Source organism: Phaeobacter sp. CECT 5382, from assembly GCF_001457775.1.
In the GTDB taxonomy this organism is placed as follows: Bacteria; Pseudomonadota; Alphaproteobacteria; order Rhodobacterales; family Rhodobacteraceae; genus Pseudophaeobacter.
Map to the genome: position 1 here is coordinate 1 of NZ_CYSG01000009.1, position 57,318 is coordinate 57,318.

Annotated in this window: 52 protein-coding genes, 2 tRNA genes and 1 pseudogene (1 of these 55 only partly in view); 22 read left to right on the top strand and 33 right to left on the bottom strand. The window is 56.4% G+C overall.

Annotation, left to right across the window (positions count from 1 at the left end; genetic code table 11):
- Positions 1-436: 436 nt before the first annotated feature.
- A tRNA-Leu gene (locus tag PH5382_RS11045) sits at positions 437-522 on the bottom strand.
- A gap of 737 nt (positions 523-1,259) precedes the next feature.
- Here PH5382_RS11045 and PH5382_RS11050 point away from each other — a divergent pair.
- Both PH5382_RS11050 and PH5382_RS11055 read left to right on the top strand, forming a co-directional pair.
- A complete protein-coding gene (locus tag PH5382_RS11050) occupies positions 1,260-1,838 on the top strand; it encodes a YqaA family protein (RefSeq protein WP_058334449.1) in 579 nt (192 codons plus the stop codon).
- A gap of 2 nt (positions 1,839-1,840) precedes the next feature.
- On the top strand, positions 1,841-2,317 hold the full coding sequence (locus tag PH5382_RS11055; RefSeq protein ID WP_058334450.1) for a disulfide bond formation protein B: 477 nt from the start codon (positions 1,841-1,843) through the stop codon (positions 2,315-2,317).
- A gap of 6 nt (positions 2,318-2,323) precedes the next feature.
- Here the strand turns inward: PH5382_RS11055 and PH5382_RS11060 are convergent, their stop codons facing one another.
- Complete coding sequence (locus PH5382_RS11060) at positions 2,324-2,749, bottom strand: Lrp/AsnC family transcriptional regulator (RefSeq protein ID WP_058334585.1); 426 nt, start codon at positions 2,747-2,749, stop codon at positions 2,324-2,326.
- 117 nt (positions 2,750-2,866) lie between these two features.
- On the opposite strand from PH5382_RS11060, the gene rocF reads away from it, so the two are divergent.
- Genes rocF through PH5382_RS11075 form a run of 3 tightly spaced genes read left to right on the top strand, consistent with a single transcriptional unit; the run spans position 2,867 to position 5,759 of the window.
- Positions 2,867-3,793: an arginase gene (rocF, locus tag PH5382_RS11065; RefSeq protein ID WP_058334451.1), complete on the top strand. Its 927-nt coding sequence runs from the start codon at positions 2,867-2,869 to the stop codon at positions 3,791-3,793.
- Entirely contained in the window at positions 3,790-4,716 is a 927-nt protein-coding gene (gene ctlX, locus PH5382_RS11070; RefSeq protein ID WP_058334452.1) for a citrulline utilization hydrolase CtlX, read from the top strand. Before rocF ends, ctlX begins: the two co-directional genes overlap by 4 nt.
- A complete protein-coding gene (locus PH5382_RS11075; RefSeq protein WP_058334453.1) occupies positions 4,713-5,759 on the top strand; it encodes an ornithine cyclodeaminase in 1,047 nt (348 codons plus the stop codon). The genes ctlX and PH5382_RS11075 overlap by 4 nt, the downstream gene beginning before the upstream one ends.
- A 66-nt stretch (positions 5,760-5,825) precedes the next feature.
- Here the strand turns inward: PH5382_RS11075 and PH5382_RS11080 are convergent, their stop codons facing one another.
- Positions 5,826-6,410, bottom strand: a complete 585-nt coding sequence (locus tag PH5382_RS11080; protein ID WP_058334454.1) for an HNH endonuclease — start codon at positions 6,408-6,410, stop codon at positions 5,826-5,828.
- A gap of 248 nt (positions 6,411-6,658) precedes the next feature.
- Between PH5382_RS11080 and PH5382_RS11085 the strand changes: the two genes are divergently transcribed.
- On the top strand, positions 6,659-7,417 hold the full coding sequence (locus PH5382_RS11085) for a pseudouridine synthase (RefSeq protein ID WP_058334586.1): 759 nt from the start codon (positions 6,659-6,661) through the stop codon (positions 7,415-7,417).
- Positions 7,418-7,507: 90 nt separating this feature from the next.
- On the opposite strand, the gene PH5382_RS11090 is transcribed toward PH5382_RS11085, so the two are convergent.
- On the bottom strand, positions 7,508-8,173 hold the full coding sequence (locus tag PH5382_RS11090; protein WP_058334455.1) for an alpha/beta hydrolase: 666 nt from the start codon (positions 8,171-8,173) through the stop codon (positions 7,508-7,510).
- Positions 8,170-8,829 (bottom strand): DNA-3-methyladenine glycosylase family protein, encoded by a 660-nt coding sequence (locus PH5382_RS11095; protein WP_231751855.1) that lies wholly within the window; start codon positions 8,827-8,829, stop codon positions 8,170-8,172. Before PH5382_RS11095 ends, PH5382_RS11090 begins: the two co-directional genes overlap by 4 nt.
- Positions 8,830-8,924: 95 nt before the next feature.
- Here PH5382_RS11095 and PH5382_RS11100 point away from each other — a divergent pair, with 95 nt between their 5' ends.
- Positions 8,925-10,142, top strand: a complete 1,218-nt coding sequence (locus tag PH5382_RS11100; protein WP_058334456.1) for an MFS transporter — start codon at positions 8,925-8,927, stop codon at positions 10,140-10,142.
- An 87-nt stretch (positions 10,143-10,229) separates the two neighbouring features.
- Here the strand turns inward: PH5382_RS11100 and PH5382_RS11105 are convergent, their stop codons facing one another.
- The 5 genes from PH5382_RS11105 to PH5382_RS19745 all read right to left on the bottom strand — a co-directional run bounded on the left by PH5382_RS11105 (position 10,230) and on the right by PH5382_RS19745 (position 15,779).
- The gene (locus tag PH5382_RS11105; RefSeq protein WP_058334457.1) at positions 10,230-11,006 is read right to left on the bottom strand and encodes a squalene/phytoene synthase family protein; all 777 of its coding nucleotides are present in this window, start codon (positions 11,004-11,006) and stop codon (positions 10,230-10,232) included.
- On the bottom strand, positions 10,996-11,979 hold the full coding sequence (locus tag PH5382_RS11110; protein WP_197410039.1) for an alpha/beta hydrolase: 984 nt from the start codon (positions 11,977-11,979) through the stop codon (positions 10,996-10,998). Before PH5382_RS11110 ends, PH5382_RS11105 begins: the two co-directional genes overlap by 11 nt.
- Positions 11,976-13,598 (bottom strand): citramalate synthase, encoded by a 1,623-nt coding sequence (cimA, locus tag PH5382_RS11115; protein WP_058334458.1) that lies wholly within the window; start codon positions 13,596-13,598, stop codon positions 11,976-11,978. The genes PH5382_RS11110 and cimA overlap by 4 nt, the downstream gene beginning before the upstream one ends.
- Positions 13,595-14,968 (bottom strand): cysteine--tRNA ligase, encoded by a 1,374-nt coding sequence (gene cysS / locus PH5382_RS11120; RefSeq protein ID WP_058334459.1) that lies wholly within the window; start codon positions 14,966-14,968, stop codon positions 13,595-13,597. The genes cimA and cysS overlap by 4 nt, the downstream gene beginning before the upstream one ends.
- 283 nt (positions 14,969-15,251) lie before the next feature.
- Positions 15,252-15,779, bottom strand: a complete 528-nt coding sequence (locus tag PH5382_RS19745; protein WP_156414889.1) for a hypothetical protein — start codon at positions 15,777-15,779, stop codon at positions 15,252-15,254.
- Positions 15,780-16,227: 448 nt separating this feature from the next.
- Between PH5382_RS19745 and PH5382_RS11135 the strand changes: the two genes are divergently transcribed.
- A complete protein-coding gene (locus tag PH5382_RS11135; protein ID WP_058334462.1) occupies positions 16,228-17,781 on the top strand; it encodes a trimethylamine methyltransferase family protein in 1,554 nt (517 codons plus the stop codon).
- 84 nt (positions 17,782-17,865) lie between these two features.
- On the opposite strand, the gene PH5382_RS11140 is transcribed toward PH5382_RS11135, so the two are convergent.
- From PH5382_RS11140 to PH5382_RS11185, 10 genes are all read right to left on the bottom strand, one after another.
- The gene (locus PH5382_RS11140; protein ID WP_058334463.1) at positions 17,866-19,086 is read right to left on the bottom strand and encodes a cysteine desulfurase; all 1,221 of its coding nucleotides are present in this window, start codon (positions 19,084-19,086) and stop codon (positions 17,866-17,868) included.
- A complete protein-coding gene (locus tag PH5382_RS11145) occupies positions 19,079-19,663 on the bottom strand; it encodes a Yip1 family protein (protein ID WP_058334464.1) in 585 nt (194 codons plus the stop codon). Before PH5382_RS11145 ends, PH5382_RS11140 begins: the two co-directional genes overlap by 8 nt.
- Positions 19,660-20,157 (bottom strand): hypothetical protein, encoded by a 498-nt coding sequence (locus tag PH5382_RS11150; RefSeq protein WP_058334465.1) that lies wholly within the window; start codon positions 20,155-20,157, stop codon positions 19,660-19,662. The genes PH5382_RS11145 and PH5382_RS11150 overlap by 4 nt, the downstream gene beginning before the upstream one ends.
- On the bottom strand, positions 20,157-21,437 hold the full coding sequence (locus tag PH5382_RS11155) for a SufB/SufD family protein (protein ID WP_058334466.1): 1,281 nt from the start codon (positions 21,435-21,437) through the stop codon (positions 20,157-20,159). Before PH5382_RS11155 ends, PH5382_RS11150 begins: the two co-directional genes overlap by 1 nt.
- A gap of 1 nt (position 21,438) precedes the next feature.
- A complete protein-coding gene (gene sufC / locus PH5382_RS11160; protein WP_058334467.1) occupies positions 21,439-22,194 on the bottom strand; it encodes a Fe-S cluster assembly ATPase SufC in 756 nt (251 codons plus the stop codon).
- Between the two features lie 71 nt (positions 22,195-22,265).
- Positions 22,266-22,580, bottom strand: coding sequence for a heavy metal-binding domain-containing protein (locus PH5382_RS11165; protein WP_058334468.1), 315 nt, complete (start codon positions 22,578-22,580; stop codon positions 22,266-22,268).
- Positions 22,577-22,759, bottom strand: a complete 183-nt coding sequence (locus PH5382_RS11170) for a hypothetical protein (RefSeq protein WP_058334469.1) — start codon at positions 22,757-22,759, stop codon at positions 22,577-22,579. The genes PH5382_RS11165 and PH5382_RS11170 overlap by 4 nt, the downstream gene beginning before the upstream one ends.
- Positions 22,759-24,279, bottom strand: a complete 1,521-nt coding sequence (gene sufB, locus PH5382_RS11175) for a Fe-S cluster assembly protein SufB (protein ID WP_058334470.1) — start codon at positions 24,277-24,279, stop codon at positions 22,759-22,761. Before sufB ends, PH5382_RS11170 begins: the two co-directional genes overlap by 1 nt.
- 15 nt (positions 24,280-24,294) lie before the next feature.
- Positions 24,295-25,338: a cysteine desulfurase family protein gene (locus PH5382_RS11180; RefSeq protein WP_058334471.1), complete on the bottom strand. Its 1,044-nt coding sequence runs from the start codon at positions 25,336-25,338 to the stop codon at positions 24,295-24,297.
- A 93-nt stretch (positions 25,339-25,431) separates the two neighbouring features.
- The gene (locus PH5382_RS11185; protein WP_058334472.1) at positions 25,432-25,905 is read right to left on the bottom strand and encodes a Fe-S cluster assembly transcriptional regulator IscR; all 474 of its coding nucleotides are present in this window, start codon (positions 25,903-25,905) and stop codon (positions 25,432-25,434) included.
- A 190-nt stretch (positions 25,906-26,095) separates the two neighbouring features.
- Between PH5382_RS11185 and PH5382_RS11190 the strand changes: the two genes are divergently transcribed.
- The 3 genes from PH5382_RS11190 to PH5382_RS11200 are packed head-to-tail and all read left to right on the top strand — an operon-like array spanning position 26,096 to position 28,157.
- On the top strand, positions 26,096-26,749 hold the full coding sequence (locus PH5382_RS11190; RefSeq protein WP_058334473.1) for an alpha/beta hydrolase: 654 nt from the start codon (positions 26,096-26,098) through the stop codon (positions 26,747-26,749).
- On the top strand, positions 26,749-26,991 hold the full coding sequence (locus PH5382_RS11195; protein ID WP_058334474.1) for a hypothetical protein: 243 nt from the start codon (positions 26,749-26,751) through the stop codon (positions 26,989-26,991). Before PH5382_RS11190 ends, PH5382_RS11195 begins: the two co-directional genes overlap by 1 nt.
- Positions 26,988-28,157, top strand: coding sequence for an HD domain-containing protein (locus PH5382_RS11200; protein WP_058334475.1), 1,170 nt, complete (start codon positions 26,988-26,990; stop codon positions 28,155-28,157). Before PH5382_RS11195 ends, PH5382_RS11200 begins: the two co-directional genes overlap by 4 nt.
- A 166-nt stretch (positions 28,158-28,323) precedes the next feature.
- Here PH5382_RS11200 and PH5382_RS11205 read toward each other — a convergent pair whose 3' ends face one another.
- The 3 genes from PH5382_RS11205 to PH5382_RS11215 form a co-directional block, all read right to left on the bottom strand.
- Positions 28,324-29,907: a methyl-accepting chemotaxis protein gene (locus PH5382_RS11205; protein ID WP_058334476.1), complete on the bottom strand. Its 1,584-nt coding sequence runs from the start codon at positions 29,905-29,907 to the stop codon at positions 28,324-28,326.
- A 19-nt stretch (positions 29,908-29,926) separates the two neighbouring features.
- On the bottom strand, positions 29,927-30,226 hold the full coding sequence (locus tag PH5382_RS11210; protein ID WP_058334477.1) for a hypothetical protein: 300 nt from the start codon (positions 30,224-30,226) through the stop codon (positions 29,927-29,929).
- Between the two features lie 299 nt (positions 30,227-30,525).
- Positions 30,526-31,305 (bottom strand): class II glutamine amidotransferase, encoded by a 780-nt coding sequence (locus tag PH5382_RS11215; protein WP_058334478.1) that lies wholly within the window; start codon positions 31,303-31,305, stop codon positions 30,526-30,528.
- Positions 31,306-31,695: 390 nt separating this feature from the next.
- On the opposite strand from PH5382_RS11215, the gene PH5382_RS11220 reads away from it, so the two are divergent.
- Entirely contained in the window at positions 31,696-32,031 is a 336-nt protein-coding gene (locus PH5382_RS11220; RefSeq protein WP_058334589.1) for an SMR family transporter, read from the top strand.
- A gap of 149 nt (positions 32,032-32,180) precedes the next feature.
- Positions 32,181-33,998, top strand: coding sequence for a translational GTPase TypA (gene typA, locus PH5382_RS11225; RefSeq protein ID WP_058334479.1), 1,818 nt, complete (start codon positions 32,181-32,183; stop codon positions 33,996-33,998).
- 158 nt (positions 33,999-34,156) lie between these two features.
- Here the strand turns inward: typA and PH5382_RS11230 are convergent, their stop codons facing one another.
- The 3 genes from PH5382_RS11230 to recA form a co-directional block, all read right to left on the bottom strand.
- Positions 34,157-34,444, bottom strand: a complete 288-nt coding sequence (locus PH5382_RS11230) for a DUF1330 domain-containing protein (protein ID WP_058334590.1) — start codon at positions 34,442-34,444, stop codon at positions 34,157-34,159.
- 171 nt (positions 34,445-34,615) lie between these two features.
- Positions 34,616-37,270: an alanine--tRNA ligase gene (gene alaS / locus PH5382_RS11235; RefSeq protein ID WP_058334591.1), complete on the bottom strand. Its 2,655-nt coding sequence runs from the start codon at positions 37,268-37,270 to the stop codon at positions 34,616-34,618.
- A gap of 158 nt (positions 37,271-37,428) precedes the next feature.
- Positions 37,429-38,493: a recombinase RecA gene (gene recA, locus PH5382_RS11240; protein ID WP_058334480.1), complete on the bottom strand. Its 1,065-nt coding sequence runs from the start codon at positions 38,491-38,493 to the stop codon at positions 37,429-37,431.
- A gap of 192 nt (positions 38,494-38,685) precedes the next feature.
- Between recA and PH5382_RS11245 the strand changes: the two genes are divergently transcribed.
- Complete coding sequence (locus PH5382_RS11245; protein WP_058334481.1) at positions 38,686-39,279, top strand: hypothetical protein; 594 nt, start codon at positions 38,686-38,688, stop codon at positions 39,277-39,279.
- Between the two features lie 77 nt (positions 39,280-39,356).
- Here the strand turns inward: PH5382_RS11245 and PH5382_RS11250 are convergent, their stop codons facing one another.
- The 3 genes from PH5382_RS11250 to guaB all read right to left on the bottom strand — a co-directional run bounded on the left by PH5382_RS11250 (position 39,357) and on the right by guaB (position 44,463).
- Positions 39,357-41,672: an ATP-binding response regulator gene (locus tag PH5382_RS11250; protein WP_058334482.1), complete on the bottom strand. Its 2,316-nt coding sequence runs from the start codon at positions 41,670-41,672 to the stop codon at positions 39,357-39,359.
- Between the two features lie 91 nt (positions 41,673-41,763).
- Positions 41,764-42,942, bottom strand: a complete 1,179-nt coding sequence (locus PH5382_RS11255; RefSeq protein WP_058334483.1) for an RsmB/NOP family class I SAM-dependent RNA methyltransferase — start codon at positions 42,940-42,942, stop codon at positions 41,764-41,766.
- Between the two features lie 72 nt (positions 42,943-43,014).
- Positions 43,015-44,463: an IMP dehydrogenase gene (gene guaB / locus PH5382_RS11260; protein ID WP_058334484.1), complete on the bottom strand. Its 1,449-nt coding sequence runs from the start codon at positions 44,461-44,463 to the stop codon at positions 43,015-43,017.
- A gap of 235 nt (positions 44,464-44,698) precedes the next feature.
- On the opposite strand from guaB, the pseudogene PH5382_RS19480 reads away from it, so the two are divergent.
- From PH5382_RS19480 to PH5382_RS11295, 5 genes and pseudogenes are all read left to right on the top strand, one after another.
- Positions 44,699-45,396 (top strand): annotated as a pseudogene (locus tag PH5382_RS19480) (CoA transferase).
- Positions 45,397-45,523: 127 nt separating this feature from the next.
- Positions 45,524-47,569 carry an ASKHA domain-containing protein gene (locus PH5382_RS11280; protein ID WP_058334488.1) on the top strand — a complete coding sequence of 682 codons (2,046 nt, stop codon included), beginning with the start codon at positions 45,524-45,526 and terminating at the stop codon, positions 47,567-47,569.
- A 68-nt stretch (positions 47,570-47,637) separates the two neighbouring features.
- On the top strand, positions 47,638-48,852 hold the full coding sequence (locus PH5382_RS11285) for a DUF2235 domain-containing protein (RefSeq protein WP_197410040.1): 1,215 nt from the start codon (positions 47,638-47,640) through the stop codon (positions 48,850-48,852).
- A 44-nt stretch (positions 48,853-48,896) separates the two neighbouring features.
- Positions 48,897-48,970, top strand: a tRNA-Gly gene (locus tag PH5382_RS11290).
- 123 nt (positions 48,971-49,093) lie between these two features.
- A complete protein-coding gene (locus PH5382_RS11295; protein WP_058334490.1) occupies positions 49,094-49,573 on the top strand; it encodes an acyl-CoA thioesterase in 480 nt (159 codons plus the stop codon).
- Between the two features lie 78 nt (positions 49,574-49,651).
- Here the strand turns inward: PH5382_RS11295 and pgl are convergent, their stop codons facing one another.
- Positions 49,652-50,323, bottom strand: a complete 672-nt coding sequence (gene pgl, locus PH5382_RS11300) for a 6-phosphogluconolactonase (protein WP_058334491.1) — start codon at positions 50,321-50,323, stop codon at positions 49,652-49,654.
- Positions 50,320-51,795, bottom strand: coding sequence for a glucose-6-phosphate dehydrogenase (gene zwf / locus PH5382_RS11305; RefSeq protein ID WP_058334492.1), 1,476 nt, complete (start codon positions 51,793-51,795; stop codon positions 50,320-50,322). The genes pgl and zwf overlap by 4 nt, the downstream gene beginning before the upstream one ends.
- 202 nt (positions 51,796-51,997) lie before the next feature.
- On the opposite strand from zwf, the gene PH5382_RS11310 reads away from it, so the two are divergent.
- Positions 51,998-52,969: a radical SAM protein gene (locus PH5382_RS11310; RefSeq protein ID WP_231751856.1), complete on the top strand. Its 972-nt coding sequence runs from the start codon at positions 51,998-52,000 to the stop codon at positions 52,967-52,969.
- Positions 52,970-53,046: 77 nt separating this feature from the next.
- Here PH5382_RS11310 and PH5382_RS11315 read toward each other — a convergent pair whose 3' ends face one another.
- Positions 53,047-53,316, bottom strand: coding sequence for an usg protein (locus PH5382_RS11315; RefSeq protein WP_058334493.1), 270 nt, complete (start codon positions 53,314-53,316; stop codon positions 53,047-53,049).
- Between the two features lie 187 nt (positions 53,317-53,503).
- Between PH5382_RS11315 and gyrA the strand changes: the two genes are divergently transcribed.
- Both gyrA and PH5382_RS11325 read left to right on the top strand, forming a co-directional pair.
- The gene (gyrA, locus tag PH5382_RS11320) at positions 53,504-56,251 is read left to right on the top strand and encodes a DNA gyrase subunit A (protein ID WP_197410041.1); all 2,748 of its coding nucleotides are present in this window, start codon (positions 53,504-53,506) and stop codon (positions 56,249-56,251) included.
- Positions 56,252-56,384: 133 nt separating this feature from the next.
- Positions 56,385-56,735 carry a DUF6614 family protein gene (locus PH5382_RS11325; RefSeq protein ID WP_058334495.1) on the top strand — a complete coding sequence of 117 codons (351 nt, stop codon included), beginning with the start codon at positions 56,385-56,387 and terminating at the stop codon, positions 56,733-56,735.
- Between the two features lie 72 nt (positions 56,736-56,807).
- Here the strand turns inward: PH5382_RS11325 and PH5382_RS11330 are convergent, their stop codons facing one another.
- Positions 56,808-57,318: the 3' end of a carboxypeptidase M32 gene (locus PH5382_RS11330; RefSeq protein ID WP_058334496.1), read on the bottom strand. Its footprint extends 959 nt past the window's final position; only the last 511 of its 1,470 coding nucleotides appear in the window; the start codon falls outside the window, past its right edge; it ends in the stop codon at positions 56,808-56,810.

Genomic DNA, 57,318 nt, shown 5'->3' on the forward strand with positions numbered 1-57,318 from the left:
GCTCTTGGCATACCCGTTACCGAGCCCGTAGGATAATTCCGTCCGGGGAAAGGGGAAGTCCCCTCAGAAACCGATTTGTGCAACAAAGCCGGTCCAAGTTGAAAATTCGAGCATGGTCTGTCTGTAGTCCAATGAGTTTATGGCCTCCGGCGTCGGTCGGCGGTAGCTTAGCGCACCGTTGTGATAGGTTATCGACGAGGCAGGCGGTGATATGTGTGTTGGGGCTTAATGTGGTCAGCGAAGAGTATCCTGCCCAGCAAACCACCTTTTGGCTTACTCACGCGCTTCCCGATCAGTTTTTCACCGATCTCCGCAGTAATTTCCTTAGCGGTGCGCCCCAGACGTTGGGCGTCGCGGTGCTTGGAGTTGAACGACTCGGCAAGCCGTGCGGTCTCCTTAGGAGGCACCACATTCATGTTAAATTTTCCCTTGAATGTGGTGCCTCTCCCCGGACTCGAACCGGGACGCCCTTGCGAGCAAGAGATTTTGAATCTCTCGTGTCTACCATTCCACCAGAGAGGCACTGAGCGCTGGTTTAGGTGGCGTTTCGTTGGGGGTCAACCCATTACCGTGGTGTTTTTTCTTCGACGGTTTTCCACGTCTTCGGCAGTGAAGGACCGACGGTATGTCTGACTGGTCTGAGCTGCCTCTAGTTTCCGAGAATCCAGCTTGGGTCATGCCCTTTTGTCCTGCTTCATAGTCAACTGATGTCAGCATGCCATTGTCTGCGGGCTTGCGGATCCGGGAAGCGAAAGCGCATCTCAATCTTTGAGGGAGAGATCGACGCTATGATTGCCTATCAGGCACATGGCTTCAAATGGCCTGCAGTGTTCCTGATCAACGGCACTGGCGATGACCTGAGCGGTGACGTAGAGATGTGTCCCGTGTCACTTTAAGCCGTGACCTGCGCCGAGGGGTCTTTCCCGCAGATGAAATCAACTTCTTACACCAAGATACGTAGATTATCTTTCTGTTTCATAGAGTAAGATATGTGCATGAGAGGGGATTTTGCACCTTCGGGCAGGTGTTGCGGTCCAGCTACTTGGGGTTACTTGCCCTTGATCTACCAATCCGCCACTTGGGCAACGCCCTTTTTCCGATCTAAGCCGCTACGGAAGGTCTAGAAGAAACATCGGTCATGACCGGAGAAATTGACAAACGTCCTCAGCAACATTCCTCTTGTTGCACCACGACCTTGTTGACCTGTTCCGTCTTGCATGCGAGGCCCTGAAGATCTCTTGTCAATCAGGTGAACCCGAATGCTTCGAAGGCTCTATGACAGAACCATGTCCCTGGCGGATCATCCCCATGCTCTGTGGTGGCTGGCAGCGGTTTCCTTTGTAGAAAGTTCTGTTTTTCCGATCCCGCCAGATGTGCTGATGATCCCGATGATCCTGGCACGCCCCTCGCGTGCCTGGCTGATTGCTCTCGTGGCTCTCGTGGCATCGGTTGCAGGGGGGATGCTCGGATATGCCATCGGCGCCTTTTTCTACGAAAGCCTAGGGCAGCCAATCCTAGAGGCTATGGGTAAAGGGGACGCCATCGCTGAGTTCAATAGTAAATTCAACGATTTCGGTTTCTGGGCTGTGCTTGGCGCGGGGATCACTCCGTTTCCTTACAAGGTCATTACCATCATGTCCGGCTGGACAGGTATGCCGCTGATGACCTTCGTTGCGACCTCGATCCTGGCCAGATCCCTTCGTTTCTTTATCGTGGCCGGGCTTCTGAAAGCCTTTGGCGCACCAATTCGTGATTTTATTGAACAGCGTTTGGGACTTGTCTTTACCGTGTTTGTAGTGCTCCTGTTTGGCGGCTTTCTGGTGGTGAGGTATCTTTGAAAATGCAGCGGATTTTGATCCTGGTCGCAGCAGCTGGATCTGCGGCGATGATGGCAGGCGCACTCGGGTTTCAGTACATTGGCGAAATGCCACCCTGTAAAATGTGCTACTGGCAGCGCTACCCTCATATTTCGGCAGCGGGCCTTGGTTTGCTGGTACTACTTCTTCCAGGCGTCACCCTGCCCTATCTCGTGCCTCTGGCTTATCTCGGGGCATTGGCGGCTCTGTCGACCGCCGGGATCGGGGTCTATCACAGCGGTGTTGAACGTGGTTTTTGGGAGGGACCGACCACCTGCACCTCCGGCCCCATCGGGAACCTGACACCGGAGCAGCTGATGGAGCAGATCATGGGCGCGCCTCTGGTTCGGTGCGACGAAATCCCATGGGAAATGCTTGGCATATCAATGGCAGGCTGGAACGCGGTCGCCTCGCTTGGCCTAGCCTGCATCTGGATAGTTGCAGCCCGCAGCAGGACCTGAAACAGATTAACTGTCTTTCTTGGTTGCCAGCAATAGGTTCGTCTCGCTGCTGACAATCCCGTCAAAGGTCCGGATCTTGGCAAGAGCTGCATCCAGTGTTTCCAGTGTTTCGGTCCCCAGCTCAACGATAAGATCCCAGCGGCCATTGGTGGTGTGAATAGCGCGCACCTCTGGCAGGCCCTGCAATTGGCGGGTTATGCGGCTGGCACCACGCCCTTCGATGCCGATCATCATCAAGCCGCGGACCGGATCCCGTAGGGCATCTTCTTTCAGCACAACAGTAAATCCGAGGATGTCCCCCTTTAGCTGCAACCGTTCAATCCGGGCGCGGACTGTCGTGCGCGATAGATCCAGCTGCAGCGCAAGATCAGACAGGCTGGCGCGTGCATTATGCCGCAGCGCTGCGATGAGCCGTTCGTCCGTTTTGTCCACAAAACCCTCCAATTTGTATAGTGCACCTACATAACGGGCAAATTGGATGGTTTCAACCACCCCATATCGGAGCTTTTAAAGACACCATCATAATGCGCATTTCTGGAGAGGCTCACCGTGACCGTAAAGAATTGTATCCTCATCGGGGCCCCTGTTGACAGCGGCAAGCGCCGCGCCGGCTGTTTGATGGGGCCGGATGCCTTTCGCACGGCGGGGCTGGCACAGGCTCTAGCCGGTTTGGGCCATAAGATCGAAGATCTGGGCAACCTCACCGCTGCCCACCACCCCGAGGACCAGGATGACAGCCCGGTCTATGCGCGTCATCAGACCATTGGCTGGACCCAATCCCTGTCGCAAGCGGCTAAAAAAGCCATGTCTCAGGGCCTGCCGGTTTTTCTGGGTGGCGATCACTCGCTCTCGCTTGGATCGGTCGTGGGCGTTGCCAATTATGCCGCCTCGGTGGACCGCCCTCTCTTTGTTCTCTGGCTAGATGCGCATACGGATTTTCATACGCCGCATACATCAGACAGTGGAAATCTGCACGGTACACCTGTTGGATATTTCACAGGCCGCAGCGGTTTTGACGGCTTTCCAGAGGTTGCGCACCCCGTTCCGGAGGAAAACGTCTGCATGATCGGCCTGCGGTCTGTTGACACCCCAGAGCGGCTAGCGCTCGAAGGCAGTGCTATCCACCGTCATGACATGCGCGACATTGATGAAAACGGTATCGCAGGTCCTTTGGCGCGTTTTCTGGAGCGCGTCGCTGCTGCCAATGGCTTACTGCATGTCTCGCTGGATGTGGATTTTCTCGACCCGTCCGTCGCCCCGGCTGTCGGCACCACCGTTCCCGGTGGCGCCACAGTGCGCGAAGGTCATCTGGTCTGTGAAATGTTGCATGATTCAGGTTTGATGACCTCGCTGGATTTGGTTGAGCTGAACCCATTTCTGGATGAACGCGGTCGCACTGCGCATCTGATGGTGGATCTTTGTGCGTCGGCATTGGGGCGTCGGGTGTTTGACCGCCCAACCCGGAGCTACAATTGAGCATCCTGCAGGCCCCAAGGGCCGTGGTCATGATCCGGCCACATCATTTTCGCTCAAACCCGGACACCCAGGCAGACAATGCCTTTCAGACCGCAACCAGTCAGCCGGAACAGGTCCGCAACCTTGCACTGAAGGAATTTAACACCGCCGTCACCCAGTTGCGCACTGCTGGGGTCACGGTGCATGTGTTTGACGATGAAACGCAGGACACCCCGGACAGTGTGTTCCCCAACAACTGGTTTTCGACCCACGCCGGGGGCCATATTGCCATCTTCCCAATGTTTGCCTCCAACCGTCGTCAGGAGCGCCGCTGGGATGTCATTGAAACCCTGAAACAACGCTACCGGGTTCAGGATGTGATTGACTATTCCGGCCTCGAAGAGGACGGGCTGGCGTTGGAGGGAACCGGAGCCATGGTGCTCGACCACATTGGTCGCATCGCCTATACGGTTAAATCCAACCGTGCCGATCCGGTTCTTCTGGAACGCTTCTGTACCCATTTCAACTATGAACCAATGGCTTTTGAAGCGCGCGACGCCAATGGCCGAGACATCTACCACAGCAACGTTTTGATGGGCATCGGCACAGAGTTTGCACTGATATGCCTTTCTATGATCACAGACCCTTCACGTCGCGGCGAAATTGCAAAGCGGCTTGAGGAAACCGGTCGCAACGTTATTGACCTTAGCCAAGATCAGATCGCCAATTTTGCCGGTAACTGCTTTGAGCTGACAGGCAACGATCGTCTTCTGGCACTCTCGGCGCGCGCGCTGGACGCTCTGACGCCGACGCAGGTCGCAGCAATTGAACAATCGGCACGACTGCTGCCCATTTCCATTCCAACACTTGAAACGGCGGGAGGATCGGTGCGCTGCATGCTGGCCGGGATCCACCTAAGCCCCCGCGAAAGGACCATGCTATGACCACTCCTTCCCACAAGGCGCTTGTCCCCTTTGTCAGCGTCGACAACATGATGCGTCTGGTGCACAACATTGGTATTGAAACCATGCTGCGCGATCTGGCCAGCTATGTTGAAGACGATTTCAAACGCTGGGAGCTGTTTGATAAAACCCCGCGCGTGGCCAGCCACTCAGAGGTCGGCGTGATCGAGCTGATGCCAACCTCGGATGGTGAGGCCTACGGCTTCAAATACGTCAACGGTCATCCCAAAAATACCTCGGAAGGGCTGCAAACGGTTACCGCTTTTGGCCTGTTGGCAGATGTCTATACGGGCTATCCGGTGCTCTTGACAGAAATGACCATGCTGACGGCTCTGCGCACAGCTGCGACATCAGCAATGGTTGCCAAGTATCTGGCACCAAAGGGGTCCCATACAATGGCGATGATCGGAAACGGCGCACAGTCCGAGTTTCAGACATTGGCAATGAAGGCGATCTGCGGTTTGAAAACCGTGCGCCTGTTTGACAAGGATCCAGCCGCCACCGAAAAATGCGCCCGCAACCTAGGGCGCGCCGGTATCGAAGTTATTCGCTGTAGCTCTCCCGAGGAGGCGATCGAGGGTGCACAGATCCTGACCACCTGTACCGCCGACAAGCAAAACGCCACAATCCTAACCGACAATATGGTCGGCGCCGGCGTGCACATCAACGCCATCGGGGGCGACTGTCCGGGCAAGACGGAATTGGCTGCAGGCATCCTGAACCGGTCTGATGTCTTTGTGGAGTTCCCCCCTCAGACCCGCATCGAAGGTGAGATCCAGCAGATGCCAGAAGATTTTGCCGTTACCGAATTCTGGGAAGTGATCACCGGCGCGAAACAAGGTCGGCGCGATGACAAACAGATCACCCTGTTTGACAGTGTCGGTTTTGCGATCGAAGACTTCAGTGCCCTGCGTTACATCCGTGATCGCATCAAGGACACCGAATTCTTCATCGAGCTGGACATGCTGGCAGACCCCGATGATCCGCGTGATCTGTTTGGTATGCTTGAACGCTCCAAAGCCTGAACACAGCTCTGAAAAACAGGATAACGCGCAGATAAATCTGCGCATTATCATTTTTAGTCAATGGCTTCAGGCGTCAAGCTCGGTGTCCCAATACAGAAAATCCATCCAGCTGTCGTGCAGATGGTTGGGCGGAAATTTGCGGCCTGTATTGCGCAACTCATCGGCGCCCGGTTGACGCGGAGGCTTGCGCAATGACATGCCGAGCGTATGCAGCGATTTTGAGCCCTTTTTCAGATTGCAAGGCGAACAGGCCGCGACCACATTTTCCCAGCTTGTAATACCACCGGCCGCGCGTGGCACCACGTGATCAAAGGTCAGATCACCGCGTGCGCCGCAGTACTGACAGCAAAATTCATCCCTCAAAAACAAATTAAAGCGCGTGAAGGCCACGCGCTTTTGAGGTTTTACATAGTCTTTCAGTACAACTACCGAAGGTATTCGGATTACTGTACTGGGGCTATGAACCACTTCGTCATATTCCGCCAGAATATCCACCCGATCCAGCCAGGCGGCCTTGACCGCGTCCTGCCAGCTCCAGAGCGACAGCGGATAATAGGAGAGAGGCCGGTAATCCGCATTGAGCACCAGCGCGGGATGCTGCTTCAACGCTGCTGGATCCCTTACAAAATCAGTTCTGAAATCGCCATCCATGATGCTACGTCTTCCTCACCCTGTCTGCCCGTTCTCGGCACCAGAGCGGGGAACCCGCCCCAGCATAACTTTACTATATATCGTGGTTTACGTCTGACAAGCCCCAGCCAACCACCATATTTCGCGAGCTGGATAGCCTGCTCTTATGACAACGCCATGACGCGGTACAATAATGGGTTGATTGAAATACGATCATGGCAGGAAGTGCAGGTCTTGCAAGCTGCGCCCAGCCCGCCTATTGCGACGCCATGCCCCGTCTTATCCGCTTTAACAAACCCTTTGATGTGTTGCCTCAGTTTACTGACACCGGCAACCAAGGAGGGCCGCGTAAAACGCTCAGCGACTTTATCGACTGTCCCGGCGTCTATGCGGCCGGACGTCTGGATCGCGACAGCGAGGGGCTGATGCTGTTGACAGATACTGGCAGGTTGCAGGCCTGGATCAGTGACCCGCAGCATAAGATGGCCAAGACCTATTGGGTCCAGGTCGAAGGTACGCCGGACGCCGCAGCAATTGCAGCCCTGTGCAAAGGGGTAGAGCTGAAAGACGGCATGACCCGCCCTGCACAGGCAAAGCTGATGGAAGAGCCAGAGGGGCTATGGGCCCGCACGCCCCCTATTCGCGACCGCAAGTCGATCCCAACCAGTTGGATCTCTTTGACACTGCGCGAGGGCAAGAACCGTCAGGTGCGGCGGATGACAGCTGTAGTAGGGTTTCCCACCCTGCGCCTGATCCGCTACAGCATCGGCGCCTGGACCTTGGATGGACTCACGCAGGGTAGCTGGGATGATCTGGAAGTTCCAAAAGTTCCGGCGCGGGCAAAGCCCTCTCAGCTACCAAACCGACGCGCAATCGCGCGTAAGACGGTTGCGCCGCAGGATCGAAGCCACGCCCGAAACCAGGTCCAAGGGAATGTCGAGGAAACAAAATCTGTTTCGGTAAAACAAGCAAAGACCGTGCAAAAGCCAAAGCCCCGAAAGCCTCGGGCCAAGACGAAAAAACACTGAAACATGTTTTGAAATACACGGCCTACTGGTGGCAATTCCTATAGAAAAACTGGAGTGCCACAGCGACACTCCAGCAAGAAATTCAGCACCTTACAGGCCGAGTTTATCCCGCATAAAGGCCAGCGACACACTTAGGCCGTCCGGGGCAATACCGTGACCTGTGCCCTTCATGACATGGGCAAACACATCCTGAAACCCGGCTTCACCTAGGGTTTCGGCTGCTTCTGGCAGCGACTGCGGTGGCACCACATCATCGGCGTCACCATGCACCAGAAGCACCGGCATCCGGCTTATCACTTCATCCTTAAAGGTGTCAGGCGACAGCAATCGGCCGGAAAAGGCCACGATCCCTGCAACCGCATCCTCACGCCGGGGGGCGACATGCAGGCTCATCATTGTTCCCTGCGAGAATCCAAACAGAACGACCTGTTCCGGCAGCACGTCTTCATCCACCATCAGCGCATCAAGAAAGGCGTTTAGGTCTTCGACGGCAGCGTTCATGCCCCGCATGCTTTCTTCTTCGGAAGAACCATCAATCCAGGGGATCGGAAACCACTGAAACCCCATAGGGGCGCCAGCGCAGTTTTCTGGTGCGTCGGGCGCTACAAACAGCGTGTCTGGCAGATGCTCCGACAGTGGATCCGCCAGACCCAACAGATCAGCGCCATTGGCGCCATAGCCGTGCAGAAACACCACAATTGATCGGGTCACCCCAGAGAGCGGCTCTTTGCGCTCGGCATTCAGTACGCGTGTCATCGGATCCCTTCCCTGTCCTTTGCCACATGGTAATAGGCCCAGAGAATGCGGGCCGCAACCGATCGCCAGGGCGACCAGTCTTTTGCCATCTCGCGCAGGGCGCGTTCCTTTGGGCGCTCTTCTAGCGCAAACAGAACCCGCGCGGCCTCCTGCAGGGCAAGATCTCCTGGGGCAAAGACATCGGCGCGCCCCAAAGAAAACATCGCGTAGATCTCTGCGGTCCAGACACCGATGCCGGAAACCTGCGTCAAGGTTTTGATCACATTCTCTGTAGGAGCATCGCGTAACGCATTGAAATAAATACCAGCGCCAGCCAGCGCACGGGCATATTTCGCCTTTTGCCGGCTCAGGCCAATGCCGCGCAGCTCTTCTTCTGTTTTGGCTAAAACGGCTACCTCGCAGGTTAGCCCCGCATCCTGTAGGCGCTGCCAGATCGCCCGTGCTGAGGCGACACTCACCTGCTGGCTGACAATCGCGCTAAGCAGCTCTGCGAACCCATCCGGTTTGCGCCGAAGCGGCAGAGGGCCGCAAAGGTCCAGTGCCTGTGCGAAGCGATCGTCGTGATTGGCAAGCCAGTCAGCACCTTCGCTTACGCAGGCGTCCGACCGAATAATTCGCCCAGCCGCAGGCGCACAGTCCAAAACAATTGACGTCACGTTACTTTTCCTTAACCCGTTATCTTTCTCAACCGACACTATTCGTGATGCGCTTGCGGCTTGTTCCCTTGGACCTAGGCGGATAGGCATCCCACATGACAGTTAGCATGACCACCCCGAGCGACAGCGTCGCCAAGAAAAACGTAGCCATCCTGGTTTTGGCCCAGGCTTTCCTCGGCGCGCAGATGCCGATGATCTTTATCATTGGCGGCCTCGCGGGTCAGTCCCTAGCCTCCAACCCCTGCTTTGCGACATTGCCAATCTCGTTGATTGTGGCGGGCTCGATGCTGGCAGCGACACCTATTTCGTCGATCATGCAACGCTTTGGCCGCAGGGTTGGTTTTATGACAGGTGCCGGATTTGGAGCCATGGGCGGCATCATTGGTGCCTATGGCCTGTATCTCGGCTCCTTTCCGATTTTTCTGCTCGGCAGCCTTCTGACCGGCGTCTACATGAGCGCGCATGGCTTCTATCGCTTTGCCGCCGCCGATACCGCCTCAGAGGCATACCGCCCCAAAGCGATTTCCTATGTGATGGCGGGCGGGCTGTTGTCGGCGATCATTGGCCCACAAATCGTCAAGGCGACAAGCCAGGTTTTTGTCATTCCCTTTCTCGGAACCTACCTAGCGGTGATCGCCATCAACGTAGTTGGGTCCGGGTTGTTCCTGTTTCTGAATATTCCCAAGCCACCGGCCCCGCGCGCGGACCTGCCCAAGGGCCGTAGCCGAATGGAGCTGTTGAAGACGCCCACGATTGCGGTCGCCGTGATCTGCGCCATGGTGTCCTATGCACTGATGAACCTGGTGATGACCTCGACGCCGCTGGCGGTCGTGGGCTGTGGGTTTACCGAAGGCAATGCCGCAGACATCGTCACCAGCCATGTTCTGGCTATGTATGTTCCCTCCTTTTTCACCGGTCATCTGATCGCCCGTTTCGGGGTGCAAAAGATCGTTGCCGCTGGTTTGTTCATTCTGGCGGGCGCCGGGGTTGTGGCGCTTCAGGGGGTTGATCTAGATAACTTCTTCATCGCGCTGGTGCTTCTTGGCGTTGGCTGGAACTTTGGCTTCATCGGGGCCACGACAATGCTGGCTGGCGCCCATGAGCCCGAAGAGCGCGGCCGGATGCAGGGCCTCAACGACCTGTTGGTCTTTGGCGGTGTCACCATGGCCTCGCTGGCTTCCGGCGGCTTGATGAATTGTTCTGGCGGCAATCCAGTCGAGGGATGGAATGCTGTGAACATGGCCATGGCGCCCTTTCTGGTTCTAGCCGGGGGCGCACTTCTCTGGTTGGCACTGCGCCCGAAGGAAGTCTGACATTTTCGAGATCCCAAATCAAAAAAAGGCGCCCAATGCGGCGCCTTTTTCATATCAGATGATGAAAGCCTATGTGACACCGAATAGCTACCAGCGCCCCGATGCGGAGCGCCATATCAGGCCCGTTCTACGGCGAAATTCGCTTTGCCCCAAACTACCATTCGCGACGCGTTCGGGGTTCTGGCTGGCCTGTTTCAGAATGCCCCTGGCTTGCCACCCTGCCAATAGGGCGGCTGAAGCTTCTTTTGAAACCAGATGTCGCGCTTTTTGTGCCGCTGTGAGTTCAGCCAGCCCATGCCGGGCCAGTTTCTGAACGCCCTTTGCTGTACCATCCAAAAGCGGCACACGTTTTTGCGCCTCAAGGGCTGGAATGGCCAGCAACCAATTGGCGATACCAACACCATAGGCAAATCTTCGCACGATGGCTTCATCGGCCTCGCCCAAGGACGCCGCTGCCATCCACATCAGACTGCCGCTGGTATCATCAATGTATTTGGCGAACGCCGCCTCATCAGCAAAGGGATCCCGGTAGATATCCCAGCGCCGTGCCTCTGCCATGACATCAATATTGATGGCTAATTCTGGCTTCAGCAGCCGCCCCAAAGGCGTTGAAACATTATGGCGGCGCACCGGGCCACCCTGTTGGATTTCGGCCCCGATATCACGCCACCACTGCACCCGCATCTCAGCTATCATACTTTCCTGGCTAGCCCAGGGGGCGCGGGAAAGCTCGATATTGAAAGCATAGAGCGCAAACAGGAGCGGACGCGCAGCAACAGGGGTAGCCATTGTAGCCAAAAACCGATCCGGGTCGGCCTGTTGAACCAATTCGGCGCAGCTTGTGAGGTCGTCGTCAAAGATCATCCAAAAACCCCTTTATGGCCTTCAGCGTCGCCGCATTATCCACCAGATCAAGATGACCGACACCTGCAATAGTTTTATAGCTACCCTTATCGGTCAACGCCTGCATCACTGGTTCAAAGGCCTCTGCAACAAAGGCTTCGTCCTCGCTACCGACCACAAGCAGGAATTCCGGAAGAGCGGCGACATCCCTGCCGTAATCCGCGCGGGGCGAAAACGACCTGTTCATGCGATAGCTATAGGAGGTGGTTGCAAGGTCTCCCAATGGCCCCTCAAGAACAGCTTGCGGCATGTTGAATTCAATGGCGGTCAAATGATTGAGGGCAGAAATGCCAACCCCGTTCAACATAGTCAGGCCGATTAGCCGGCGCGTCAGTGGCCTCGCCCAGCCACCGGAGTTTGGCCGCACAGTCGCGGCATCATACTTTATGAACGGTGCCAAAAGCACTGCCTTGTCGACTAAATTCCCATGTTCTCCTCCAGCGAATCGAACTGCCAGGCCGCCACCAGAGGAATGCCCCAACAGAACCACCTGTTGCCCTGGTTTGGCCTTGGCCGTGATCAGATCTGCCAGATCGTCCTCCAGCTGGCCGATGTAGTTGACGTCGCCCCGCCGCCCCGGCAAAGCCCCGTGGCCGCGAAGATCAGGTACCACCACGTTCCCAGCAAGACGTGGAGCCAGCTCCATGAATTGCAGGCCGTTCCAGCCGGAGCCATGCAGCAAGATGATCAATGGCCCCGGCCCAGTGTCAAAATTGCGCACCTGCAAGCCGTAGCCATCCCGCATCAGTACCGAATGCGCTGCAGGTGTAGACGCTGGGGCCTCTGCCGGGTTCCTAGCTAGAATCTGCTTAAAATCCAGCGTCTTGCCAGTGGCCAGAACTCCCTGCGGAGACTGCGAGGCGATCAAGCCGAAAGGCACAAATACCGTTATCCCGAGAGAGATCAGGGCTGTACGCAGCACCTTTCGGGTCACTGCGCCTCTCCGCTGTCGCGGATCAGCTTCCAGCGCATCGCATCGAGCAAGGCATCAAAGGAGGCGTCAATTATGTTGGCGCTGACGCCAACCGTGGACCAACGACGTCCCTTGCTGTCTTCGCTGTCGATGATCACGCGGGTGACAGCTTCGGTGCCGCCCTGGGTGATGCGCACCTTGAAATCCACCAACCGCATGTCGTTGATGGTGTCGGAATAGCGCCCCAGATCCTTACCCAGCGCCTTGGCCAATGCGTTGACCGGGCCGCGGTCATTTCCGGTTTCATCCATGGATTCACTGACGGACAGACGTTTTTCTCCGTCAACTTTGACGACAACAACCGCCTCCGACAAGCTGACCATCCGGTTGTACTTGTTCTTACGCCGCTCGACCGTAACCTTATAGCGTTTGACCTCAAAAAAATCAGGACATTGACCAAGCTCGCTGCGGGCCAGCAGCTCAAACGAAGCCTGTGCCGTGTCGTAGGAGTAGCCTTCGGCCTCGCGCTCTTTGATCCGATCCAGGATCCGCGCCAAGGCAGGGTCGCCTTTTTCAACAAACAGCCCCGCATCCTTGAGCCGCTTGCGCAGGTTCGACTGCCCGGCCTGATTGGACATCGGAATAATACGTTCATTTCCCACCTGTTCGGGGGCAATATGTTCATAGGTGGTAGGATCTTTCAGGATCGCACTGGCATGCAGCCCCGCCTTATGGGCAAAAGCCGAAGCCCCCACATAGGGCGCTTGCTTCATCGGAACCCTATTCAGAATATCATCCAGCATCCGGCTGAGCTTGGTCAGGCCGGACAACGCCGTCTCACTGACACCAGTTTCGAACTGACTGGCATAGGGTTCCTTCAACAGCAAAGTCGGGATCAGGCTGGTCAGATTGGCATTTCCGCAGCGTTCCCCCAACCCATTCAAAGTCCCTTGGATTTGCCGTGCGCCAGCCTCTACCGCAGCCAAAGAACAAGCAACCGCGTTTTCGGTGTCATTATGCGTGTGAATACCAAGGTTAGCCCCCGGGATACCCGCGGCGCAAACTTCACTGACGATGCGATAGACTTCATGCGGCAGCGCGCCACCATTGGTGTCGCACAGAACCACCCAGCGCGCGCCGGCCTCCAATGCCACACGGCAAGCTGCCAGCGCATAGTCTGGGTTATCCTTGTAGCCGTCAAAGAAATGCTCAGCGTCATAGAGCGCCTCGCGCCCCTGGGCCACAATATGCGCAACAGAGGCACGAATGTTGTCGAGGTTTTCCTCGAGAGAGATCCCCAGCGCATGGGTGACGTGGTAGTCATGGCTTTTGCCGACCAGACAGACCGCCGAGGTCCCAGCATTCATCACCGCCGCAAGGACATCATCGTTTTCGGCCGACCGCCCTGCCCGTTTGGTCATACCAAAGGCGGTCAGAGTGGCACGGGTCTTTGGGGCTTGGTCAAAAAACGCGCTGTCTGTTGGATTGGCGCCAGGCCAGCCCCCTTCTATGTAGTCAATACCCAAGGTATCAACCGCCTCGGCGATCTGCTTTTTTTCTTCAGTGGCGAATTGCACACCCTGTGTTTGCTGACCGTCACGCAGGGTGGTGTCGTATAGATACAGCCGCTCTTTGTTCATTCCAGCCCCTCCAGCTTGACCGGATCAAAGCCAGCCCCCGGAACCAGTTCCACCCCGGCCTTGCTCATGCGCACCTCTAGCCCTGCCGCAACAAAGGCAGTCTTCAGGCGGTCTACTTCGGCAAAATCCTTGCTCGCCATCGCCTGCTCGCGGGCTTTGAGCAACTGTGTCTCATAGGTCGAAAGATCGACCTCCGGCACTTCTGCCCAGTCGCCCAGATTGTCGCTCAACAAACCAAGCAGCCGCGCCGAGGCCAGGAGTCTAGGCGCATCGCTGGCGGCTGCCAATTTATGCATCTCTGCAAGTGCACCTGCGGTATTTAAGTCATCCGCCAGTGCGTCCAGAACCGCGGCAGCAGCGCTGTCTGCGGGCTCGATGCCCGCTGTCAGTGCTCGCCACTTGCGCAGCGTCGCCTCGGCCTCTTTGGCCTTCTTTTCAGTCCAGTCCATTGGCTTGCGGTAATGTGTCTGCAAAAAGACAAAGCGGATCACCTCTCCAGGCACCCCTTGGTCCAACAAATCATGCACTGTGAAAAAATTGCCCAGGGATTTGGACATCTTTTTCCCCTCGACCTGTAGCATCTCGTTGTGCAGCCAATATTTTGCAAAACTGTCATCGCCATGCGCGCAGCAGCTTTGCGCGATTTCGTTTTCATGATGCGGGAACATCAGGTCATTGCCGCCGCCGTGGATATCAAACGTCTCCCCCAGCAGCTCGTAGGACATCGCTGAACATTCAATATGCCAGCCGGGGCGTCCACGCCCCCAAGGGCTGTCCCAGCCGGGCTGGCTGTCATTCGAGGGTTTCCAAAGCACAAAGTCCATCGGGTTTTTCTTGTAGGGGGCCACCTCGACCCGGGCGCCCGCGATCATGTCGTCCACCGACCGACCTGACAGTTTGCCATAGCCTTCGCGCCAACTGTCGACCGCAAACAAAACATGTCCTTCTGCGGCATAGGCATGCCCTTTGGAGATCAGATCCGAGATCATCGCCACCATCTGCGGAATGAACTGCGTCGCACGCGGCATTGCATTCGGCTCCAGAGCGCCAAGCGCGCCCATATCATCGAGAAACCACTGGATGGTCTCATCGGTAATCTCGCCGATCGAGCGCCCAGTCTGCGCGGCACGGGCGTTGATCTTGTCGTCGACATCAGTGAAATTGCGTACATAGGTCACATGATCCGCGCCGTAGACTTCTCGCAGCAGACGGTACAGAACATCAAACACCACCACCGGACGGGCATTGCCCAAGTGGGCCCGGTCGTACACTGTCGGCCCACAGACATACATCCGCACATTTTCTGCATCAATCGGGACGAACTCCGTCTTTTTGCGGCTCTTGGTGTTGTGCAGTTTGATCGTCGTCATGACAGCTCCTTGGACGGGTATAAATATGCAGGCGCGCAGCGCGGGCATAGCAACTTGTCAAGGTGAAGAAAACGACAGAAACTGGCCCGCTGAAAGTATCAGCAGCGAATACAGCAAATAATCAGGGTGCAGTTCTGGGTCATAAAAAGAGGCATAGCATCTCTTTTAAACGCATCCAAGCCTATTCGGTATCAGACCTATTTCGGTATCGGGCCAATTCGGTTTCAGGCAAGCCTAGTCGATACCAGGAATCGTCGTCTGAGTTCTGGAACTTGAGCACAAATCAAAAGCGAAAGGCAGCGCGAACCGAAATAGTTTCCACCCGCTGCCGGTCTTGAACTTCATGTTCTGAGAATGAGTGATGCAAAAACTCTCCCGTCAACTGCAGCGCCCGGTTGATCGACACCCGCAGGCCTATCCCGACAGTCTCGCCATCAGTTTCCCCCTGTCGGCTCGTACCTTCATGTGATCCCAAGATGACATAACCCAGGCTGCGCCCAAAATCATATCCCGCACGCAGATCAACCCGATCGGCCTCTGACATCATCGGAATTCCCACTCTGTTTGCAGCCCCGCGCTGGCTAAACGATCCTCCAACAACCAGTGCCCCGTAATCCCGGTTGGCGTCGATTTGAAATCCTCCCTGACCTAACTGAGTGATCCCTGTCGCCGACGTAGGTTGATCCGGTCTCGTGATAGTAACACTGGCCGACGTCCAGTCCCCGCAGATGGCTGCACCTGCCGTCGCGGCGACAATGAATCCCCCGGCAAAAACAGCTCTGACCTGATTTCGAAATTTGGCGTTTGGCATGTTCTCTTGCCCTGTTTTTGCGCCATTCCAAGCGCGACACCCTTAGGCCCTTAGTCTCGACTGAAAAGCTTAAGGTTTTGATCTGCCACTGTGTCCGCTGAGGTTTTTTTCTGCCAGCCCTGGCTGCACCCCCTATAGGTCTAATTTGACTACATATTTTGTAATATTTCCAATCTGTTCCCCTTAGCTCAGTACAAAGGGATGAGGATTTGGTGTGAAAAAGATACCGCTTTTTTCATCACAGGTCGCAAACACGCTAGAATCGGTCCTTAAAACTGCAAAGCTGGAGGTCCAAACTATGGGGTCCGATATGTCGGCAGAAAGAAGCGTGATCAGTCTGATCTGGCGTACCATCGGTGCCGCCAGAGGGCGTGCCGCCCGGGGCCGCCCCGGCAAAGCGTTCGACTAAACCTTCTGAAGACCACCTTTCCGTAGTTAGGATACCCCAATGACCGATCAATCCGGCTCCCCCGCCCGTGCCCTGCGCAGCGGCGGCCGCGCGGCTCGTCGCGCAGCACGTTCCTCAGCCCTTCCTGAACACCTACGCCCTATTCGCCCCGGCATGGATGGCGGCACCTTAAAACCTCTGACTCAGGACGGGATGGAACGCATCCACCGCGCCGCTCTCGACGCGCTGGAACAGATAGGTCTGGCTGATGCGCCCCCAAGCGGGGTGGAATACCTGACCAAGGCTGGCTGTATCCAGGGCGACGATGGCCGGATCCGCTTTCCACGAGCCCTGGTCGAGGACATGCTCACCAAGGCAAACCGTTCCATCACCCTATGCAGTCGCGATGGCAAGCACGACCTGGAGCTATCCGGCAACCGGGTTCACTATGGCACCGCTGGTGCTGCTGTTCATATGGTTGATGTCGAGGGCCGCAATTACCGCGATTCCACGGTGCAGGACCTGCATGACGCCGCAAGGATCTGCAACCAGCTGGACAATATCCACTTTGTGCAACGGCCCATGGTCTGCCGCGATATTGCCGACAATCTGGAGATGGATCTGAATTCGATCTATGCGACCACCTCTGGCACCACCAAACACATTGGCGTCTCGTTCACTGAGCCGGGCTTTGTGGCGCCTGCTGTTGAAATGCTGCACATGATCGCCGGTGGTGAGGATAAATGGCGCGAACGTCCGTTCGTTTCAAATTCCAACTGTTTCGTTGTGCCGCCGATGAAATTCGCCACTGAAAGCTGCGAGGTCATGGAAGAGTGCATCAAGCACGGGATGCCGGTTCTGCTGCTGTCGGCAGGAATGGCGGGTGCCACGGCACCCTCTACCATTGCCGGCGCCATCACCCAGGCCGTTGCCGAATGTCTGGCGGGACTGGTCTATGTCAATGCGGTCAAGCCAGGTGCACCGGCAATTGTTGGCACCTGGCCCTTCGGCCTTGATCTGCGTACCGGGGCCATGACCATGGGATCCGGAGAACAGGCTCTCCTGACGGCCGGCTGCGCCCAGATGCACAAATTCTATGGATTGCCAGGCGGTGCCGCCGCCGGGGCTAGTGACTCCAAACTCCCGGACATGCAGGCTGGATGGGAGCAGATGTGTTCCAACGTCATGGCCGGGTTATCCGGTCTGAACATGGTCTATGAAGCCGCAGGCATGCATGCGTCTCTGTTGGGTTTCTGTCATGAATCCCTGATCCTGGGCGATGATCTTATTGGTCAGGCCCTGCGCTGCGTTCGCGGGATCGAAGTGACCGACGAAACCCTGGCGCTAGACCAGATCGCCGAAGTTTGTCTCGGCGGAACCGGGCATTACCTTGGCACCGAACAAACCCTGGGTCGTATGCAAGCGGACTATGTCTATCCGACCCTTGGCGACCGCACCTCTCCCAAGGAATGGGCGGAAATGGACAAGCCTGACCTGCTGCAAAAAGCCAAAACCCGAAAAGAGAAGATCCTGTCAGAACGCTCCGCCGCCCGGTTCGACCCGGAACTTGATCTGGCTATCCGGGGGAAATTCAACATCCACCTCGGCGCTTAAACTGTTGAGAAAAAGACAAGAGGGAGAGCCAATTTTGCTCTCCCTCTTTGTTTTCAACGTTTCACTGTCAACTGATCCACAGATTTACGCAAAGAGATCATGCGCCAACTCAAGTGCGTCGATCAACGTGTCGATTTCCGCTTTGGTGTTATAAAGCCCAAAGGAAGCCCGGCAGGTTGCAGAAACACCAAGATGTTCCATCAAAGGCCCGGCACAATGGTGGCCAGCGCGAACGGCGACACCTTTCTTGTCCAATATGGTCGAGATGTCATGGGCATGCGCTGCGCCTTCCATGGTGAAGCTAAAAATTGCTGCCTTCCCAGAAGCTTGACCTTGAACATTCAACCAATTTAGACCAGCGAACTTGGCACCTGCATAGTCGCGCAGCCCAGCCTCATGGGCGGCAATGTTTTCCATACCCAGAGACATCATGTAATCCAATGCAACGCCAAAACCGATGGTCTGTACGATGCCCGGTGTACCGGCCTCAAATTTCATCGGAGGGTCATTATAGACCACGGCGTCCTTGGTGACTTCCTTGATCATATCACCGCCCCCAAGAAAGGGCCGCATCTCAGCCATGCGGTCGGGATGCACATAGATTGCCCCGGATCCTGAAGGCCCGTAGAGCTTGTGTCCGGTGATTGCGAAGAAATCGCACCCGATGTCCTGCACATCAACCGGCATGTGAACGGCACTTTGCGACCCATCCACCAGAACCGGAACGCCCTTTGCGTGAGCACCAGCCGTGATGGTTTTTACATCGACGACGGTTCCCAACACATTGGAACATTGGGTAATCGCCACCAGTTTGGTTTTCGGCCCGATAGCATCGATCACCGCCTGAGGGTCAAGGCTACCGTCGAGTGCGGTATCCACCCATTTCAAAATCACACCCTGGCGTTCACGCAGGAAATGCCAAGGTACAATATTGGCATGGTGTTCCATCACCGACAGCAGGATTTCATCTCCTGCCTCCAAGCGCGGCATTGCCCAGCTGTAGGCCACCATATTGATGCCCTCTGTGGTGCCGGAGTTAAGCACAATACTGTCTTCGCTGGCGGCATTCAGGAACTTGGCAATGGTCCCACGCACGCCTTCGTATTTCTCGGTCGCAAGGTTCGAAAGGTAGTGCAAGCCCCTGTGAACATTGGAATACTCATGCGAATAGGCTTGATTGATTGCCTCAATGACCACATTGGGCTTCTGAGCAGAGGCGCCATTGTCCAGATAGGTCAGCGGCTTGCCATTGACCTGCCGGGACAGGATGGGAAAGTCGCCACGGATTTTTTCTAAATCATACATTTTCAGGCAGTCCAATGGTATCAGGGCCGATCAGGCCAACGACAAAGATCATGGCAAAGAACACCAGAATGGTCGCCATGACAACCACCGCAAGAGCCCGCCAAAGGGAGGCAAAGCCATGCGCTTCATTGACAAAGTTCAACAAGACAAAGAACAAAAAGACATTGGCGATCAGGCTGAGCAAGCTGCCAAGCGCAGGTGACAGAACCGTCACAGCAATCAGCATCGTCTGCACCACCATCTGGACCAGTTGCAGCCAGACCAGCAATGTCAGCATCGGCATGAACCGACCAGTGCCGCCAAGAAAACGTCCGCCAATCGAAAGCGTCGCTGCAAAGCCAAGGCTCATCAACGCGGATATTCCGAGATAGGTCCCGGTCGAAAAGTTCAAGAATGACAGCTCATCTACCAGCGGATACCAGTAGTTCAGCAGAGTATAGGAGAAGGTGTTAAGGGTTATCGCCAGAAACAGCCCAGTCCAGACCGCCTCAGACGGCCATTGACGCAACAGGATGTTGCGGGCGGCAACGCCTGGCTGGCGCAGGGTCAACACCAGGAAAGACCACAAAAACCTCATGCGGTCACCTGCGGCTTACCCCAATAGGCCTGATACATTCCTGCGCTCCAAAACCAGAAAAACACCGCGGCCCAAAGCCCCCCGACCAATGTCAGACCAGGTCCTGGCCCGACCATTCCGGCAACTAGACCATTCAGCAACATCAGTGGGCTGGCTGCCAAAAAGGACCAGAACAGAACCAGCCGGGCAGCATAGCTGTCACCGGTACCGCGCGCTGCACGGGCCAGCAGGTGAAAGATCCAAGCAAGGCTATAAAGCGCTAGCGGGGCGATGAAGATGATCCCCAACAAGGCACCGCCCATCAGCATGTTCTGCTCCTGCCCGGTCAGATGCGCCTCACGAGCCAAACTGGGCATGCGAGAGACGAACATCAAAGAACAGCCAGCCATCACGATGGCAAGCAGACGGTCTTCGCGTTGTCCCATTGCCAGGAGCCGCGCAACGACGCGGCGCGGCCCCCGATAGGTCGCAATGATATCCTGAGTGACAGGCATTAGCGACGCCGCGACAGCCAGCCTTCGAGGCGGGCAACGATGGAGGCGGCGATTTCGGGGTCTTCGACCTCGTCCACAGCCTCTGCCAGAAAGGCCAGGGTCAAAAGATCCGTCGCCTCGCCTGTCGGGACCCCGCGCGAACGCAGATAGAACAGGGCTTCTTCGTCAATTGCACCAGTGGTGGAGCCATGCGAGCAGATCACGTCATCGGCGTAGATCTCAAGCTCGGGCTTGGCGAGGAACTGGCTGTCGTCATCCAGCAAAAGCGATTGGCTGATCTGATAGCCATCGGTTTTCTGCGCGCCCTCTTTGACCAGGATCTTGCCCTGAAAAACACCAGTGGCGCCATTGCGCAGCACCTTTTTGAACACCTGACGGCTTTCGCAATTGACCGCATCATGAGTGATGAACACCGTGTCATCGTGATGGAAATCACCATCTCCGACGCAAGCGCCTGCAATATGGGCAATGGCGTCATCACCCAGTAGCTCGATCACAGCCTCGTTCCGGGTCAGAACACCGTTGACGGTCAGCGTGAAGCTTTTGAACACCGATTCCGTGCCGAGACGCGCGAACATATGCGTGGCCGCGCGGCGTTCGTGGTCGCGCCCCTGTGCACGTACCAGATGCAATTTGCCGGTGTCGGCGACATCGATCTCCATACATTTGTTGAACCGCGAGGCAGCTGGGCCGTTTTCCAAAATGGTGACTTCGGCACCAGATTCGACCCGGATCACGTGGTGCAGAATGGCATCGGACATTTCATCCGAATGCACATAGACCAAGTTGATCGGCTTCGAAGGCTTCCCAGTCACATGGATGGCAACACCATCCTGTGCAAAGGCAGTGTTGAGCGCCGCCAGAGGGCGTTCCACCGGGTTTTGACCACGCGCCTCAAGCACGCCATAAAGATCCTTGGCCCAATGGATGTCCTTGCCGCAGATATCTGCGATCCGGTCAATCGTGACACCTTCAAGGCTCAGATCATCAGAGGCTTCTGGATCAAAGACACCATCCACAAAAACGACCCGCAAACGGTCAAATTCATTGAACATTGGCTCTTCATCGGTCGCAAAGACAGTGGCCTTGCTCACCTCAGCTGCGGTCAGTGTATCGGGCCGGGTGTATTTCCAATACTCGTCTCGCCGACCAGGCAGACCCATGGTCTGGACCCGCGACAGGGCTGCATGACGCGCTGTCTCGAGGCAGCCGCCTTCGGGCAGGGTCAGCGCAGCGAGCCGCGCCTCGGTTGCGGTTTGTTTCACATCTGCCAATGCCATCTTATGCAACCTCTGCCAAGATGCCGGCATAGCCGTTGTTTTCGACTTCGAGTGCCAGTTCCGGGCCGCCGGTCTTGACGATGCGACCATTGGCCAGAATGTGCACGACATCGGGTTTGATGTGGTCCAGCAGGCGCTGATAGTGAGTGATCACTAGGAAGCCACGGCCCTCGTCACGCAGGGCGTTGACGCCATCGGCGACCAGTTTCATCGCATCGACATCCAGACCGGAGTCTGTTTCATCCAGAATGCACATCTTCGGCTCAAGCATGGCCATCTGCAGAATTTCATTCCGCTTTTTCTCGCCACCGGAGAAGCCAACATTGACCGGACGTTTCAACATATCCGCGTCGATCTTCAATTCCTTGGCCTTCGCACGCACCATTTTCAGGAATTCGGCTGCCGACATTTCTTCTTCGCCGCGCGCTTTGCGCTGTGAATTTACCGCGGTGCGCAGGAAGGTCATATTGCCAACACCGGGAATTTCCACCGGGTATTGAAACGCCAAGAACACACCCAATGCCGCGCGCTCTTCTGGGTCCAGCTCCAACAGGTCCTCACCGTCCAGCGTGGCGCTACCCTCGGTGACTTCATAGCCATCACGACCGGACAGAACATAAGACAGTGTCGATTTTCCAGAACCGTTTGGCCCCATGATAGCATGCACCTTACCGGCCTCCACCTTGAGGTCGAGACCCTTTAGGATCTGCTTGTCTTCGTCTTCAAGTTTGACGTGCAGGTTTTTGATTTCGAGCATTTTTTCCTCGTTTACATATCTGGTGGGCACCGGGCCCGCGTTATTTCAAGCCCCCTTACGGGGGCGAATTTCTATCCAATCACAACGGCCGTGCCGCTGGCGGAAACCATCAACATCGAATTACCAACGACCTCATAATCAAGGTCCACGCCGACGACGGCATTGGCGCCCTTTTCACGGGCGCGCTCTTCCAGTTCTGCCAGCGCGGTTTCACGCGCGTCCTGCAGTTTGCCTTCATAGGCACCAGAACGACCGCCGACGATATCGGTGATCGAGGCAAAGACATCACGCACCACATTGGCGCCCATGATGGCCTCGCCCACGACGATTCCTTTGTATTCGGCAATCTGGTAGCCTTCGACGGAAGGGGTGGTTGTAACGATCATTTATCGTTCCTCCGAGCAAAGGCTATTGCTGCTTTCACAAGCCCAAAAGCTAAAACAAAGATGATGGCAGTCATGGAGTGGGCACGCAGTGCATCAACCGAGAACTCACCGGTCTGGGCAAAGCTGTAAAGCGCCCAGAAGATCAGTCCTGAAATCAATATACTGAGCACCTGCTGCATCAGCCCACAGACCCTTCCAGCGAGATAGCGACCAGTTGCTGGGCTTCCATGGCGAACTCCATTGGCAGCGCTTGCAGCACGTCCTTGCAGAATCCGTTGACCACCAGGGCCACCGCATCTTCTTCGCCGATGCCACGCTGGCGGCAGTAGAACAGCTGCTCGTCATCCACTTTGGAGGTTGTCGCCTCGTGCTCGACCCGAGATGAGTTATTCTTCACCTCGATATAAGGCACTGTGTGGGCCCCACATTTGTCGCCGATCAACAAGCTGTCACATTGGGTAAAGTTGCGGCTGTTTTTCGCCTTGGGATGCATGGAGACCAGCCCCCGATAGGTGTTCTGCGCCTTGCCGGCAGAGATGCCTTTGGAAACGATCCGTGATTTGGTGTTTTTGCCCAGGTGCACCATCTTGGTGCCGGTATCGGCCTGCTGCATATTATTGGCAATGGCGATCGAATAGAACTCGCCTTGGCTTTCAGCCCCGCGCAGGATGCAGGATGGATACTTCCAGGTTACGGCAGAACCGGTTTCGACCTGGGTCCACATGATTTTAGCGCGATCACCCCGACAGTCGGCACGTTTGGTAACAAAGTTGTAGATGCCACCCTTGCCGTTCTCATCACCGGGATACCAGTTCTGCACGGTGGAATATTTCACCTCGGCATCTTCTTCGATGATGATCTCGACCACAGCTGCGTGCAGCTGGGCGATATCACGCGCAGGTGCAGTGCAGCCTTCAAGGTAGCTCACGTACGACCCCTTGTCGGCGATGATCAGGGTGCGTTCAAACTGGCCAGTGTTTTCCGCATTGATACGGAAATAGGTGCTCAGCTCCATTGGGCAGCGCACACCCGGTGGGATATAGACAAAAGAGCCATCCGAGAACACAGCAGAGTTCAGCGTCGCATAGAAGTTATCGGAAACCGGAACCACGGTGCCGAGGTATTTCTTTACCAGCTCTGGGTGTTCCCTGATCGCCTCTGAGATGGAGCAAAAGATCACGCCGGCCTTTTTCAGCTCTGCCTGGAAGGTGGTGCCAACGGAAACGGAGTCAAACACCGCATCAACAGCAACCTTACGACCCTCGGCGGGCATGTCTTCGGCCCCCTCAACACCAGCAAGGATCATCTGCTCTTTCAATGGGATACCAAGCTTTTTGTAAGTATCCAGCAGCTTGGGGTCTACCTCGTCCAGGGATTTGGGCTTCACTTCCATGGATTTGGGGCGGGCATAGTAATACTGGTCCTGGAAATCGATTTCCGGGTAGTCGACCATGGCCCAGGTCGGCTCTTCTTTTTGCAGCCAGCGATCATAGGCCTCAAGCCGCCAGTTCAGCATCCACTCGGGCTCTTCGTTCTTTTCCGAGATCAGGCGAACGATATCGGTGGTCAGGCCCTTGGGGGCATATTCCATCTCGATATCGGTTTCCCAGCCGTATTTATATGTGCTGACCTCGGCCACCGCATCCACGGTTTCCTGGTCAACACCTTCCTTGACTTGGGTCTGGTCCAAAGCGGCCATGATTTTCTCCTGCAGTCACGCCACGCGGGCGCAGTGTTTCTTGTGTTTCTGGAGCCACGCTTCAGCAAAGCGCAGCACATCATCTTTTGTTGTTTCAGCCCCAAGGGAGACGCGCACGGCACCCTGGGCGGTTTCTTCATCAAATCCCATCGCAGTGAGCACCGCACTGGCGCGCACCTTGCCGCTGGAACAGGCAGATCCGGCACTGATGGCAAAGCCAGCTAGATCCATCTGCATCACCTGGGTTTCCCCTTTCCAGCCGGGTACCGCAAAGCAACTGGTGTTCGGCAAACGCGCAGCACCTTTTGCAACACAAATAAGCTCTGGGGCGCCAGCCACAAGGGCTTCTTCCATCAGATCCCGCAGCATCTGCACCTGTTCCCAGGTACCATCCGCCAATTGTTTGGCTGCTGCTTCGGCAGCGGCTCCAAAACCGGCAATGCCTATGACGTTTTCAGTGCCGGACCGTCGGCCCATTTCCTGACCGCCACCGCGGATCTGTGCGGCCAGATCAGTGCCCCGTTTCATCACAACTGCGCCGATGCCCTTGGGGCCACCCAGCTTATGCGCCGAAACAAGCGCCATCTGCACGCCCAGCCAATTAAAGGCCAGCGGTAGCTTGCCAAAGGCCTGCGTTACGTCGCTGACCGCAAGGCCCTGTGGCAGGTCTTGAATAACCCCGGTTTCGGAATTGGCCAATTGCAAGGTCGCCTCTTCAGGCACCTGAACCTTGACCACCCCTTTGGGTGAAACCGATATATCCTCATTTATCCAAGATCTTACGGCATCATGCTCAATCGCAGCACCATGCAGATCACGCCCAGCCAAAGCGAGTGAAGCGCCCTCGGTTGAACCCGACGTGAAAACGATATCTGCCCCATCGGCACCAAGGGCGGCCGAGACTTGCGCGCGGGCCCGCTCGACAACAGCCGTGGCCGCACGCCCTTCGGCATGGACCGATGACGGGTTGCCACAGACATCCATAGCCGCAATCATCGCCTGACGCGCGTCGGCGCAAAGCGGTGTCGTTGCGTTATGATCCAGATAAACCCGCGTCATAGAGTCATGTTTTCCCGTTCAACTTTCCCGATCGGCCTCAATCACCAAACCCTGCACCACATGCCGTTTTGTCGGCGGTAAGATCAAGATCCGTTACTTCGCGTCTTCTTCCGCATCCACTACGGAAAACAGGTTCGGCACCGCCGGACAGGGCGCCAGATCATTTTGAATCACATCCGACAGGCGCGTCTGATGTAAAAACACATAGACATGTGCGCTCAGGCTTTCCCAAAGGCGATTTGTCAGCGATTGCGCGCGACTACCACTGGTCGCCCCCGAAGCCCCTGCCCCTTTGTGCATCGCGTCGACGGTTTCATCCACGGCACTCAGGATATCAACCACGCGAATTTCCGAGGCTGGGCGCGCCAGACGATAGCCGCCGCCTGGGCCACGTACCGAGGCCACAAGCCCAGCCCGGCGCAGTTTGACAAAGAGCTGCTCCAGATAGGGCAGCGAGACATCCTGTCGTTTGGAGATGTCGCCAAGCACCACCAAAGAGCCCTCTGGCTGCAGCGCGATATCCGTCAACGCGACCATGGCATAACGCCCTTTGGTAGAAAGCTTCATCTTTCCATCTCTCCAAACAGCCAGATCAGCCGCGTAAACATTGACCTTGAACGCGCGAATGCGTATCTCAGCTTGACGGTGCAATGCAATGGCCTGCGCCAGCAATTAGAATTGTTCTAAGATGACTGATGGAATTCGTCAAGTATTCCTGAACAGCATCTGCAGAAATAAGAGTAGGATCCACCCACCCATGCCTGAGGTCATTTTTCCCGGACCCGAAGGCCGCCTGGAAGGCCGCTATCACCCGCAAAAAGAAAAAGACGCCCCCATCGCAATCGTTCTGCATCCGCATCCGCAGTTCGGTGGCACGATGAACAACAAGGTCGTCTACAATCTGCACTATGCATTCTACAATATGGGATTCACCGTTCTTCGGTTCAATTTCCGTGGCGTAGGTCGGTCGCAGGGCGAATATGATCAGGGTATTGGTGAGCTGTCCGACGCGGCCTCCGCACTGGACTACCTGCAATCGATGAACAACAACTCCAAGCATTGCTGGGTTGCGGGTTTCTCGTTCGGCGCCTGGATCGGCATGCAGCTTTTGATGCGCCGACCCGAAATCACCGGATTCATCTCGGTCGCACCGCCCGCCAATATGTATGACTTTTCTTTCCTGGCACCCTGCCCGGCTTCTGGATTGATCATCAATGGTACCGCCGACCGTGTAGCCCCCCCTGCGGATACCGTCGGTCTGGTGAACAAGCTGCACGAACAAAAGGGTATCACCATCACTCATACCGAGGTCGAAGGGGCTGATCACTTCTTCCAGGGTGAGCACATGGATACGCTGATGACTCACACCACCGACTACGTGAAACGCCGTTTGACGGAGAACAGCAGATAATGGGAACCATCGAAACGCTGGGTGAGAAACTGGCTATCGATACGCTCAAGGTCCAAGACGCCATCGGCGAGGATCGGTTCTACATGGAGGTCGCCCAGGTGCTTGGGGCGGCCTCGCAATCTCTGGAAGAAGCATTTCTGACGGAAATGCGAGTGCGGCTTGCCGAACGAAAAGCCCGCGAATTCATTGCAGACAAGCTCTCCAGGGTTCAAAAAGATCTCGAACAGAAAGCGCGCGAATGAGCGATCGGATCAGGGCTCAGTTTGCCTTTTTGCTGGAAGCCGACAAACTACGTGGCATTGAACGCCAAAACCTGATCCTGGACTGTTCCAGACGTGAAAACTCAGCGGAACACAGCTGGCATCTGGCGCTCTATGCGCTTGTTCTGGCGCCATTTGCCGATCTGGACGTTGATATCACCCGTGTCATACAAATGCTTTTGCTACATGATCTGGTTGAAATTGACGCCGGTGATCACCCGATCAGTGATGCCGTAGACTGGACAGCGGTTGCGCAGGCGGAACAGGCTGCGGCCACCCGGCTTTTTGGACTTCTGCCGCCAGATCAGGGCGACAGATTACAAGCACTTTGGTCAGAGTTCGAAGCCAGCGAAAGCGCTGACGCGCTGTTTGCCAAACGTCTAGATCACTGCCAACCGATTTTTCAGACGCTTTATGGCGCAAGCCCATTGCCCGACCATATCGTCGTCGTGCGCGAGAACCTGTTTGGCGGGCGGGCTGCCGCCCTGCAACATGGGTTCCCCCATGCCTTTTATCATGCGCTTGATCTGCTCGGAGAAACCGTTGCTCAGGATAGCACCGGCCTCGACAGTCATTTGCCATTTCTGAACCAGGCCGATGCCCTGAAAGGTATTGAACGAGCCACCCGGATTGGCGATGGCTCACGGGCTGAAAACTCTGCCGAGCACAGCTGGCACATCATGCTATATGCTTGGATTTTGGGAGAGCACGCCCACGAGGAGATCGACATTGCGCGGGTCCTGCACATGCTGCTGTTGCATGACATCGTGGAGATAGACGCTGGTGACACCCCCATCCACGGGGCACAGGATCCAGCTGTGCAGGCTGCGCAAGAGGTCCGGGAACAGCTGGCCGCAGAGCGTCTATTTGGCTTGCTTCCCAGCGATCAGGGCCGTGTCTTTCACCAGATCTGGACAGAGTTTGAAGCCGCTGAAAGCCCTGATGCTGTCTTTGCGAAATCCATTGATCGCGTACAGCCGGTTCTGTTGAATCTTCTGAATGGTGGCGGCAGCTGGATCGACTATGACGTCTCACTGGCACAAGTCGAGGCCCGCGTTGGCGTCAAAGTCAGCCGTGGTGCACCAGAGGTCTGGAACTATGTACGCGCAGAAATCACCCCCTGGTTCAAAGCCGCTGGCCGTCACTAGATCGATTGCCATCGCGCCATTGGCTGAGTGAACATTGATAGAAATGCCATCGCCTTTGGCTGAATTTACGCCTGCGCAAAAACTCTCAAACAAAATGGGAGCCTGAAACAGGCTCCCACTCTATTTTGCGCAGCGCGCTCCTCATGTCTCACACCGACAGATGTCTTTATCCGAAAGCTCTTAGCTGGTCTCCTTCGGCGGCTGACCATGACACAGCAGCACTCTCTTCCAATTGAAAGTTAGACAGGCTTCCCGCAAGCTCGCGGGCTTTTTCATCCATGGTCATGCTCATCGCGGTCATCTCTTCGACCATAGCCGCATTTGTCTGTGTTGCCCCGTCCAGCGTGCCTAGGGCGGTGGCCATTTCCGACAAGGCCGACGCCTGTTCAGCCGCTGTTCCCGAAATGGCTTCGATCAACCGGTTGGTATCCGAAACACCTGTCACGATATCCTGCAGCGCCTCGCCTGCCTGATTGACCAGTTCAGATCCATCCTGAACCTGTGACGCGCTGGTACTGATCAGTGATTTCACCTCATTGGCGGCGGTCGCCGTGCGCTGCGCCAGGGCACGCACTTCGGCCGCCACAACAGCAAATCCGCGACCGCTTTCGCCGGCTCTTGCGGCCTCGACCCCGGCATTCAGGGCCAGCAGGTTGGTCTGAAAGGAAATATCTTCGATCACATTGATAATAGTCGAGATCTCTCCAGAAGATTTCTCGATGCTGCCCATGGCGTCGACAGCTTTGGCCATCAGCTCGCCATTCTTCAAAGCACCATCATAGGCCGTGCGCGCATTGCTTGCCGCCTGCGACGAATCCTCTGCACTTTTCTTGACGGATTCGCTCAGCTCGGTCAGGGCAGATGTGGTCTGCGTCAATGTCGCCGCCTGTGACTCGGTCCGGGCAGACAGGCTTTGGACTGATTCAGATACCGATTCCGCATTGCTGCGGAATTCACCGGAAATCGATACCGCAAGGCCAAGGCTGCCGGTCAGACTTTCAGACAAGCTGTTGAAGTTATTACGCAGGGCTTCGTATTCACTGGGGAAAGCCGTGTCGATATGGGCGCAAAGCTCACCTGCAGACATGCGCTGCAGGCTGGTGCCCACTACGGTTACGACATTTTCAGTATCCTGCTTGCTGCGCAGCGCTTCATCCTGGGCGTGTTCGGCCTTTTCTGCCTGTTCGCGCACCGCGACTTGCTGTTGTTCAAGGGCGGCATCCGCAGCACGACGCTGCAGCATGCTGATCAACAAGATGGCAGTTTCCATCACCACGATAACAGCATGAAGAACGGTTCGGTACAGGTTGTCCATCAGTGTCCCGCCCGGATAGACCAGCGTGGGAAGCAACAGGCTAAAGGAGATATGATGCACGGCAATCAGTCCGGCGGCAAACAGCATGGCGGCCGGATTGGACAGGGTTGAAACCACTGCCAGAACAGCAAAATACATCATGTGGCTGTCAATTTGCCAGGCGTGCCCGGTAAATGAAGTCGAAAACAGCACACTATGGGCGACAAAGCAAAAGGCCAGAACAAAGTCTCGCTGTGTTTCGGGCATCTTCTGCGTTAGATAAGCCAGCCCGCCAACTGCGAGGCTGAGCGCGGTCAGGACATACCAGTCCATTGCCGGGTTCAAAAATAGGGCAACCAGTGTCGGCGCCGGCATCAAGGCCCAGATCGCAACGATCTGAAATTGCCGCTGACCCGAGCGACCTGCCATATTCTCATTCTGGTCAAGTTCACGCATTGAACCGCCTATCCTCTAGCTATTGCGCACAAAGCTGTGCAACCGTTTTCCCATCCAAAACAAACCAGGCACCATTTTCCCTAAGCCGTTTGGCATCAGCGGGATTTGTTAAAACCGTCAACGCCCCAAAAGGCGCTGTTTCCGGCGAGATTTCGAACAGTCCCGCGCTTGAGACGATCGAAGCAGCACTTGGCCCCCAGGGGAGGGTCACAACCAGCACTGGTTCACCAGCCCGCAGGGAATTGCTTCCGAACAGCACCAGAACCGGGGCCAGAAGCATCGACAAAAACGCCAGGGAACAAAAAATCAGATGCCGCATAGATCCGCCTTCCAAAGCAGTTATGCTGGCGAAAGTTCATAATACGTTACTGAAATACATTTTTCCGGCCACAGTTCCGGCCAAAACGGAGAACAACGTGGCGCTCCAATCATCAAAGGCCCATAAAATTAGGATCAATCCGCCTCGTGGAAGAATTGCGCGCCAGATCGTGAAAATGCAATCTTTAGAAGACGGCGTTCCGCTTGGCCCCTTCGCCTCACAGCTGCTGAAGCTCCGGTCCGCCTACGGAAACTGCTGGTCAGTCTTCGCAGATTTGGTCAACTTCGTGACTATCCGGATCAAAGGGCCGGATCAAAGGGGCAGACTTGTACTCCGGAACGGGTAAGGGTCAGGAATTCACCCGGTTTCAATTCCTGCCACCCGGCCTGGTCCTGCTCCAAAGGCTCCGAGACCACAGCCCAGCCTTGATGGGTTTCACTCCAGCGATAGTAAAGCGACGGCGCCAAATGATCTGAGGAATAGCGCGCTGCATAAAGAGCATGACCATCTGACAACGCTGCCGAGAGCCGCATGTGCGGTGTTGTTCCACGACTGCGTGACAAGGCTTCCATCTTGGCAACAGCCCGTTCCAGGGCAACCAGTGGGTCGCGGTCCAGCCCCTCCTTGAGAGCAATCAGAAACAAGACTTCGCTATCGGTAGCCCCTTTGCGATGGCTATAGAGCTCATCCGGGACACACATATCGGCGTAGCGTCGAAAATTCTCAAAGCCACCGATCTGTCCGTTGTGCATGAACGTCCAGCGGTCTGCAGCGAAAGGATGGCAATTGTTCCGGCTTATGGCCGATCCGGTGGAGGCACGTACATGCGATAGGAACAGGCCGGATTTCACCTGCTGCGCCACGGCGCGAAGGTTGGTATCGGACCAAGCAGGATAAACATCGCGATACAGCCCTGGCTGCTCTTTGTGGCCGTACCAGGCAACGCCAAACCCATCACCATTGGTACTTGTCTTGCACTCTGTGGCTTCCTGGCTCTGGGCGACCAGGGAGTGACCCGGGCGCGATATGATGTCTTCTAGAAAAATCGGCGATCCGAGATAGGCAGCCCAGCGACACATAGGTAGTCAACTCCTAACAAAAACACGATGCAGACCAGCCCAACCAGCGCCGAGAAAATCACCCCCGAGGTCTTGGGGTCCCTGGGGCCAGAACCGTGAGGTATGAAAAACTGAAGGCGTTCCAGTCTTGGCGTCGACCTACCTGCACTTGCGCAAAACGTCGACACCACCGACCGCACAGGTACCTGTTCACCCCTGCAACACCAGAAGTCTTCGAACCGTCTGGCGATCTCCCTGAGAAAGCTGACTGGCTGGGTACAGCGAGCGCAACAGACAGCGTCGAACAGATGCAGGCCGAGATCAACGGAGGCAATTGCTAAGATGCGCTGGCTCATGCAAAGAGGCCAGCAGACGCCTTCCCACCTCCGTGCCTATCCAAAGGATGCGACGATGCCTGTTCACTATATCTACCTTGCTCTCGCGGTTATCGCTGAAACCATCGGCACCACTGCCGTGCAGGCCAGTCAGCAATTCACCCGGCTGGGACCTTCGCTGCTAGTACTTCTCTCCTACGGTATCTCCTTCTACCTTTTGGGACAGACCCTGAAATATATGCCGGTCGGCATCGTCTACGCGATTTGGGCCGGGGTCGGCATTGTGCTGATCGCCCTCATTGGTCTAGTTGTGTTTGGTCAAAAACTGGATCTTCCGGCGATGTTGGGCATCGGATTGATCGTAACTGGCGTTTTGGTCATTCATCTGTTCTCGAATTCTTCTACCCACTGAAGAATTCCCTACGAAGCCAAAATAGCCTTCAAACCTGCGGCAGAGTTGCAGCTTTTGCAGTTGAACCGGTTTAGAGCGCATTTCTGCTGGCCTTTGGCGCTGTATCGGGCTATGGGCGGCGCAACTTCCTTACAAAGGCTGACGACGTCATGGACATGCGCAACATTGCGATCATTGCTCACGTGGACCACGGGAAAACCACCCTGGTCGATGAGCTTCTGAAACAATCCGGCGCCTTTCGCGAAAACCAGGCTGTGGCAGAACGTGCCATGGACAGCGACGACCTGGAACGCGAACGGGGCATTACCATCTTTGCCAAACCCACCTCGGTGGAATGGAACGGCACCCGTATCAACATCGTAGACACCCCCGGCCACGCCGACTTTGGTGGCGAAGTTGAGCGTATCTTGTCGATGGTAGACGGTGTTGTCCTGCTGGTGGATGCTGCCGAAGGCCCGATGCCACAGACCAAATTCGTGACCTCCAAGGCCTTGGCCCTGGGTCTGCGCCCCATTGTGGTGCTGAACAAGGTCGACAAAGGTGACGCCGAGCCTGACCGTGCCCTAGATGAGTGCTTTGACCTCTTTGCCTCGCTTGACGCCACCGAAGATCAGCTCGACTTCCCACATATGTATGCTTCTGGCCGCTCTGGCTGGGCCGATGCAGAACTCGACGGTCCCCGCAAGGATCTGCACGCACTGTTCAATCTTATCGTGAACCACGTGCCAGAGCCAAAGCAGATCAAGCACCAGAACGAAGATTTCCGCATGCTGGCTACAACACTGGGCTCTGACCCCTTTGTTGGCCGTCTGCTGACCGGCCGTGTTGAGACTGGCACCCTGAAGGTTGGCGCGACCGTGCAGGCCCTGTCCCGCATCGGCCAAAAGATCGAACAGTTCCGCGTCACCAAAATTCAGGCCTTCCGTGGCTTGGCCCAGCAGGACATCGATGAAGCCCAGGCTGGCGATATCGTCTCGCTTGCCGGCATGTCCAAAGCAACCGTGGCCGACACCATCTGTGCCCTGGCCGTGGAAGAACCCCTGGAAGCGCAGCCGATTGATCCACCCACCATCACCGTGACCTTTGGCATCAACGACAGCCCCCTGGCAGGTCGTGACGGTAAAAAGGTTCAGTCGCGCGTCATCCGTGACCGCCTGATGAAAGAAGCCGAAGGCAACGTCGCAATCAAAATCACCGACACTCCCGGTGGGGATGCCTTTGAAGTCGCCGGTCGTGGCGAACTCCAGATGGGTGTTCTGATCGAGAACATGCGTCGCGAAGGCTTTGAGTTGTCGATCTCGCGCCCACAGGTTCTGATGAAAGAAGTCGATGGCGTCCGCATGGAGCCAATCGAAGAAGCAACCATCGACGTGGATGACGAATACTCCGGTGCAGTCATCGAGAAAATCACCGGTGCCCGCAAGGGTGAGCTGGTCGAAATGCGTCCTGCCGGTGCCGGCAAGACCCGTATCATCGCTCATGTGCCGTCGCGCGGCCTGATCGGCTATCACGGTGAGTTCCTGACCGACACGCGCGGTACAGGCGTGTTGAACCGCGTCTTCCACGGCTGGGCTCCGCATAAGGGCTCTATCCCGGGTCGTCGCGCTGGTGTTTTGCTGTCCATGGAAAGCGGCCAGTCCGTGGCCTATGCGCTGTGGAACCTGGAAGATCGCGGCAAGATGTTCATCGGCTCACAAGTCGATGTCTACACCGGCATGATCATTGGTGAACACTCCCGTGAAAACGATCTGGAAGTGAACCCGCTGAAGGGTAAAAAGCTCACCAACGTTCGGGCTTCGGGCACCGACGAAGCTGTGCGATTGACCACCCCTGTCACGCTGTCTCTGGAAGAGGCGATTGCCTATATCAACGACGACGAGCTGGTGGAAGTAACGCCAAATTCGATCCGCCTGCGCAAACGCTATCTCGACCCGCATGAGCGTAAGCGGATGGCCCGCAACGGTTAATCCGACCTTTGATTGAACACATTGAAAGGGCGCCCGTTTGTGGTGCCCTTTTTTATGTCTCAGAAACATGTAAATCCCGGCCACGGGAAAACAAAAAGGGCACCACAAACGGGTGCCCTCTAGGATATCCTAGATTAAATACTTGCCGACAGCAGATACTATTCGCTGGTCTCCACCACCATCAGTTCGCGCTCAGAGGCACCACGGGCATGATCGAGCGCCTCTTGATATTCCGGGCTGTTGTAGCAGTCGACGGCGGCCTCGACGCTGGGGAATTTTGCCACCACATTGCGTGGGCGTTCCTTGCCCTCAAGCTGAACAAAACGACCGCCACGGGCGATGAATTCACCACCGGCCTTAGCAATGGCTGGGCCAGCAAGTTTGGCGTATTTGCCATAGGCCTCTTCGTCGGTGACGGTGACATGTGCAATCCAAAGTGCGGGCATGGGGGATCCTCCGATAACTGCCTTGCTTGCCAGCAGCATAGGCATTTCTTCCCGGAGGTCGATTGCAATTTGACCAATTGGTCCAGTTTGAATGAAAGCCGCCCGCGAACCAAAGGCAGGCGGGCGGACTGAAACATCTGGTTGGGCGAAATGCCCCGTCGCAGTAGCGGCTTAGCTGGCCAAAAAGGCTTCGGCTGCCGCAATCGCAGCCTCAGCACCTGAGAAATCCTTGCCACCGCCCTGCGCCATGTCAGGGCGACCACCGCCGCCCTTGCCACCAACAGCTGGAACAGCAGCGCGCAGAACATCCACAGCCGAGACATCACCGACCAGATCATCCGTTACACCAGCCGCCACCGCAACCTTTCCGTCGTCTTCGGCAATCAGCAGGATCACACCCGACCCGATATTGGTTTTATGCGCGTCAATGAGACCACGCAGATCCTTGCCGGAGACACCCTGAAGCGCCTGTGCAAGGAATTTCTTGCCACCAATCTCTTTGGTCTCGGCCCCACCTTCGGAACCAGATCCGCCCAGGGCGATCTGTTGCTTCAGGTTCGATACCTCGTTTTGCAAGGCCTTGCGCTCATCCATAAGCGCCTTCAGACGATCCATGACCTCACCAGACTGGGCTTTCAGCACGCCTGCAACCTCTGCCATGCGGCCTGCTTCGCGCTCCAGATGTTCGAATGCAGCCGCGCCCGTCAGGGCTTCGATCCGGCGCACACCAGCCGAGGAGGCACTATCGCCCAAAATGACAAAAGTTCCGATGTCACCCGTCTGGCGCACATGGGTGCCACCACAAAGTTCGATCGAGTAGGTATCGCCATCATGACCCTTGCCCGTTTCGGCACGGCCCATCGACACGACACGCACTTCGTCGCCGTATTTCTCCCCAAACAGTGCCTGGGCACCCAGCCCACGGGCATCGTCCGGCGTCATGATCCGGGTCTCTACAGCAGTGTTCTGACGGATATAGTTATTCACATCGGCGGACACCTGGGCGATTTCGGCATCACTCAGCGCCTTGTTGTGGCTAAAATCAAACCGCAGACGGTCATCAGCATTCAACGATCCGCGCTGCGCCACGTGATCCCCAAGGGCATCACGCAGGGCTTCGTGCAGCAGATGTGTGGCCGAGTGATTGGCGCGAATAGCAGAGCGTCGGGAATGCATGACAGTCAGTTGAGCCGGGGCACCCGCAGTCACCAGACCTTCAACGACTTTACCCATATGGATAAAGACACCTGCAGATTTTTTGGTATCCGACACCCGGATAACACCACCATCAACTCGAATTTCACCACTGTCGCCGACCTGACCGCCGGATTCAGCATAAAAGGGTGTCTGATTCAGCACCACCTGCACCGTATCGCCCTGCCCGGCTTCTTTGACCTCGGCACCATCTTTTACCAAAGCGGCAATCTGGCCCTCGGCGGTTTCCGTCTCATAGCCGAGAAAATCGGTGGCGCCGTGCTTATCAGCGATATCGAACCAGATGGCGCTATCGGCACTATCACCGGATCCAGCCCAAGCTGCACGGGCCTTGGCCTTTTGCTCAGCCATGGCAACTTCGAAACCGTCAGTATCTACTTCGCGCCCCTGTTCGCGAAGGGCGTCCTGGGTCAGATCGAGTGGGAACCCAAAGGTGTCGTAAAGCTTGAACGCCGCGGCACCGGGCAGCGGTGCCTTGTCAGCAAGCGAGGACACCTCATCATCAAGCAGCCTAAGGCCGCGCTCAAGCGTCTGCTTGAACCGGGTTTCTTCCAGCTTGAGGGTTTCTTCGATCATCGCCTGGGCCTGGCCCAGCTCTGGATAGGCGGTGCCCATCTGCTGGACCAGCGCGGGCACCAGGCGGTGCATGACCGGGTCTTTTGCACCCAACAGATGAGCATGACGCATGGCCCGGCGCATGATGCGGCGCAGCACATAGCCACGGCCGTCATTGGATGGCATAACGCCATCTGCCAGCAGGAAAGAGGTAGACCGCAGGTGGTCCGCGATGACCCGGTGATGCACGTTCTGATCACCGTAGGGATCTGAATTGGCCACATCCGCCGAGGCTTCGATCAAGGATTTAAACAGATCGGTATCGTAGTTGTCATGGCTGCCTTGCAGCAGAGCACCAATCCGCTCCAACCCCATGCCGGTATCAATGGACTGCATGTCCAGCGGCACCATGGAGCCATCGGCGAACTGTTCGTTCTGCATGAAGACCACGTTCCAGATCTCGATAAAGCGGTCGCCGTCTTCTTCGGGAGAGCCGGGAGGGCCACCCCAGATGTGATCGCCGTGGTCATAAAAGATCTCGGTGCAAGGACCACAGGGACCGGTTGGCCCCATCTGCCAAAAGTTATCGGCGGTCGCGATGCGAATGATGCGATCCTCTGGCACTCCAAGTTTCTTCCAGATCTGAAAGGCTTCGTCATCGGTGTGATAGACCGTGGTCAGCAGACGGTCCTTATCGATGCCGAATTCTTTGGTGATCAGATCCCAGGCAAAGGTGATCGCTTCTTCTTTGAAATAGTCACCAAAGGAAAAATTCCCGAGCATTTCAAAGAATGTATGGTGGCGCGCCGTATAGCCGACGTTGTCCAGATCATTGTGCTTGCCGCCGGCGCGAACGCATTTCTGCGAGGTGGTCGCCCGGTTATAGTCGCGGGTTTCTAGCCCGGTAAAAAGGTTCTTGAACTGGACCATGCCTGCGTTGGTGAACATCAGGGTCGGGTCATTGCGTGGCACCAGCGGGCTGGAGTCGACCACCTCGTGGCCATGTTTGGCAAAATAGTTCAGAAATGTAGAGCGGATTTCGTTCAGCGTCGGCATGGAGTGCGATCCCTTTGCGGGCATTGTTCAGAGTTGCCAAGAGGTTTAGCCCTCCAATCCCCCCCTGTCCACAGCCCGCACCAACCCCGGCCACGTAAAAAGGACGCAGCCGTAGCCACGTCCTCACTTTAGATCCATTTGATCAAAATACCCGAGGCTTAGCCTTCGAGAATATCGTCACCACCCTCGATTTCGGGGCGGTCGAACTCCAGCCCGTGGGCGGCGCGGATCTTATCCTCGATATCATAGGCTGTGGCCTGGTTATCGCGTAGGAACTGTTTGGCGTTTTCACGCCCCTGGCCAATCCGCTCATCCCCGTAGGAAAACCAGGATCCGGATTTATTGACCACACCAGCCGCGACGCCAAGATCCAGCAATTCGCCCATCTTAGAAATGCCTTCGCCATACATGATGTCGAATTCCACCTGTTTGAAGGGCGGCGCCACCTTGTTTTTCACCACTTTGACGCGCGTTGCGTTTCCAACGATCTCATCGCGGTCTTTCACAGCCCCAATACGGCGAATATCCAGACGCACCGAAGAATAGAATTTCAGCGCGTTGCCACCTGTTGTGGTTTCGGGCGAACCGAACATCACACCGATTTTCATCCGGATCTGGTTGATGAAGATCACCATGCATTTCGACCGGCTGATGGAGCCAGTCAGTTTGCGCATGGCTTGGCTCATCAGGCGGGCCTGAACGCCTACGCTTGAATCGCCCATGTCACCTTCGAGTTCCGATTTGGGTGTCAGGGCTGCCACTGAGTCGACAATCACCATATTCACAGCACCGGACCGCACCAATGTATCGGTAATTTCCAGCGCCTGCTCACCGGTGTCGGGCTGCGAAATCAGCAGCTCATCCAGATCGACACCAAGCTTGGCCGCATATTGTGGATCGAGCGCATGCTCAGCATCCACAAAGGCGCAGACACCTCCCAGTTTCTGCTGCTCTGCCACACAGTGCAGTGTCAGCGTCGTCTTACCTGAACTTTCAGGTCCGTAAATTTCGATAATCCGGCCCATTGGCAAACCGCCAATGCCCAAGGCAATATCCAAACCGAGAGACCCGGTCGAGCTCGCCTCGATTTCCTGAATGGCACCGTCGCCCATCTTCATGATGGAGCCCTTGCCAAATTGCCGTTCGATCTGTGCAAGCGCGCTATCGAGCGCCTTTTGCTTGTCACCGCTTACTTTGTTTTTCATGGTCAAAAGATCCGCCATAGTCCCTTGTCCCCTTCTATGTGTCATAGAGCTGCGCTTGCGGCAATCACTGCTTTGTTCGCCTCTTGTTCTTTATGGGACCAAAGAGAGAACAAAGCAATCACAAACTTTGCCTATTCAGATCCGAAGGGCGATGATAAACAAAGCTTTGACACTATTATCAAACGATCTTTCATCCCCAAGGAGGCAACTATGCTGGTGTTTCACGACGCAAAACTGGTGCTTCTTTCGGTTCCAAAGACCGGAACAACGGCCTATCAGGACGCCCTGAGAGATCGCGCAGATTTAATCATATCCGACCCGCCAGAGCTAAAGCATGCCCCGCTGTTTCGTTACAATCGCTGGATTCGGCCCATGTTCCAGAAGGTCTGCAACGTTGAGCTAGAAGTGGCAGCGGTTATGCGCGAGCCGATCAGCTGGCTGGGCAGTTGGTACCGGTTTCGTCAACGCCCCTTTTTGGATGGCAAAGCAAACTCCACCAAGGACATCAGTTTTGACGACTTTGTGCTGGCCTACTGCCAGGGAAAGCAGCCCGGTTTCGCCAATGTTGGAAGTCAGGCCAAATTTTTAGCGCCGCAGCCCAACGGCTGCAAGGTCGACCATTTGTTTCGATACGAAGACCAGCCCCGCGTTCAAAACTTCCTACAACAGCGACTGAGTGTAGATTTTGAACTGGCAAAAATGAACGTAAGCCCGCAGATGGCTATCGCCCTATCACCCGAGGTCGAATCCCGTCTACGACGCAAGAAAGCAGATGAATTCAGCCTATACGAAAGTATCGTTTGACGCCCTGCCGTAACAGGCAAGATCACATCTTCAATCAAGTGCCATCATGGCAGGTCTAGGGGACATGCCCCGCGGATCTAGTGAAGCTGGGCGTGAACGGTTTCGGTCAGCTGGTTCAAAGAGAACGGTTTTGGCAGGAAGACGGAATTGGGAACATCCGGTTCTGACTCACCAAAGGCCCCTTCGGCATAGCCCGACACAAAGACCACCCGCGTGTCCGGCCGGGTTTTCAACGCCTCGCGGACCCAGCTGGGCCCATCCATCCCCGGCATCACCACATCCGTCACAAAAACATCCACGGTCAGGCCGGGATCTTCAAGCGTGCGCAACGCATCTTCGGCAGATTCAGCCTCCAGAACGGTATAGCCACGCATCCGCAAAGCCCGCGAGGCGAAGGCCCGAACAGGGGCTTCATCCTCGACCAGCAGCACCACGCCTTCGCCATGTTGTGGTGCGGGCACTGCTTTTGGGGTTTCAACAGGAACTTCCGCCTCAGCCTCGTCGGCTCCCTCCTGATAGACAGGGAAAAACAGAGTAAACGTCGTGCCCTTGTCGATGACGGAATCGACAAAGATATAGCCACCGGTTTGTTTGATGATGCCATAGGCTGTCGAAAGCCCGAGGCCGGTACCTTCGCCCGTGCGTTTGGTCGTATAAAACGGCTCAAAAACCTTTTGCATCTTGTCTGGCGAAATCCCGACACCCTCATCGCTGACTTTCACAGTGACCCAGTTGCCTTCGGGCACCGATGCCCGGTCACGCTTCAGCGGCTTGTCCAGGGTCACCGCCTCGGTGCGGACGCGAATTTCGCCGCCATTGGGCATCGCATCACGCGCATTCACCACCAAGTTCATCAGAACCTGTTCCAATTGTCGTTTGTCGGCCCGGATGGACCGCATCACCGGATCATGACTGAGGGTCAAAGTGACCTTTTCACCAACCAGACGGTTCAACAGATGTGTGAGGTCAGACAGCGTGTCGCGGACGTCCAGGACTTCAGGCAGCAATGTCTGTTTGCGCGAAAAGGCCAACAGCTGGCTGACGAGTGCCGCCGCCCGGTTGGCGTTTTCATGGATCTGGATCAGATCCCCGAAATCCTGATCCCCCTGATCGTGACGCAGCAGCAGCAGATCGCAGTGACCTGAAATAGCGGTCAGAAGATTGTTGAAATCATGTGCCACACCGCCAGCCAGCTGGCCGATCGCCTGCATTTTCTGACTCTGAACGAACTGCGCTTCTAGGGTTTTCAACTCGGTCGCATCGTTCAAAACGGCGATCAGGATTGTCGCGCCCTCTTCAACGGCCCGGGTCAGTGTCACCTGTACAAAGACCTCCTTATCAGGCCGTGACAGGCGCAGGAATTCAGATTTATTGGACGCAAGCCCATCCGCAGTATCGCGCAACCAGTCCGACATCGGACGGCCGAGCCCCTCCATCATCTGCGACAGTTTCAGGTTTTCGCGGCTGTCCACTCCAAGCATCGCCATCGCCATCTTGTTCAGCGACAGAATGTCACCAGATGGCGCCAGTTTGATCAAAGGCACCGGCATATGTTCAAAACTGGCCTGCTGGCCCGGAACCTCGGAACTGTTGAACTCCATCAGATACAGTTCACTGCGGCCCTGGGTCCGGTTCAGCTCTGTCACCAGAACATCGACCGGCCCGGTCTTGGTGCTGATTGTATTAACTTCGCCACTGCTAACCGGGAGCATCGGGAACAGACGATCAGTGGATTTCACCCGCTCGCCGATCAGCTTGCGCGATGCCTCGTTCATAAAAAGAACCGCGCCGGTGCGCCCGACGGTGATCATCGGGATCGGCACCGCCTCAGCGCTGCGCCCACCGCCCTGACGCTCTACCACGTCTTCAACGCGCCATAAAAAGCTCCCGCCATTCATCTGGTGCACCGCAAGGCGCACATGCCCGCGCCGGGTCACGATGTCTTCACGCGCCGCCCCTTCAAACCGGGCCCGGCTTTGCAGACGGAACAAGACTGCCGAAGGGTTTGCCAGAACCGACCGCAGCGTTCCCGCTAGGGTGTCGCGCTCGGCTTCCTGAAACCGGGTCTGTGCGGCCTGATTACAGGCATGAATGCCGCCGTCATCATCGGTGACAAAGCTTGGCGTTGCATCCTTTTCAATGAAGCCAGTCAGCAGCTCCACTGCCATGGCCCGCGCATTGACCCGCAACCGCGCCTGAAACACCATCAACAGCGCGACCGCCAAAAGCGTCAACCCAACGGCCAGAAGTCCCCGCATGACCCATTCCGGCCAGGAAAACAGCGTCGGCACGACCATCAGCCCGATCGAAAACGCCAAAGTCGCCGCGAGGCGGACGTGTTCAGGCTGATAGACCCTCAGCATTGGCACAGATGAGTTTTGGCGACCGGACATTTCGGCTCCATCTTCAGGAGAATACACGGCCATAACGCGGCCAAAGTCTTAAAGCCACGTTAAGGTAGGTGTAGCTTTCCCGTTGAAATACCTAACAACCGGGGCTTACGCGCGTCAACACAGTGACAAAAAAACCATCCGTGCCATTGTGCACTTGCCAAGCAGCCTGATCGCTTTCAACCCAGCCTTCATTTCGCCCCAAGAAACCTTGAATTTGTTGACTGTTTTCCTCATCCAGCATGGAGCAGGTCGCGTAGGCCAAATGGCCTTTTGCCCCAACCAGAGCCGCCGCATCGTCCAAGATTTGGCGCTGCGCCGCGCAGATCTGGTCCAATTTGTCACGGGTAAGGCTCCATTTACCCTCCGGAGCCCGCCGCCAAGCACCGGAACCGGAACAGGGTGCATCACAAAGCACCAGATCAAAAGGCGCCTTTCGCGTCACTTCATCCTCTGACAGACAGGTGATGTCGGCCCCCGCACGCTGAGCGCGCAAAGGCAGGTCCTGCATCCGGTTTGGATCAGCGTCATGGGCAAATAGAGAAATCTTGGCGCGGGCCGCCATAGCAAGGCTCTTGCCGCCACCGCCCGCACAATAGTCAAGCACCCGCATACCATCAGCCAAGGGCAGTAGGTCAACAACCGCCTGACTGGCGGCATCCTGCAGCTCCACAAGACCCTCGGCAAAGCTCTCGCTGTTGCGGATACGGCGCGCGCCTTCAGTCACATCCAGTGCAGTGTCGCTAGCGGCATGTGGTTGGCAAATGATACCTTCCTCTGCCAGTGCCGCGATTGCCGCGTCCCGGGTGGTGCGTAGCAGATTGGCGCGCAAATGCACCGGAGCGCGTGTTTGCAGTGCTTTTGCTGCGGCCTCGACTTCTGCGCCAAGACTGGTCGCAAAGCCAGGCCAGATCCATTCGGGAATATCCAGCCGCTCGGCATCCGAAGCAAACCCTTCCGGGTCTTCGGCTTCTGCCTCTGTCAGTGGCGTTGGACCATAGCCCTGTCCGCTAAAAACCGTTGCCGGTTCAATTCCGTCGGCGCGCAAAGCGCCCAGAACCAGCCCGCGTCCGGTTTGTGACCCACCAAGGACAGCAAAGGACCGACGGCAGCGCAGGGCGGAAAACACATGGTCGCGCACGGCGGCGCGATCCTTTGAGCCTGCATAGCGGTTGCGCCGCCCCCAAGTGGTCAGCGCCTTTTCAGCCGCTTCGCCATCCAGGATCAGATCAAGAATTTCGATGGCCGCCTGCTGGCGGGCAGCCGGGGTCATGCCCCTGCCCCAAAGATACAAGCGCTCATCATTAGTCCTTTCAGAGTGTCCGAGACCGAAGCTCGGATCAATTTAACCGATACGGTAGTTCGGGCTTTCGCGGGTGATCTGCACGTCATGCACGTGGCTTTCCTTCAGACCGGCGCCGGTGATGCGCACAAAGGAACAATCCTTGCGCATCGCATCCACAGTGGCACAACCGGTATAGCCCATGGCTGCCCGCAGACCACCCACCAATTGGTGGATCACCGCATTTGCAGTCCCTTTGTAGGGCACCTGACCTTCGATACCTTCTGGTACCAGCTTGTCACTGGCAGCATCTTTCTGGAAGTAGCGATCGGCAGAGCCGCGTGCCATGGCGCCAAGGCTGCCCATGCCCCGATAGGATTTGAACGAACGCCCCTGATAGAGGATCACCTCGCCTGGGGATTCATCCGTACCGGCAATCATCGAGCCCACCATCGCACAGGAAGCACCAGCAGCAATCGCCTTGGCAAAATCACCAGAGAACTTGATGCCACCATCGGCAATCACCGGAATATTACCGGCAGCAGCAGCGCAATCCATGATCGCGGTCAGCTGCGGCACACCGACACCCGCCACCATCCGGGTGGTACAGATCGAACCTGGCCCGATCCCTACCTTGATAGCGTCAGCCCCGGCATCAATCAGCGCCTGGGTTGCAGCACCAGTGGCGACATTGCCCGCAATGACCTGAATACCGGAATACTGCGCCTTGATGCGTTTCACCGCATCAATCACCCCGGCCGAGTGGCCATGGGCGGTGTCTACAACAACAATATCAACGCCCGCGTCAATCAGCTCTTCGGAGCGGGCAAAGCCGCTATCCCCGACAGAGCTTGCGGCCGCAACGCGCAGGCGTCCCAGCTCATCCTTGCAGGCCGTGGGGTTCAGCACTGCCTGTTCGGTATCTTTCAGGGTCAAAAGACCGGTCAGTTTGCCGTTGCCATCTGTCACCAGAAGCTTTTCGATCCGGCGGGCGCGCATCATCGACTTGGCCTCGTCCAGATCGGCGGGCTCTTGCAGCATCGCCAGATTTTCCGAAGTCATCATCACTGAAACTGGCGTGCGGTCATCGCTGGCAAAGCGCATGTCGCGATTGGTGACGATCCCCATCACCCGCCCTGCGCCGTCAACCACAGGGAAGCCGGTCACCCGGTACCGTTCCTGCAGTGCCTTGGCATCAGCCAGCGTCTGCTCTGCAGTCAGGGTGATTGGATTGTAAACGATGCCGCTTTCAAAGCGTTTGACCCTGCGCACCTGGCGCGCCTGTTCTTCGGCATCCAAGTTTTTATGGATCACGCCCATGCCACCTGCCTGCGCCATGGCGATCGCCATGCGGGCCTCGGTGACCGTATCCATCGCCGAGCTCAGCAGCGGTATATTCAGATCAATTGTCTGCGTGACGCGTGTACGCGTATCTGCGGTATTGGGCAGGACGTCAGACGCGCCTGGAACCAAGAGAACATCGTCAAAGGTGAGTGCCTCACGAATCTGCATTTGCTACCCCTATGCAAAACCCCGTTTGACGGTGACCCTATTGCACAGAAGTGGGGCGGGGAAAAGAGGCACCACCAATAAATCCTGCGCTGCAGCATGTCTTTTTAAGATCAAGCCGCTACAAGCTGATTTGCGTCAAGGCCCCCTGCAAGCGACTGGATATGTCTGCGCCACACGCGAACAGATAGGTCAGGAGACTCCTATCTCAGCCTCCAAATCAGCCCCTTAGGACGGCATCACGATCGTCGATCTTACACATGTCCTGGCCGGTCCCCATGTCTCCTTGAGCCTTGCTGATCTTGGTACCCGTGTCATCAAGGTGGAAAAGCCCGGCGAAGGCGATGGAGCGTCTGGGCTTCGGTTGGGAATCTTTGCACGCGAAGTTTCCAAAGCTCATCTATGGCGCGGTTTCAGGTTTTGGTCACCGGCGCGGCCCCGCGCCCCTCAGGCGCACGACATCCGTAGATCACCCTGTTTGAAACCTTTCAAGCCGACGACAGTCTGTTTGTCAGCGCCGTCTGCAATGATGCCCTGTTCGCAAAGCTCTGCACCGCGCTGGAGCTGCCACTGGCGGCAGACAAACGCTTTGCCAGCAATCCGGCAAGATGTGAAAATGCCCGCCTTTTGAAACGCCTGATCGAGGCCGTGACGATTGACCGCCCGGCTGCGCATTGGATCACGCTCCTGAACGAGGTCGGCATACCGACCGGTCCGATTCAGGATGTGGCACAGGTGCTGAAGGATCCGCAGATCAAAGCCCGCAACATGGTGGTGGATGTGATCGACGAAGACGGCCAGCCCACCTATACAGCCGCAGGCAACCCGATCAAGCTATCAGGGCTGGTAGATCCGACAACGCGCAGGCCCGCGCCACGTTTGGACTGCAACCGTGGCGAAATCCTAGAATGGCTGGCAAAGCAAGAAGACAAGTGACACTCCAAACCGGCCCTGCGACAAAAAATGACGCCTGTGAAACAAATTATGGCGCTCATCGACTTTTGCCCGAGGCAGCTTGGCCCTATGGTCCGATCAGCCAAATATGAATCCAAGGGGTGCCTTCATGAGCAGCGATCCTCTCGTCATCTTTACGCCATCGGGTAAACGCGGTCATTTTCCCGCAGGCACCCCCGTTCTGACGGCAGCACGCCAGTTGGGAGTTGATCTCGATTCCGTCTGCGGTGGCCGCGGAATCTGCTCCAAATGCCAGATCACGCCCTCTTATGGCGAGTTTTCCAAACATGGCGTGACCGTTGCGGATGATGCGCTGAGCGAATGGAACAAGGTTGAACAGCGCTACAAGGACAAGCGCGGGCTGATTGATGGGCGTCGTCTGGGCTGTCAGGCGCAGATCCAGGGCGATGTAGTGATTGATGTGCCACCCGAAAGCCAGGTTCACCGTCAGGTGGTACGCAAACGGGCTGAGCTGCGCGATATCACCATGAACCCATCCACCCGTCTGTTCTATGTCGAGGTGGAAGAACCCGATATGCATAAACCTTCGGGCGACATGGAACGCCTGATAGAGGCGCTGGAAACCCAATGGGATCTGAAAGGTGTCAAAACCGATCTGCATATCCTGCAATGTCTGCAGCCTGCCCTGCGCAAAGGCCAGTGGAAGGTCACCGTTGCAGTGCATCTGGGCGATGACAGCCATCCGCCCAAGATCATGCATATCTGGCCCGGCTACTACGAGGGCACTGTCTATGGGCTGGCGGTTGACCTTGGCTCAACCACCATTGCCGCCCATCTGTGTGATCTGAAATCCGGCGAGGTCGTCGCCTCTTCTGGTATCATGAACCCGCAGATCCGTTTCGGCGAAGATCTGATGAGCCGGGTCTCCTATTCGATGATGAACGAGGGCGGCGATCAAGAAATGACCCGCGCGGTGCGCGAAGGCATGAATGCGCTGTTCACCCAGATCGCTGCTGAGGCCGAAATCGACAAGGATCTCATCGTCGATGCCGTCTTTGTCTGCAACCCGGTGATGCATCACCTGTTTCTTGGCATTGACCCGTTTGAGCTGGGCCAGGCGCCTTTTGCACTGGCGACCTCCAATGCGCTGGCCCTGCGCGCACAAGAACTTGACCTCAACATCCATCCGGCGGCCCGGGTCTATCTGCTGCCCTGTATTGCTGGCCATGTCGGCGCTGATGCCGCCGCAGTTGCCCTATCCGAGGCGCCAGATAAGTCCGAAGACCTGGTGCTGGTCGTGGACGTTGGCACCAATGCCGAGATCCTGCTGGGCAACAAGACCAAGGTTTTGGCCTGTTCGTCCCCCACCGGTCCCGCCTTTGAGGGCGCGCAGATCTCCAGCGGTCAGCGCGCCGCCCCCGGAGCAATCGAACGTCTTGAAATTGACCCCGAAACAAAAGAGCCGCGCTTTCGCGTCATCGGCTCGGACATCTGGTCTGATGAGGACGGGTTTGATCAAGCGATCGCCACCACCGGAATCACCGGCATCTGTGGATCCGGCATCATCGAGGCCATCGCCGAGATGCGCATGGCTGGGGTCTTGGATGCCTCTGGCCTTATCGGATCGGCGGAACAAACCGGCACGCCGCGCTGCATTCAGGACGGGCGCACCAATGCCTATCTAGTCTGGGACGGCAGCGCCGAAGGTGGCCCCAAGATCACCATCACCAACCCCGATATCCGCGCTATCCAGATGGCCAAGGCGGCGCTCTATTCTGGTGCCCGCCTATTGATGGATAAATTCGGCGTGGAAACCGTTGATCGCGTGGTTCTGGCCGGCGCCTTTGGGGCGCATATCTCGGCCAAACACGCCATGGTACTTGGTATGATTCCCGATTGTGAAATTGACAAGGTCACCAGTGCCGGCAATGCCGCCGGAACTGGCGCCCGTATTGCCTTGCTCAACACCGATGCGCGGCACGAAATTGAGGAAACCGTGCGCCGCATCGAAAAGATCGAAACCGCTGTCGAGCCGCGCTTTCAGGAGCATTTCGTCAATGCCTCCGCCATTCCGAACTCCGCTGAACCCTTCCCGATCCTCGCTTCGGTTGTCACCCTGCCGAATGTGAATTTCAACACCGGCGGTGGCGATGGGACTGCGACAGGCGGACGGCGACGGCGGCGGCGCGGCTGACACGTCAAAGTTGTTCTGAAATCTAAGTCATGCTAGCTTTCCGGGGATTTTTCTCGGAAAGCTTTTTTATGTCACGCAAACTGATTATCTGCCTTGATGGTACGGGCAACGAGGTCGAACAGAACGAAAGCAACATTCTGCGCCTCTATAAATGTCTGCAGCACAACGATAATCAGCTTGTTTACTATGAGCCGGGCGTTGGCACACTTTCGACCCGCCCCTTTGCCGACAGTCTCTTTGCCAAGACCAGGCTGGTGGCTGGCCTTGCCTTTGGCTGGGGACTGCACGCCAATGTGCTGCATGCCTATTCCTTCCTGTGTGAAAACTACCGCGAAGGCGACAGACTCTACTTTTTCGGCTACTCACGAGGGGCCTATACCGCGCGCGTTCTGGCCGGTTTCATCAATGATTTCGGCCTGGTAGCCCCACATGAGCTGCACCTGATCGGGCCGGTTTTCAAAGCCTGGCGTAAACTGCGCCAGGATGGGCCGAACGAACAGTTTGCACCGCTGCGGATTTCTGAACAGTTTTTCCACCTGCGCCGAGTTTCCATCCGGTTTCTGGGGCTGTGGGATACGGTCAGTTCGATGATCCGCATTCGGCTGCAAAAAGACACGTTCATTGAATTCGGTACCCACTCCAGCGTCGATGAGAACCCATCGGTCAAGGCCGTGCGCCATGTGCTTTCAATTGATGAAACCCGCTGCTTTTTCCGCCAACAGATGTGGCAAGAAGGACAAGAGTATCACGGCACCCGGTTTCGCAGCAAAAAACACCCGGAACCTCAGGATGTAAAACAGGTCTGGTTTCCAGGCACCCATACAGATGTCGCCGGCAGTGTGCCGGAGGCTGAGGCGGGTCTTGCCAAACAAACCATGCAATGGATGCGGCAAGAGCTTGACGATCTAGGTGTCGACAGTCTGGAGTTTCGCCCCCTATATTACGACCGCTATGTTCTTGGCAAAAAGGACAAAGTAACTGAACGCATGAACCTGGACGTTTCGAAACCCAGCGCCAAAGCCCCACTGCACAGTCAGATGAAACTGCGCAAGGTCTGGCCCATTCTGGAACTCTTCCCCCGCTTGGTTCGACGCAGCAATTGGCCCGGCCAAAAGGGGTTTCTTGGCTATTACTTACCGCTGGCTCAGTTCCGCCACATCCCCGACGGCGCCGACATTCATTCGTCGGCCTTTGAACGGCGCGCAGATCCCTCTCTGAGCTATAATCCGCGGAATCTTCAGGGGTTTAATCCACCGAAAGAGGATCTCGAAAACCCGGTTTGATCGTATTGACCTAGGCTTCGTCATTAGATAGCAAGACCCCAAGGGCGGGTATGGTGAAAAGGTATCACGGCAGCTTCCCAAGCTTTAGTTACGAGTTCGATTCTCGTTACCCGCTCCACAATCTTCTATTTCCATAGCGAAACGAAATTTGTTCAACCGCTGGTCACCAACCGCCGGTCGCAGCTTAGTTTTCAATTCTTGGGCTCTTGCCTTTCCCTGCTCTGACAGGCAATCCAATGCAATGGAACTCAAATTTCTCACCCCACTGCCGGCAGAAGACCAATTGCACCATGGGCTGGCACGCGCATGCCCTATGGCGCTGGCCGATCGGGTTCGGTTTTCGGAGCTCGACATTCTGCGACACGTTAACAACAAGGCCTACCTCGGCTGGTTTGAAACCGCACGGGTATCTTATTTTGATCAGTTCTGTGCACGTCACTTCGAAGGCCAGCCAGCGCCACGCAGTGTTCTGCGAAATGCGAATGTCCATTACATTCGTGAAATGGTTCTGGATGAGCCCTATATCGCCACCGCCCGGGTGATTTCATTTCGCAATACCTCCTACACCATGGAGCAGCAGATCTGGTCGCAAGATCTACGAGCCACGCTCAACGCTGTGATGGTCCTGCGCAGCCCGGATGGAAGCACTGAGTATCCTTTGCCCGAGACATTGAAACAGCAATTCATTGAGTTTGATGGCGCAAAACCCGACGGCCGGTAGGCAGGCTGCCCACTGATCCGGCTCAATCCAGAACTATAATAACTAGACAGGTTGCCACGCCCCCAACACAGCGTTCTATTATGGCGCCCAATGCACTGTAATCTCAGTAAGAACTGCCTGAATTGGCGCTTGATCCGGTGGCAGCGACAGCGCCTGATCCAGCGCCTTTTTCTTTGCCTCTCCATAGATCACAAGATGCTTTGCCAGGGCGCCGTCGAGAACATGTGCCGAAAGGCTGACGCGCGGTTCTGGCTGGCTTTGTGGCCGCAGCACCGATAGCACCGGCGCATCAGCGGATAGCGCCTGTAGCAGCCCCTCGACGCCTGGAAACAGAGAGGCCGTGTGCATGTCTTCGCCCATGCCGAGCAACAAAACCGAAAGCGGCAGTTCGGGCAGGATCTGGGATTCAATCTCTGCCAGGACCTCTTCGGGATCCCGTGCCGGTACGTGAAAAGGCAAAAATCGCGCCGCCGCCGCACGATCCGTCAGCAGCCGGTCGCGGATCATGCGGGCGTTTGAGCGCTCACTTTCAAACGGCACCCAGCGTTCATCCGTTGCCATCACATGCACCCGGTCCCAGGCTATATCTGCCGCACAGAGGTCATCAAATATGGGTGCTGGCGTGGTCCCACCGGCGACTGCGAATGACGCTGTATCATGATGCAAAAGATGCGTTTCAAGATCACCAGCGATTTCATTTGCCACGTCAAGAGCGAGCATGTCTCTGTCAGGGTATTCTTTGAACTTCATGGGTTTATCCCTCTCCACTCGCGTTGATCCCGGCGCATCAACAGATCTGCATCGCCCGGTCCGGTGCTGCCGCTTTCATAGGGTTTGGGCACGTCACCACGCGCCTGCCACCCTGCGATGATCGGATCGGTCCAGCCCCAGGCGGCCTCGACCTCATCGCCGCGCATGAACAGGGTCTGGTTGCCCCGCACCACATCCATGATCAGCCTCTCATAGGCATCGGCACGATCGCCGCCATTCGATCCCAGGGCTTCGGCAAAGCTCATATCCAGAGGCACATCCATCAGCCGCATGCCACCTGGCCCCGGCTCCTTGATGGTGACGCTCAACGTTATGCCCTCATTAGGTTGCAGACGGATCTTCAGGTGGTTGGCATGGCGCCCTGCCTCTTCGCCAAAGATCGAATGAGGCGCATCCTTGAACAGAACATTGATCACCGAGGACCGCGCTTTCAGACGTTTCCCGGTGCGTAGGTAAAACGGCGTGCCAGCCCATCGCCAATTGCTGATATGAGCCTTGAAAGCGATGTAGCTTTCGGTGCTGGAGCGTTGATTTTTCACGGTTTCCCGGTACGTCAGATCGTCACCGACCTGCCCCGGCGGGCAGGCATATTGCCCCCGCACGATATGATAGGGCTCGACCGGGTCCAAGGCCCGGATGACCTTCAGCTTTTCGTCGCGCACCGCATCGGGGTCGAATTTTGCCGGCGGCTCCATCGCGATCAGGCAGAGCAATTGCATCAGATGGTTCTGCATCATATCGCGCATTGCACCGGAGCGCTCGTAGTAGTCTTCGCGCCCGGCAACGCCGACAGTTTCGGCCACCGTGATCTGAATATGATCGACATACTGGCTGTTCCACAAAGGCTCAAACAGCATATTGCCAAAGCGTACCGCCATCAGGTTTTGAACAGTCTCTTTGCCCAGATAATGATCGATACGGTAGATCTGGCTTTCATCGAAATGGCTGGCCAGCGTCCGGTTCAAATCCCGCGCCGAAGCAAGATCATGGCCAAAGGGTTTTTCGACTACGATACGTGTTGCCTCCGTGGTCAAATCATAGCTGTGCAGGCGTTCTGCCAGCGGACCAAATAGCCCAGGCCCCACGGAAAAGTAGAAAACTCTGACCCTTTCGCCAGATGAACCTGCAAGGTAGTCGCATAGAGCTGCCCATCCGGTTTCGCCAACTGCGTCCAGCGGAACATAGGAAATAATCTGCAAAAACGCGACGAGATCCCGGTCGTCGGGGCGCGGCTCATCTTGGGCCTCACTTAACGCGGTGTTGAGCAAAGCCCGAAACTGGGCGTCAGACAGCTCTGAACGGGCACAGCCGGTGATGCGGGTTCCGTCGGGGATCTGGCCTGCACAGAACCGGCGAAACAACGCCGGCAGAATTTTGCGCTGCGCCAGGTCACCGGTTGCGCCAAAAATCACCAGATCAAACGGCGCGACCGGAATGATACGAGACACCATGTTTAGTTTTTCCCATTTTCTGCAACGGCATCAGCCCGGTAGTGGTCCGGTACCGGTCCAGAACTGCTCTGAAGTTAATCCGGCATTGGTCCGGTTGGTTTTGCCGCATCACTTCCCTGTCATAAAGTACCGCGGCGGCTTTTCATTTCGCCTTATTATAAGCTAGCTTCTGGCGAAAGAAACTGTCCGAGAGTACTTTAGCGTGAAAGATCTGCCAGAGCCCCCCGCCAATCCAGAGCCCACGGCCAATATCGGGAAATTTCAAGACAGCGATGTGACGGCTGATGGATCCACGCGTGCCTCTGTTGCTTTCAGCAAGCCTGAAACATTGTGGTTCAACACCGGAACTCTGTGCAACATCGAATGTGAGAACTGCTACATTCTCAGCTCCCCGACCAATGACGCGCTGGTTTACCTCAGCGAAGCTGAGGTGACACGCTACCTGGATGAGATCTCCGAACGCGGCTGGCCCATTCACGAAATCGGCTTTACTGGCGGCGAGCCTTTCATGAACCCAGAGATGATCCCCATGGCTCATGCTGCGCTGAAGCGCGGGTTCGAGGTACTGATCCTGACAAACGCCATGCGCCCGATGATGCGCAAGAGCATGCGGGCGGGTCTCGTTGATCTAGAGGCAGCCTACCCCGGGAAAATGACTCTTCGGGTGTCTCTCGACCATTTCACCGCCGCGCATCACGATGCGGAACGCGGCGCGGGCAGCTTTGCCAAAAGCATCGAGGGCATGCGCTGGCTGCGGGATACCGGTATCACGATGACGGTGGCGGGACGCAGCCTGTGGCAAGAAACCGAGGCTGACGCACGGGTTGGCTATGCGCGCCTGTATCAGCAACACGGCTTTGACATTGACGCGCAACACCCTGGTCGGACAGTCCTCTTTCCCGAAATGGACGAAGCCGTAGAGGTGCCTGAAATCACCACGGCCTGCTGGGGTATCCTGAACAAATCCCCCAAAGACGTGATGTGTGCTTCATCGCGCATGGTGGTTAAACGAAAGGGCGCGGATCAACCTGCTGTTCTGGCCTGCACCCTGCTGCCCTACGCGCCAGAATTTGAATTGGGGTCGACCCTTCAGGAGGCGGAGGCCCCGGTAAAGCTGAACCACCCTCACTGCGCCAAATTCTGCGTTCTGGGTGGTGCCAGCTGTTCCGCCTAGAACCTCGCGTGCACCTCTTTCCGGACTTTCAGCCTAACTAGGCCTAACGCAGCGTAGCAGCGACGTTCTACGCCCGTTCAATGAAGCATGAGAACACCTTTGACGTTGCGCCACTCGCTGGGGCCGATCATTTTACGATGTTCAAAACGAACCGAGTGCAAGGGCCCGTCAAGTTCGCGTTGCCAGAATTCGATGAAATCGAACAATCGGGCATGGTCTGGCGCCAAATCATACTCCTGCCAGACATAGGTGTTCAGGACATGGGCATGGTCGGGCATGTGATAGGTGAATTCGGCAGTGGTCAGCCCATAGCCTTTGAGCATCATTTCGGTTTCGGTCATCTCCATTTGCGGTCTCCTGTTGCAAGAGCCCCCCAAGCCAAAGCCTAGCAGTAAATAGGTTAACAGCGGCCAAAACCATAATTTCACACCGGAAAACCGGCCAAAAACGGCAGCTCGCTTGCACCCTTGCCACGCTCTCTGATAGGGTATTTCAACACCATACAGACCCATAGAAAAAGAACGGGCAGCAAACGTGACAGATACGCCGGAAACTCCTGAAAACGCAGAAGAAAACATTCCTCAGCGCCCCACTTATGATGGACCGACCATTTCCATCGAAGCGGAGATGAAGACCTCCTATCTGGACTATGCGATGTCGGTCATCGTCAGCCGGGCCATTCCCGACCTGCGCGACGGGTTGAAACCGGTGCATCGCCGCATTCTTTATGCCATGCATGAGACCGGCAACAGCCACGACAAATCCTATCGCAAATCCGCCCGTCCCGTCGGCGATGTCATGGGTAAATATCACCCCCACGGGGACAGCGCGATCTATGATGCGCTGGTGCGGATGGCGCAGGATTTCTCGATGTCGCTGCCGCTTTTGGATGGTCAGGGCAATTTTGGCTCGATGGATGGCGATAATGCCGCCGCCATGCGTTACACTGAGGTCCGCATGGACAAGCCGGCCGCCTTTATGTTGGCCGATATTGAAAAAGAAACGGTCGACTTTCAGGACAACTACGACGGCAAGGACCAAGAGCCGACGGTTCTGCCCGCGCGGTTCCCGAATATGCTGGTCAATGGCGCTGGCGGCATCGCGGTCGGCATGGCGACCAATATTCCGCCCCACAACCTGGGCGAAGTGGTCGATGCAACCCTCGCGCTGATAGACAACCCTGATCTCACAACAGAACAGCTGATCGACTACGTGCCGGGGCCCGATTTCCCGACAGGCGCGATCATGTTAGGCCGTTCTGGCGCGCGCAAAGCCTATCTTGAAGGCCGTGGAAGCGTCATCATCCGCTCCAAAACCCGCGTAGAAGAGATCCGCAAAGATCGCTATGCTATCGTCGTCGATGAGATTCCATATCAGGTCAACAAGGCCGCGATGATCGAAAAGATCGCTGAACAAGTGCGTGAAAAACGCATCGAAGGCGTGGCCCACGTGCAGGATGAATCTGACCGCAACGGCGTACGTGTCGTGGTCGAGCTGAAGCGTGACGCCACCCCCGAAGTCGTCCTGAACCAGCTTTTCCGGTTTACTCCGATGCAGACCTATTTTGGCTGCAACATGCTGGCTCTGAACGGTGGTCGTCCTGAAACGCTGACCCTGCGCCGCTTCCTTACGTCTTTCATCGATTTCCGCGAAGACGTGGTTGCGCGCCGGACGGCCCATCTGTTGCGCAAGGCGCGCGAACGTAGCCACGTTCTGTGTGGCCTGGCCGTTGCCGTCACCAATATCGACGAGATCGTCGCCACCATCCGCCAGTCAGCGGATGCAGCAGAAGCGCGTCTGAAGCTGATGACACGTCGCTGGCCCGCCCAGCCGATTCTGCAGTATATCGCGCTGATTGATGATCCCACCCATACCGCCAACGAAGACGGCACCTATAACCTGTCGGAAACCCAGGCCCGCGCCATTTTGGAACTGCGCCTGCAGCGCCTGACACAGATTGGCGTCAAGGAAGTCACCGACGAGCTGGAAGAACTGGCAGGCAAGATCAAGGAATACCTTGAAATCCTGTCCTCGCGCGAACGCATCATGGGCATCATCGGCGATGAGCTACGCGAGGTGCGCGACAATTTCGCCGTGCCACGTCGCACTCAGATTGTCGACTGGTCCGGCGACATGGATGACGAAGATCTTATCGAACGCGAAGACATGGTGGTGACCATCACCTCGGGCGGCTATATCAAGCGCACCCCTCTGGCCGATTTCCGGGCACAAAAACGGGGCGGCAAGGGCATTTCTGGGATGCAGACAAAAGAGGAAGACGTCGTCACGAACCTCTTTGTTGCCAATACCCATACCCAGCTGCTGTTCTTCACCACCGATGGCATGGTCTACAAGCTCAAGACCTGGCGCCTGCCCCAGTCCAGCCGCACCGGCAAAGGCAAGGCCATCGTCAATATCCTGCCAATTCCCACCGGGGTTTCGATTGCCGCGATCATGCCAGTGGATCGCCCCGACAAGGAATGGGCCGATCTGCAAGTTGTCTTTGCCACCTCCGCCGGCACGGTGCGTCGCAACCGACTTTCAGATTTCACCAATGTGAAATCCAACGGCAAGATCGCAATGAAGTTCGAGGATGAGCACGCCGGAACCAAACTGATCAATGCCCGCATCTGTTCCGAAGAGGACGATGTGATGCTGGTCACCAATACCGGCCGCGCCATCCGCTTCCCAACCACAGAGGTCCGTGTTTTCAACAGCCGTAGCTCTGTTGGGGTTCGCGGGATCAAGCTTGGTGACGATGCAGAGGTCGTCTCGATGTCGGTGATCCGTCACTTTGACGCCGAACCTTGGGAGCGCACTGCCTTTATCAAACGCTTCCGGTCCGAGCTTGGTAGTGATGTGTCCGAAGAGGATGCCACCGACGAGATTGATGGTGCGTCGAGCGAAGAAGGTGCTCTGGGCGAGGATCGGTATTCGGAAATGCTGGCAGCCAATGATCTTCTGGTCACTATCAACAAAGCAGGTGCTGGCAACCTGACCTCTGCGCATGACTACCGCGTCAGCGGTCGTGGTGGACAGGGCGTCGGCGCGATGAAAGGCGCCGAGATCGTCGCGACCTTCCCGGTTGAGCTCGGAGATCAGATCATGTTGGCGACATCCAAAGGTCAGTCGATCCGGGTGCCGGTTGCGGGCATCTCCTTCCGCTCACGTTCGGCTGGTGGGGTCCGGGTTTTCAACACCGGCAAAGGCGAAGAAGTCGTCTCGGTCGCCTGGATCGCTGAAGCCGGCGATGAGGACGAAGAGACAACCAGCGAAGAATAGGCCGTGATCCGGCCAGTTCCGAACAGCTTGTACGCCGCTCCCAACACCTGGGGGCGGCGTTTCTCTTTAACCCAAGGCTAATCAGTTTCTGTCACTCTGGCTGCGACATAAGCTTGTAACCTGGGTAACTCTCATGAATCTGTATCACTGCGCGATCGACCTCCACAATGAAGCCAAGGCATTGATCTTTGCCGGTGCGGTGGATCAATGGATGGGATATCTCAAGGAGCGCGGCGTTGTGCAGGGGCACCGTCTGATGCGCCGCAAGCTCAACCTGGCCAGCGACAATTGCCGGGATTTCCTACTGGAGATTGAATTCAAGAACCTGACACAGCTGGATCAGGCCTTTCGGGTGTTGGGCGAAGATGATGAAGAGGTTGCACGTCTTTACGGCAATGTGAACGCATTGATCGCGCATGCCGAATTTGGCCTATTCCGCCCTTTCCCGGATCCGGAACGCGCCGAACGCATGGCTCTAATCTGATCGCAAAATGACCAGACGTGAAAAAGGCCAGGCATTTGCCCGGCCTTTTCTTGTTTCAGCTATGACGCAAGCTCAAAGATCATAAAGCCGGGTGAATTTATCCTCGAGATACTGCATCAGCGGGGCGTGGCTCGGCTCAAACCCGACCGCATGCGTGATCGTGTCACGCGGGCTGCGCAGCCCGCCATATTGTTGCAGGTTTTCCCGCAACCAACCTGTTGCCGAAGAAGTGTCTCCGGATTCGAGTTCCGCATCCAGGCCAGACAGATCCGCGCGCATCTTCTGGTTCAGACACCCTGCATAGACATTGCCCAGCGAATAGGTCGGGAAGTAACCAAACAGACCCACCGACCAGTGTACGTCCTGCAAACATCCGTTTGAGGGCTTGTCGACGGCGTAGCCAAAATCCGCCTCAAATCGGTCATTCCAGGCTGCTTCCAGATCTTTGACCTCAAGATCTCCGCTCATCAAAGCGCGTTCCAGGTCGAAACGCAGCATGATGTGAAGATTATACTGCAACTCGTCCGCTTCTGTGCGGATATAGCCATTGTGGACCGTATTCACTGCCTTATAGAAACTATCG

What these genes read in the sequence shown, in the direction of transcription:
- PH5382_RS11050 (WP_058334449.1), top strand. Translation starts at nt 1,260, where the DNA reads ATGCTTCGAAGGCTCTATGACAGAACCATGTCCCTGGCGGATCATCCC.
- PH5382_RS11055 (WP_058334450.1), top strand. Translation starts at nt 1,841, where the DNA reads ATGCAGCGGATTTTGATCCTGGTCGCAGCAGCTGGATCTGCGGCGATG.
- PH5382_RS11075 (WP_058334453.1), top strand. Translation starts at nt 4,713, where the DNA reads ATGACCACTCCTTCCCACAAGGCGCTTGTCCCCTTTGTCAGCGTCGAC.
- PH5382_RS11080 (WP_058334454.1), bottom strand. Translation starts at nt 6,410, where the DNA reads ATGGATGGCGATTTCAGAACTGATTTTGTAAGGGATCCAGCAGCGTTG.
- PH5382_RS11085 (WP_058334586.1), top strand. Translation starts at nt 6,659, where the DNA reads ATGCCCCGTCTTATCCGCTTTAACAAACCCTTTGATGTGTTGCCTCAG.
- PH5382_RS11090 (WP_058334455.1), bottom strand. Translation starts at nt 8,173, where the DNA reads ATGACACGCGTACTGAATGCCGAGCGCAAAGAGCCGCTCTCTGGGGTG.
- PH5382_RS11100 (WP_058334456.1), top strand. Translation starts at nt 8,925, where the DNA reads ATGACAGTTAGCATGACCACCCCGAGCGACAGCGTCGCCAAGAAAAAC.
- PH5382_RS11105 (WP_058334457.1), bottom strand. Translation starts at nt 11,006, where the DNA reads ATGATCTTTGACGACGACCTCACAAGCTGCGCCGAATTGGTTCAACAG.
- cimA (WP_058334458.1), bottom strand. Translation starts at nt 13,598, where the DNA reads ATGAACAAAGAGCGGCTGTATCTATACGACACCACCCTGCGTGACGGT.
- cysS (WP_058334459.1), bottom strand. Translation starts at nt 14,968, where the DNA reads ATGACGACGATCAAACTGCACAACACCAAGAGCCGCAAAAAGACGGAG.
- PH5382_RS19745 (WP_156414889.1), bottom strand. Translation starts at nt 15,779, where the DNA reads ATGCCAAACGCCAAATTTCGAAATCAGGTCAGAGCTGTTTTTGCCGGG.
- PH5382_RS11135 (WP_058334462.1), top strand. Translation starts at nt 16,228, where the DNA reads ATGACCGATCAATCCGGCTCCCCCGCCCGTGCCCTGCGCAGCGGCGGC.
- PH5382_RS11140 (WP_058334463.1), bottom strand. Translation starts at nt 19,086, where the DNA reads ATGTATGATTTAGAAAAAATCCGTGGCGACTTTCCCATCCTGTCCCGG.
- PH5382_RS11145 (WP_058334464.1), bottom strand. Translation starts at nt 19,663, where the DNA reads ATGAGGTTTTTGTGGTCTTTCCTGGTGTTGACCCTGCGCCAGCCAGGC.
- PH5382_RS11150 (WP_058334465.1), bottom strand. Translation starts at nt 20,157, where the DNA reads ATGCCTGTCACTCAGGATATCATTGCGACCTATCGGGGGCCGCGCCGC.
- PH5382_RS11155 (WP_058334466.1), bottom strand. Translation starts at nt 21,437, where the DNA reads ATGGCATTGGCAGATGTGAAACAAACCGCAACCGAGGCGCGGCTCGCT.
- sufC (WP_058334467.1), bottom strand. Translation starts at nt 22,194, where the DNA reads ATGCTCGAAATCAAAAACCTGCACGTCAAACTTGAAGACGAAGACAAG.
- PH5382_RS11165 (WP_058334468.1), bottom strand. Translation starts at nt 22,580, where the DNA reads ATGATCGTTACAACCACCCCTTCCGTCGAAGGCTACCAGATTGCCGAA.
- PH5382_RS11170 (WP_058334469.1), bottom strand. Translation starts at nt 22,759, where the DNA reads ATGCAGCAGGTGCTCAGTATATTGATTTCAGGACTGATCTTCTGGGCG.
- sufB (WP_058334470.1), bottom strand. Translation starts at nt 24,279, where the DNA reads ATGGCCGCTTTGGACCAGACCCAAGTCAAGGAAGGTGTTGACCAGGAA.
- PH5382_RS11180 (WP_058334471.1), bottom strand. Translation starts at nt 25,338, where the DNA reads ATGACGCGGGTTTATCTGGATCATAACGCAACGACACCGCTTTGCGCC.
- PH5382_RS11185 (WP_058334472.1), bottom strand. Translation starts at nt 25,905, where the DNA reads ATGAAGCTTTCTACCAAAGGGCGTTATGCCATGGTCGCGTTGACGGAT.
- PH5382_RS11190 (WP_058334473.1), top strand. Translation starts at nt 26,096, where the DNA reads ATGCCTGAGGTCATTTTTCCCGGACCCGAAGGCCGCCTGGAAGGCCGC.
- PH5382_RS11195 (WP_058334474.1), top strand. Translation starts at nt 26,749, where the DNA reads ATGGGAACCATCGAAACGCTGGGTGAGAAACTGGCTATCGATACGCTC.
- PH5382_RS11200 (WP_058334475.1), top strand. Translation starts at nt 26,988, where the DNA reads ATGAGCGATCGGATCAGGGCTCAGTTTGCCTTTTTGCTGGAAGCCGAC.
- PH5382_RS11205 (WP_058334476.1), bottom strand. Translation starts at nt 29,907, where the DNA reads ATGCGTGAACTTGACCAGAATGAGAATATGGCAGGTCGCTCGGGTCAG.
- PH5382_RS11210 (WP_058334477.1), bottom strand. Translation starts at nt 30,226, where the DNA reads ATGCGGCATCTGATTTTTTGTTCCCTGGCGTTTTTGTCGATGCTTCTG.
- PH5382_RS11215 (WP_058334478.1), bottom strand. Translation starts at nt 31,305, where the DNA reads ATGTGTCGCTGGGCTGCCTATCTCGGATCGCCGATTTTTCTAGAAGAC.
- PH5382_RS11220 (WP_058334589.1), top strand. Translation starts at nt 31,696, where the DNA reads ATGCCTGTTCACTATATCTACCTTGCTCTCGCGGTTATCGCTGAAACC.
- typA (WP_058334479.1), top strand. Translation starts at nt 32,181, where the DNA reads ATGGACATGCGCAACATTGCGATCATTGCTCACGTGGACCACGGGAAA.
- PH5382_RS11230 (WP_058334590.1), bottom strand. Translation starts at nt 34,444, where the DNA reads ATGCCCGCACTTTGGATTGCACATGTCACCGTCACCGACGAAGAGGCC.
- alaS (WP_058334591.1), bottom strand. Translation starts at nt 37,270, where the DNA reads ATGCCGACGCTGAACGAAATCCGCTCTACATTTCTGAACTATTTTGCC.
- recA (WP_058334480.1), bottom strand. Translation starts at nt 38,493, where the DNA reads ATGGCGGATCTTTTGACCATGAAAAACAAAGTAAGCGGTGACAAGCAA.
- PH5382_RS11245 (WP_058334481.1), top strand. Translation starts at nt 38,686, where the DNA reads ATGCTGGTGTTTCACGACGCAAAACTGGTGCTTCTTTCGGTTCCAAAG.
- PH5382_RS11250 (WP_058334482.1), bottom strand. Translation starts at nt 41,672, where the DNA reads ATGTCCGGTCGCCAAAACTCATCTGTGCCAATGCTGAGGGTCTATCAG.
- PH5382_RS11255 (WP_058334483.1), bottom strand. Translation starts at nt 42,942, where the DNA reads ATGACCCCGGCTGCCCGCCAGCAGGCGGCCATCGAAATTCTTGATCTG.
- guaB (WP_058334484.1), bottom strand. Translation starts at nt 44,463, where the DNA reads ATGCAGATTCGTGAGGCACTCACCTTTGACGATGTTCTCTTGGTTCCA.
- PH5382_RS11280 (WP_058334488.1), top strand. Translation starts at nt 45,524, where the DNA reads ATGAGCAGCGATCCTCTCGTCATCTTTACGCCATCGGGTAAACGCGGT.
- PH5382_RS11285 (WP_197410040.1), top strand. Translation starts at nt 47,638, where the DNA reads ATGTCACGCAAACTGATTATCTGCCTTGATGGTACGGGCAACGAGGTC.
- PH5382_RS11295 (WP_058334490.1), top strand. Translation starts at nt 49,094, where the DNA reads ATGGAACTCAAATTTCTCACCCCACTGCCGGCAGAAGACCAATTGCAC.
- pgl (WP_058334491.1), bottom strand. Translation starts at nt 50,323, where the DNA reads ATGAAGTTCAAAGAATACCCTGACAGAGACATGCTCGCTCTTGACGTG.
- zwf (WP_058334492.1), bottom strand. Translation starts at nt 51,795, where the DNA reads ATGGTGTCTCGTATCATTCCGGTCGCGCCGTTTGATCTGGTGATTTTT.
- PH5382_RS11315 (WP_058334493.1), bottom strand. Translation starts at nt 53,316, where the DNA reads ATGGAGATGACCGAAACCGAAATGATGCTCAAAGGCTATGGGCTGACC.
- PH5382_RS11325 (WP_058334495.1), top strand. Translation starts at nt 56,385, where the DNA reads ATGAATCTGTATCACTGCGCGATCGACCTCCACAATGAAGCCAAGGCA.